Origin of the sequence: Simiduia agarivorans SA1 = DSM 21679 (assembly GCF_000305785.2) — a bacterium.
In the GTDB taxonomy this organism is placed as follows: Bacteria; Pseudomonadota; Gammaproteobacteria; order Pseudomonadales; family Cellvibrionaceae; genus Simiduia; species Simiduia agarivorans.
On the sequence record NC_018868.3, the window covers coordinates 3,801,815 to 3,859,485 of the forward strand.

Here is a 57,671-nt window from a genome sequence, read left to right on the forward strand (position 1 = left end):
TTATTGATTCTGGTTTTGGTACGGGCTCGGGTTTTTTCTTCGATCAGGCTTGCACAGTGGTCACCAACCGACATGTGGTTCAGCTGACCTACCAAGACATGAAGGAAATGAAATATCGCCACCAGCAAGTGACACGGTATCTGGAACACGGTGTGGCAACGAGAGAGCAGCGGCATGAATTGCAACGGGAAAAACAGCATCTTGACAAGGCAATTACAGCGTTCAAATCCAACGGTCTGGCAAAAGAAATCACTGTCTCCCTAGTAAACGGCAGAAGCTTAGCAGCCAAGGTGCAGGGAATCAGCGAAAATTATGATCTTGCCTATCTTTACCTCAAAGCAGATGGATGCCCTGCGATGGGGTTGAATCCCGATTCAGACTTACCCTTAGGCCATAAAGTTTTCACTATTGGCAACCCAGCAGGACTTAAATATACGGTCACTGCTGGGATTGTATCGGGCTATCAAACCCATGAGGCCGCGGAGTATGTGCAAACCGATGCAGCGATCAACCCGGGCAACAGTGGCGGGCCTTTGATTGATGAGCAGGGTCAATTGGTAGGAGTGAATACAATGATTCTCTCCGGTACAGAGGGAATTGGTTTTGCGATTCCCGTGGAATCCTTGCTTAAAGATTATTCAGATCTCAGCCCCAAAATGCAGAAACTGGTGAATTCGGCTGAGATTACTTTGTGGAATCCAGCTGCGAAGACCACAGCAGATTCTAACGATAGTGATGAAGCGTTGTTGCGCGATGCGCATAAAAACTGTCTGGTGGAATTTGATAGCGCGCAATGGGTCGCAGCCAAACAAGAGTGTGAGTATGCTGCGGGAAAAGACAATGCCCAGGCACAATTTTTATTGGCTGAATTGCTCATGGGCGAAGCTGATGCTACGGCCGAAAAGCGAGCGCTTTCGCTTTATCAGCGAGCGGCCTCTGCGGGCTATGCGGAGGCGATATATCGGGTGGCTCAAATGCGAGCATCGGGCGAGCGACTGTCCAGAAATGACGCTATGGCGCAGGATCTTATCGAGGAAGCCTGTGAAAAAGAATTCGCGGTGGCCTGTAACCGGTTAGCGATATACGCACTTCGTGCTCACGATTATGAAGCCGTGCATCTGCATCTGGATAAAGCCATTGAAACGGGCAGTGTGCTGGCCAGGTTGAATAAGGCTTACACGCTGGAAAACGGGCTCGGTGTAGAAGCCGATCCGGCCGCGTCCTTTGAGCTTGTTCGTGAGGCGGCTATGCTGGGAAGCAATTTGGCTCAATTCCGTATGTTCTGGCATTACTACAAAGGCGAGCAAGTTGAAAAAGACTATGCCAAGGCATTGGTGTGGCTCAAAGTATCGGAAACCGACAAGCAGGAAGATGAAGACTATATCGAAGGCTGGGATAGGGATATCCCGGCAAACACCCGGTTCTTTCTGGAGCGGCTGGTTAGTGGCGAACAAAAACTCACTGCCCATGCAGAGGCCAAGAGTCTTAAGCGCCAGATTGCCAAAGAAGCCGAAGCGTATCGGATGAAAACCTTGTATCAACGGTCCCACAACCAAGCGCAATAAGCACTGAGCTACATTACTGAAGAACCTGTGGGTAGAAAATCATTTTGGCTTGCAAGCAAATCCGCGTATTAAAAATTCGGGTTGAGGTTCTGGATTAAATGCTCAAACTCATGCGGGTATTGCTCGCGGTCAGGCTGCGTACCCCGGCCAGCTGCAATACAAGGTCGAGCAATTCGTCCCAGGGGTCGGCCGGGCGCATGCCCTTAACCGCCCGGTCGATACCGTTGCATTTACGCAACAAGACTTCCAGTTCGTTGGGCTTCAGGCGGCGCAGCGCGGCGCTGACGATGGACTTTTTGGAATCCCACACGCCGGCCTGTTTGCATGCCCAGTCGAAGTTGCTGCCACTGGCGGTGCCCGCAGCCACTTGCAATAACGACCGGATATCGCGCGTGAGTGCCCACAAAATAGCGAGGGGTTCCGTGCCTTCGCCTTTCAGGCCCTGCAGGTTGCGTACTGCTGCCTGAACATCGCCCAACAGGGCTTTGTCCACCAGCCCGAAAATATCGTAGCGGGCGGAATTGGCCACCACATTGGCCAGTAACTGTGAATCCACCCGGCCATCGGTTGCCAGTAGTTTCAGTTTTTCGATTTCCTGCGCCGCCGCCAGTAAATTGCCTTCGATGCGGGTTGCCAACATGTCGATGGCGCTTCTGTCCGCACTCAGGCCTGCCGCACTGAGCCGTTGGTCCAGCCATTGATGTAATTGGGCGCCATTGATCGGCCAGATCTGAATGAAAACCCCCGCCTGTTCCAGCGCGGAAAACCATTTGGCCTTTTGGGTGTTGCGATCAATTTTTGGCAGCACAATAAGCAGCAGGTTGTCGTCTGCCGGGCGTGCCGCATACTCCTGCAAGGCTTTTCCACCTTCAGTGCCGGGTTTGCCACCGGTGATGTGCAACTCGATAATTTTCTTTTCGGCAAACAACGACAGGCTTGCCGCACTGGCGTGCAGCTGACCCCAGTCGAAGCTTTTGTCGGCGTGATAGCGCTCGCGTTCGGTATAGCCCTGTTGGCGAGCGGATTGGCGCAAGGTGTCACAGGCTTCCTGCACCAAGAGCGGCTCGTCACCACTGATGATGTAGATGGGCGCCAGGCTTTTGCTGGCGGCCGCAGCCAATTGCTCAGCGCGCAGCTTGGCCATCGGGACTTTGTTCGATCATAAAACTCAGGCGGCGGATGATTTGCGAGGCAAGTTCGCGGGTCATTTCGGTTTGTACCAGAGTGCCCTCGCCGGTGGAGCTCAGCACGCTATTGGCATTGTAACTGACCGCGCGTGCGATTTCCGCCGTTGTGGGCTTGCCAATCAGGCGATTATCCGGATCCCGCAATTCAAACTGAATGGCTTTCAGGTATTCGTACTCGGCGACCACCGCATCCGCGCCCAGCGCGGCGGTGCGCCTTTCGTTAATTTCGCGACCGAGAGCAAGCGTATAAAAACCCGAATTGCCTTCGGGGCGCGTATTGATACCGTTGGCGGCCAGCTGCGCGTGCAGTTCATCTTCCAGGGCACCGGAGGCGCCCTGAATTTTGAGTGCGGTGAAGTTGTCGGGCACATCAATTGCGCCTTTCAGGTGCCAGCCGCAGGCAGCGAGTAACAGGGATATGGCAACAACTGTATACCGCAGTAGCCTCATGGTTTTATTTCCTTGATTACTTCACCGCAAAGGTCACCAGTTTGCCCGGGACCACTTTGCACATTTTTATTTCAACGCCGTCCAGGAACTTCTGCACATTGTCGTTGGATTTGGCCAGCGCAATAATGGTGTCGTTGTCGGCGTCGGCGGCGACGGTAATTTTGGCGCGCACCTTGCCGTTGATCTGTACCACCAGTTCCAATTCACTTTTCACTAACGCCGCTTCATCCAGTTGCGGCCAGCCGGCATCCAACAAATTGTCACCGCGCCCCAGGCCTGCCCACAAGGTATGGCAGATGTGCGGGACGATAGGCGCCAGCAGCTGTACGGCTGCCAGCAGGGCTTCGCGCTCCACCGCCAGGTCCTGGTCGTCTTTGCGTTCAAAGCGGGTGACGTCATTGAGCAATTCCATCACCGCGGCAATGGCGGTGTTGAACGTCTGGCGACGGCCGTAATCGTCGCTCACCTTGGCGATGGTTTCGTGGGTTTTGCGGCGCAGGTCTTTTTGCGGCCCGGTTAAACTGTCCACCTTCAGTTCGGGCGCTGTGCCGGCCTGCTGGTGGGCGTGAACCGCTTTCCAGAGTTTACGCAAGAACCGGTGTGCGCCTTCTACGCCCGCGTCATTCCATTCCAGTGATTGCTCGGGCGGTGCGGCAAACATGGTGAACAGGCGCACGGTATCGGCGCCGTACTGGTCGATTAACTCCTGCGGGTCAACGGTGTTGCCTTTGGACTTGGACATCTTGGTGCCGTCTTTCAGCACCATGCCCTGGCACAGTAAACGCTTGAATGGCTCATCGCCGCTCACCAGGCCTTCGTCGCGCATCAGCTTGTGGAAAAAGCGCGCGTACAACAGGTGCAGGATGGCGTGCTCAATGCCGCCCACGTATTGATCCACCGGCAGCCAGTAGTCGGCGGCGGCTTTGTCGATCATGCCGCCATCGAAATTGGCGCAGGTATAACGGGCGTAATACCAGGATGACTCCATGAAGGTGTCGAACGTATCCGTTTCGTGTTCGGCCGCCTGACCATCGAATTCGGTTTTGCGCCACTGCTCGTCTTTTTTGATGGGCGAATGTACGCCATCCATGACCACCTCTTCAGGCAGCAAGACCGGCAGGCGCGATGCAGGCACCGGAATTTCCTTGCCGCCGTTGAGGTACAGCACGGGAATCGGGGCGCCCCAGTAGCGCTGGCGGGATACACCCCAGTCGCGCAAACGGAAATTGGTGGTGATACGGCCTTTGTTTTCCTGTTGCAGTTTGGCGGCAATGGCGTCGAAGGCGGCCTGGAATTCGAGGCCGTCAAATTCGCCGGAATTGATCAGTTTGCCTTTTTCAGTAATAGCGGCCTTGGTCAGATCGCCTTCGCCGTCGATTACCTGCTCGATGGCCAGACCGTATTTCTGGGCAAATTCAAAATCGCGCTGGTCGTGTGCCGGCACCGCCATCACCGCGCCCGAGCCGTAATCCATCAACACATAGTTGGCCACCCACACGGCCACCGGCTTACCGGTGAGCGGGTGCAGGGCTTTGATGCCGGTATCGAAACCCTTTTTGTCCATGGTGGCCATGTCGGCTTCGGACACCGACTGAATTTTGCATTCGGCGATAAAGGCGGCGAGTGCTGCGTTGTTTTCCGCCAGCTTTTTACTGATCGGGTGTTCGGCCGCCAGGCTCACATAAGTGACGCCCATTAAGGTGTCGGGGCGGGTGGTGTAGACATCAAATGCCGTGTGTTCGCCCACCGGGGCTTCCAGCTCGAAAGTCATCTCCACGCCCTGGCTCTTGCCGATCCAGTTGCGCTGCATGGTGCGCACCTGCTCGGGCCATTCGTCCAGCTGGTCCAGATCGTTCAGCAATTGCTCGGCGTAATCGGTGATTTTGATAAACCACTGGGGAATCTCTTTGCGCTCCACTTTCGAGTCGCAACGCCAGCAGCAGCCGTCGATGACCTGCTCGTTGGCCAGCACGGTCATGTCGTTCGGGCACCAGTTCACCGAAGAGACTTTTTTGTAGGCCAGGCCTTTTTCGATCAGGCGGGTGAAAAACCACTGCTCCCACTTGTAGTAATCCGGCTTGCAGGTGGTGACTTCGCGGCTCCAATCGAAACCAAAGCCCAGGCGCTTGAGTTGGCCGCGCATGTAATCGGTATTGGAATAGGTCCAGGCTGCGGGAGCGGTGTTGTGTTTGATTGCCGCATTTTCGGCTGGCAGGCCGAAGGCATCCCAACCCATGGGGTGCAATACGTTTTTGCCTTGCATGCGCTGGTAACGGGCAATCACGTCCGAAATGGTGTAGTTGCGCACATGGCCCATGTGCAGCTTGCCGCTGGGGTAGGGGAACATGGATAGGCAGTAGAACTTTTCCCGGCTGCTGTCTTCAGTGACCACGAAGCTCTTCTCGGTTTCCCAGAAGGTCTGGGTGGCGGCTTCAATCTGGTCCGGATGGTAATGTTCTGTCAGTGGCAGATGAGTTGTCACGATGGGCCTATACTTAACTGTGTGATTAGAGCAAAGCGGGCAATTATAGGGCTTCGCGCACGGGATTGGTATGCAGCAGAGCCCATTTGGCCGGGAGGTGGCGAGAATGGCACAGAAGAGAGAATCAGCTCAGGAAGACCACTGGCAACAGGCCCTCAACCAGGGCGTGGAAGGCTTTGTGAAGCTGGAGCTGGCGGCCGAAGACATGGTCAAAGATGAAGCGTCTTTGGTCCGGGCCTGGTTGTCCGATGATGCGCATGCGGCCGGTCGCTATTTGTCGGGGCTGGCACAGGACATCAATACCCTGGAACAGCGGGCCGGCGCCTGGATGCTCAGTGCGGCTGATCCGTTCCGGGCGGAATGGTTGCACCTGAGTTTATGCCTGGGCCATTCGGCCGAGGTGATGGTGGCCGGCGAAAAGCCCGGAGGCGTTCACCTGGCCTGTGCCGGTTGCGGTCAGGACGCCGCGCTGGATGTTGCGCGGGCGTTGTTGGCTTGCGAGGGCTGCGGCGGTCAGGTGTTCAGACGCAAGGAGCTCACCCATTAACCAGCAGGCTTTGCTAAACCATATTCCCATTGCGCAACTGATGTCCCGTAATGTGGCCCGCATTGCGCCTGAAGAGCCCTTGGTGCTGGCTTACCGGCGGGTCCGGGAGGAAGGCATTTCCTGTCTCATGGTGATGCGCGGCGCGGAACTGGCCGGCATTATCACCGAGCGCGATCTGGTCAATCACATTGATTACCTGATTGATCAGGACAACCTGAATCTGGCGCATTTGGGTCGGGTGTGTGATGTCATGAGCCGGCATTTGGTGGCAGTCATGGATACCGATGGCCTGCAGACGGCGCTGGATAAGTGCATGGAAAAGGCGATCCGCCACCTGCCGGTGCTGAACGCTGCCGGTGATCTGGTTGGGGTGGTGACCCAGACCGATCTGGTGCGGGCCTATTCCCACATACTGGCCCAGCAGCTCTCGCTGGCCTCAGACAACGAGCGGCTCAAAGCCCTCAGTTTGCTGGATCCGCTGATGGGTATCGGCAACCGGCGGGCAATGGAGCGGGATCTCAAGCACACGGCCGCTGGCAGTGACCGGCGCCATTTACCCTACGGCGTGGCGCTGCTGGATATCGACTGGTTCAAACGTTACAACGACCACTATGGCCACCAGCTGGGTGACGAAGCGCTGAAAGCGGTGGCGACAGCCATCGGCCGCACCCTGCGGGCTGGCGACCGGCTCTACCGCTATGGCGGTGAAGAGTTGATGCTGTTGTTGCCGGAAACCGATCTGGAGGGCGCGGTGTCGGCTGCAGAAAGGGCCCGCAATGCTGTGCTGGCGCTGTCGATTGAGCACGATAAGAGCCCGCTTGGGGTGCTGAGTCTGAGCGCGGGTGCCGCCGCGGGTGCCGACCGCGACTGGCAGGCATTGGTGTCGGCGGCGGATGAAGCCCTTTATGACGCTAAACACAACGGCCGTAATTGCGTACACGCCATGGCTGCCCATGACTGACAGGTCCGTCTGTTTTTTGTGCTGTTGTGGCCTTGCGTAACATCTTTCTGTCACACTTCGAAACGATCATAGCCGCTCTTTTGGAATAAGCAGCGAACCTCTTGGTTCCGGAAAGCTCTATGATAGACTGCCGTGCAAGGTCTGGGGTGTCCCTTCCTTTAGATAAAAATAATTATAAAAAACACTATAAATATAACTATTTTAGAAGTCCGTTAGTGCAAATCGAGATGTTAATTAAAGACAGCGAGTTTACTCAGGTGACCTTGGCGAATCGCCTGGGCCAGTCCGTTGACGCCGAAGTGTTGTGTCATCGGGAAGGTGAGATTGATCTGGTGGTCATCCGGTCGCCCGATCAGGTGTCGGCCCGGCGTCTGGCCAAGAATGCTGAACACTTTGCCCGTCAGTTGTTGGCCTTGTGTAAAAGCACCACTGAACGGCTGCAGATTGTCGAATGGCGGGAAGCGGAAGAGCAGGCGACCTTGTGGCGCTGGCACTTTTCCTGGGTGGGGCAGTGCCCCGTCACTGCCAAAGCGGCACCGGTGAAAGCCGGGCATCACAAACTCATTAACGGAATTCTCAGCAGCCTGACGATTGCTGCCGCCTGAATGGAATTTTGGCAAAGGGGTCTGTACCGCGGTACAGGCGCAGTAACCATTACCCACGTCAAAGCCTGAGTTATTGGGGGGCTATACAATGAAAACCAATTTACTTCCCAACCTGTCCCGGATTGAGCTGCTCGATAAACAGGGAAATCCTGTGCAGCTACTGGTTAAATTATTCGAGCATCAGGGCCGCTACGCAGTATTCATCGAGGACAGCGCCAATGGCGTGCTGGCGCGCAATGCCGGCGCGGTGATCAGCCAGCTTGTCCGTCGGTTGGCGTTACCGGTCGCACAAACCAGTTTTTACCGGCACATTTATCTGCCACACCAGGGCAGTGTGTTTGGTTGCTTCCAGATGGGCTGGGGTGAAGACAACAGCATCAGTCACTACACCTTTTCCATGATGTCGCCGCTGGTGGATGACCTTGCGGTCCGGCGCATACTGAAAGATGGCAAGCCGGTCAGCGTAAGCTACGGCGTGCTGCGCAATTTATCCTCCGCGGTCTGACCCGGCACCCCGGTCACTGACGGCACAAAACCGGGCTTTCAGGCCTGGTTTTGTGCGCGCACCTGGCGCAACCTGATTGCGCCGGCCCACACAATACTCAGCAACCACCACGGCAAGCTGCCGGTGATCATGAATGGTGTCTGTCCGGCCATAGGTTGGGTCTGTCCGCGCAAGGTCAGTTGGGTAAAGCGCTCACCCTGTGCGGTAATCCTGCCTCGGTCATCGATCAGCGCGGTCAGGCCATCGTTGGTGGCGCGTATTACCGGTCTGCCGGTTTCAATGGCTCGCATGCGGGCCATCTGCAGGTGCTGAACCGGCGCCGTGGAGGCACCAAACCAAGCGTCGTTACTCACGGTCAGAATGGCATTGGCTCCGCGGCTGCCTTCTGCAATCAGGTCCGGATAAACGATTTCGTAGCACACGGCGGGCCACACCGGGGTGTCTGCCAGCCAGAGTGGCGACTGGCCGGACGGGCCGCGGTGCAACACCGACATGGGCAGGTCGAAGAACTCAATCAACCCGCGCAGCTGATCCTGCATCGGAACGTACTCGCCAAATGGCACCAGGCGCTGCTTGTGGTAAATGCCGCTGCCCTGGCCCAGTACCACCAGGCTGTTGTGATAGCGGCGCGCCAGGTCGGCAATGATACCTGTGACCAGACTGGTCCGGGTGGCGGCAGCCTGTTCGGCCTGCTCGGCCAGAAACGGCTGGGCATCAGACAGGAGGGTGGGGAGCGCCGCTTCGGGCCAGATCAGCCAGTCGGCGTCCCAGTGATCCCGGCTGAGCGTTTCCAGGCGCTGGTAGGTGGGCTGACGCCAGCTCAGATCCCACTTGTGTTGCTGGGGAATATTGGGTTGCACCAGTGCCACCTGTTTCGGGCTGCCAACAGGCTGGGTCCATTCGATGGTTTGCAGTGGTTTGCCCAGCAGCCACAGGCAGGCGCAGGCCGCGATGGGCAGATAGCGCCAAGGACCCGGAGAGCGCAAATACACCAGGGCGCTGGCGCTGAGGGCACAGATAAAGCCGAGCCCGAACACCCCCGCCACCGGCGCCCAGCCCACCAGCCAGGTATCCATCTGGCTGTAGCCAGACAGTAACCAGGGAAAGCCCGTGAAAATCCAGCTGCGATACAGCTCGTTGAACAGCCAGAGCGCGGGAAAAGCCCAGAGCATGGCGCTGGCATCAAACAGGTAGCGTCGGGCCAGGAAGAACGGCAGCGCAAACATGAACGCCATGAAGGCCACAAACAGCGCAGTCATGAATAACGCCAGTGGCACTGGCGCGTTGCCGTAAGTGTGAATACTGACAAACACCCAGTAGACACCGGCACCGTAGAGGCCGAGTCCATAGCAGAAGGTGAGCAGAAAACTGAAGCCGGCCGATTGCGGGCGGCTGATCAGCCAGGCCAGCACAGTGATACCCGCCAGCGCCAGCCAGCTGAAATCAAACGGCGCCAGTCCCAGCGGCAGGCCAACGCCCGCCAGCGCGGCCAGCGCCAGCATCAGCGGCCTGTTCATTGTGATTGGGGTGCGCTGACCCGCAGCAAATGGAGTTTACGGCTGTCGGCGTAGAGTACTGTGAATTCGTAGCCGTCAATGGTGACCGATTCATTGCGTTTGGCCAGGTGGCCGAAACCGCTCAGCACCACGCCGCCGATGGTGTCGAAATCATCCTCAGAAAAGCCACTGTTGAAGAACTCGTTGAAGTCTTCAATCGGGGTTTGGGCCTTGACCACGTAAACGTTGTTTTCCAGCTTGCGGATATCGGAGTCGTTATCTTCCTCGTCGGTCTCGTCTTCGATTTCGCCGACGATTTCCTCCAGGATGTCTTCGATGGTGACCAGCCCCGAGATGCCGCCGTACTCATCCAATACCAGCGCCATGTGGTAGCGGTTTTCCCGGAACTCCCGCAACAGGATATTCAGTCGTTTACTCTCGGGGATGACGTTGGCCGGACGAATGATGCTTTCGAGACTGAAATTTTCCTTGCCACCCAGAATCAGTGGCAATAAGTCTTTTGCCAGCAGGATACCGCGAACATCTTCGGTGTTGTCGCCAATAACCGGGAAGCGCGAATGGCCGGAATCAATAATCCGGGGCAGGTATTCTTCAGGCGATTCGTCCACCCGCACGGTGACCATTTTGGACCGGGGGATCAGGATGTCGTGTACCCGCTGATCGGATACTTCCAGCGCGCCTTCAATGATGTGCAGGGCTTCCTGATCAAACAGGTTGCGGGAGGCGGCTTCCTTGATGATGGCCAGCAGTTCTTCGCGCGAGCTGGGTTCATTGTTGAAATTGTCTAACAGTTTGCGCAGCCAGGATTTTTCCTGGGGCCGGCTACTGGGTGGTTCATCGCTCATGGCGAGGCAAATTCCTTGATGTAGGGGTTATCCAAACGGAGCGGTCATTGTACTGACTATTCGCGATCTGCATAGGGGGCGGGAAAGCCCAGATCCAGCAGTATCTCAGTTTCCAATGCTTCCATCGCATCGGCGTCAGCGTCCTCTATATGGTCGTAACCCAACAGATGCAAGGTGCCGTGCACCAGCATATGCGCCCAATGGGCGGTTTCTGATTTGCCTTGTTCGGTCGCTTCGCGCGCCACCACGGGGGCGCAGACCACCAGATCGCCCAGCAGGGGCAGGTTCAGTTCTGGCGGCAGATCGGCGGGAAAGGAAAGCACGTTGGTGGGGTAGTCCTTGCCCCGGTAATCCCGGTTGAGCGCCTGGCCCTGGGCTTCATCCACAATCAGAAGGCTGACTTCCGCCTCCTTGCGCCTGGCCCCGATAGCGGCACAGACCCAGCGTTCCAGCTGGGCCTGGTCGGGCAGGTTGGGTGCGCGCGAAGCCCGTTCGGTGTCGAGGGTAATCAAGGTCTCACAGACCTCCGGATTTCGGCTGCCGGGCGTCGTATTCATCGTAGGCTTCGACGATGCGCTGCACCAAGGGGTGGCGCACCACGTCCTTGGGTTGGAAGTAGGTAAAGCTGATGCCCGCGACCTTGTCCAGCACTTCCATGACGTGCTTCAGGCCGGAATGCTGGCCGCGCGGCAGATCGATCTGGGAGGGGTCGCCGGTGATCACCGCGGTGGAGCCAAAGCCGATCCGGGTCAGGAACATTTTCATCTGTTCGCGGGTGGTGTTCTGTGCTTCGTCGAGAATCACGTAGGCATTGTTGAGGGTACGCCCGCGCATGTAGGCCAGGGGCGCCACTTCGATCACGTTGCGCTCTATCAGTTTGCCAACGGTATCAAAGCCGAGCATTTCCCACAGTGCGTCATAGAGTGGGCGCAAGTAGGGGTCGACTTTCTGGGATAAATCGCCGGGCAGGAAGCCGAGCTTTTCACCGGCTTCCACCGCCGGGCGCACCAGCAGGATGCGTTCGATCTCGTCTTTCAGCAGCGCTTCCACCGCGCAGGCCACGGCCAGATAGGTTTTGCCGGTACCGGCCGGCCCGATGCCGAAATTGATGTCGTTGCTCTGTACCGCCTTCACATAACGCTGTTGGTTGGCGCCACGTGGGCGCACGGTGCACTTGGCGGTGCGGATCAGGGTAATGTCATCCAGGGACTGCTTGCTGACCATGGCCGATTCCACGTCCGACTGTTGCAGGGCCAGGTGGACCTGGTCGGCGGTGAGCTCGGGCTCTGTGGCCAGTCCCGCGTAGAGTGACTGCAGTATCTGTGCGGCAGCGCCGGCGGTCCGGGCATCGCCGGACAAGGCAAACTCGGCGCCCCGGTTGTGAATAGTCACGTTCAGGCGTTTTTCGATTTGCTTTAGGTGCGCATTGAGCGGGCCGCAAAGGGCGGCAAGGCGCTGGGCATCATGGGGTTCGAGGGTAAAGCTGTGACTGACGGCGTCGGCGGCGGGTGCAGCGGTGGCTGCGGTAATGTTACTGTTCAAATGGCGTACTGTCCTTTGTGGTCGGTGTCAGTTTCAGGTTACCCCAAGCGGGGGGCGCGTTAAACGCTGTGCTTTGTCTATTTGTTTCTATAAAAAGGCAGGCTTATGCCCAGTCTGCATCCAGCTCGGAGCACAACAAGGTGCCGCGCAGGGAGTTGGGCAGGGCCTCTTCAATCAAGACGTCGGCAAACTTGCCGATCAGCGCGGGCTGATCACAGCGGAAGTTCACCACCCGGTTGTTTTCGGTACGGCCGGACAGTTGACCCGGATCCTTCTTGGATACGCCCGTGACCAGCACGCGCTCGGTATTGCCCACCATGGCGCGGGCAATCAGTTGTGCCTGGTTGTTGATGCGTGCCTGCAGGCGTGCCAGCCGCTCTTTTTTCACCGATTCCGGCGTGTCATCGGATAGGTCGGCGGCGGGTGTGCCCGGCCGGCGGCTGTAGATAAAGCTGAAGGAAATATCAAAGTTCATGTCTTCAATCAGCTTCATCGTGGCCTCAAAATCGGCCTCGGTTTCGCCCGGGAAACCCACAATGAAATCGGAAGAGAAGCAGATATCGGGCCGCAGCTTCTTGATCCGGCGCAGCTTGGATTTGTATTCCAGTGCCGTGTGGCCCCGCTTCATGGCCGCCAGAATGCGGTCAGAACCCGACTGCACGGGCAGATGCAGGTGGCTGACCAGCTCGGGCACCCGGCCATAGACCTCGATCAACGAGTCGGAAAACTCCACCGGGTGGCTGGTGGTAAAGCGGATGCGGTCGATGCCATCGATGGCCGCCACATAGGTAATCAGTTCCGCCAGATCGGCCACACCGCCCTCGGCGGTCTCGCCCCGGTAGGCGTTCACGTTCTGGCCCAGCAGGTTGATTTCGCGTACCCCTTGGGCGGCCAGATGTGCCACCTCAGTGAGCACATCGGCCAGCGGGCGGGAGACTTCTTCGCCGCGGGTGTAGGGCACGACACAAAAGGTGCAGTATTTGGAGCAACCTTCCATGATGGAGACGAAGGCTGTGGCACCGTCGGCCTCAGGCTGGGGCAGACGGTCGAATTTTTCAATTTCAGGAAAGCTTACATCCACCACCACTACACCGGATTCCTTTTTGGTTTCCAGCATGTCGGGCAGGCGGTGCAGGGTCTGCGGGCCGAAGATCAGGTCCACGAATGGCGCGCGTTCACTGATCGCTTCGCCTTCCTGACTGGCAACGCAGCCGCCCACGCCAATGACCACATTGGGGTTGGCTTCTTTCAGGTGTTTCCAGCGCCCCAGCTGGTGGAACAGCTTTTCCTGGGCTTTTTCCCGGATTGAGCAGGTATTAATCAGCAATACGTCGGCTTCTTCCGGGTTGTCGGTGGCCACCATCTTGTGGGAGTCCCCCAGCAGGTCGCGCATGCGGGCGGAGTCGTATTCGTTCATCTGGCAGCCGTGCGTCTTGATGTACAGCTTTTTGACGGGGGTTTCGGCAGAGGACATGTGAACGAACCTGTGTGATTTTTGATCAGAAAATGGCCGCGCATTATAGCGATATGGTGGGAGCTTGCACAGGCCATCCCCTTGGCAGGGGGTGTGGTTATGGTATCCTTGCGCGCCCTTGGGGGCTGTGAGTCTGCCCCGTCATAACCGTGTGTACTGCTATGTCTGCTAATCCAACTTACAAAGTCATCTTTTACAACCAGAATCAGGTGTACGAGATCTTTTGTCGCGCTATCTATCAGAGCGAGATGTACGGCTTTATCGAGGTGGAAGAGTTTGTCTTTGGCGAGCGCTCGGCCATGATCGTGGATCCGGGTGAGGAAAAGCTGAAAGGCGAGTTTGCCAAGGTAAAACGTTCCTATATCCCCATGCACTCGATTATCCGCATTGATGAAGTCGAAAAGGAAGGTGCCGCCAAGGTGGTTGAATTGAAAAGTGGCGAGAAAGTCACCCAGTTTCCGCTGGGGGGACCACTGCACCGGCCTTCGGGTGAGCCTTCCTGAGGTTGACCGGAATATGATACCTGGTCATAAAAACAGGCGATAAACCTTGTGCGCCACTTTACAGCGGGGGAAAAATGCCCCCACAATGCCCTTCCTTTAGCTACCTAACCGGTTTGATGGACACCCATTTACTGGCGTTATTCGTCCCGACCTTTTTTCTGATTTCCATCTCCCCTGGCATGTGTATGACCCTGGCATTGACCTTGGGCATGGCCGTGGGTGTACGCCGCAGCCTGTGGATGATGGCGGGCGAGCTCACGGGTGTAGCTCTGGTGGCCGCTGCGGCGGCACTGGGCGTGGCCGCGTTGATGGCGAATTATCCCGATCTGTTCCTGGTCATGCGCTGGGTGGGTGCCGCCTACCTGCTCTGGCTGGGCTGGAAACTCTGGCGCGCGCCGCCCCCGGATCTCAACCAGGTTGGCCTGGCGCCACAAACCCGCACCGCATTGGCGCTGCAGGGGTTCAACACCGCGGTCAGTAACCCCAAGGGCTGGGCCTTTATGGTGTCCTTGCTGCCGCAGTTTATTCACCCTGATTTGGCTTTGGCGCCGCAATTGCTAGCCTTGATTGCAATTATTGTGGTGATAGAGTTCTGTTCTCTGTTGATTTATGCCAGTGGCGGACACCATCTGCGGCGTTTTCTTGCCCGCGCCGGTGGTGCCGACTGGCTGAACCGCATCGCCGGCTCCTTAATGGTAGCGGTGGGTGTATGGTTGGCGCTTGGATAAGGATGAGCCCATGTTAATGACGCTGGTGCTGCTTGCACTGTGTACTGCCGTGTTTGTCTTGGTGCGTTATCTCACCGAAGCGGGCATCCGCAAGCTGGGCACCAAAAACCAGGTGTCTGAATTTGGTCTGGCGTTTGTGCTGCGCGCCACTAACACGGTGTTGTTCATCGTATATGGCCTGGTGATTCTGGGCCTGCTGGGTCTGGATCTCAGCGACGTGGAAGTCCTGTTGAGTTCGATTTTTGCCGTCGCCGGTGTGGCGTTTTTTGCGCAATGGTCAATTCTCAGCAACATTACCGCCAGTGCCATTATATTTTTCAGCTTCCCCTATCGGGTTGGTGACTGGATTCAGGTGGTGGAAAAGGATGTGGATATTCAGGGTACCGTTGAGGATATTTCCCTGTTTCATGTACTGATCCGCAACAACCGCGGCGAGCTGGTGACCTACCCGAACAGCCTGATTTTGCAAAAGCCCGTATTGCGGATGACCAGCAAGCCCACCATGCAACTACCGGAAAACCTGGTGGATGATCTGGTGCCTTTTGGTGTGGGTGAGTTAATCCTGGTCAGGGACAGTCAGGGTGAATTACAGGGACATATCGCCCATAAGAATCCGCAGCGCCTGTTACTGACGCTGTTGGACGGTAGCCAATGCGCCATTCCGGCAGCTCGGCTCGGGCAATGTTTGCTGATGCGGTCGGCCGGAGCCGATGCATCGCCCCAGCAGGAAAAGCTGGATTGGTAAGGGTGCGCAAGGTGCGGCCCGATGAGGACTATTTATGATTGATCCGATGGCGTTGTTGGTGGGGGTGGGATTGGCCTCCATCGGCTGTCAGTATCTGGCCTACAAAGTCAAAGTGCCCGCCATTCTGCCTTTGTTGGTGACCGGTATCCTGCTGGGACCGACATTCGGTGTGCTGGACCCGGATGCACTGTTTGGCGAACTGTTGTTTCCACTGGTCAGTCTCTCGGTTGCGATCATTCTGTTTGAAGGCGCATTGACGCTCAAGTTTGATGATCTCGCCGGTCACGGTTCCATGGTGCGCAACCTGTGTACCGTGGGCGCCATGGTGACCTGGGCAGTGGCGACACCAGTGGCCCACTATGCGCTTGGCATGTCCTGGCAGATGGCGTTTTTGTTTGGGGCCATTGTGACGGTGACCGGTCCGACGGTGATTGTGCCCATGCTCCGCTCGGTGCGCCCGAGCACTAAAATTTCCAATATCCTGCGTTGGGAAGGTATTGTCATTGATCCAATCGGCGCCTTGCTCGCCGTACTGGTTTACGAATACGTGATTTCTGCGCAGGACGCCTGGACACATACCTTCATGACCTTTGGTCTGGTACTGCTGGTGGGTTTTGGCCTGGGTGCGCTCATGGGCTATGGCCTGGGCTATATGTTGCGCAAAAACTGGATTCCCCATTACCTGCAGAACACGGCCGTGCTCACACTCATGTTGGGTGCGTTTGCCGGCTCCAATATGATTGCCCATGAATCCGGTCTGCTGACGGTAACCGTCATGGGCATGTGGTTGGCCAACATGAAAAACGTGGATGTGGATGACATTCTCGAGTTCAAGGAAACCCTGTCGGTCCTGCTGATTTCTGCACTGTTCATTTTGTTGGCTGCGCGCATGGATTTCGGGTCCATTTTGCAGGTGGGCTGGGGTGCTGTGTTGGTGTTGTTTGCCATTATTTTTATTGCCCGGCCCATTTCGGTACTGGTCTCCTCGGTGGGCACTGGCTTGAACTGGCGTGAATTGGCCTTGCTCAGTTGGATTGCGCCCCGAGGCATTGTTGCAGCGGCGGTGTCTGCTCTGTTTGCGCTCAAGCTTGAAGAGCTGGGGTATGCCGAAGCCGATCTGCTGGTGCCGATGGTGTTTCTGGTGATTATTACCACCGTTGTGCTGCAGAGTCTGACCTCGGTACATGTGGCCAATTTGCTGGGCGTCCGGGCACCGGCACCGAACGGTTTTCTGATTTTTGGCGCATCTAAATTTGCCCGGATCTTCGCCCAGGAGTTAATCAATAAAGATATTCCTGTCCGCATTGCCGACACCAACTGGGATGCGATCCGGCAGGCGCGTATGGATAACGTGCCCACTTATTATGGCAACCCGATATCCGAACACGCACGCCGTACCATGGATTTATCCGCTATCGGCCAGGTCTTGGTGATGTCCCCTTATCGCCAGCTCAATCCGCTGGTGACGTATCATTTCGAACATGCCATGGGCAAGGGCTCTGTATTGGGACTTTCCGGTAACGAGCAGGAAAGCCGCGCCAGCCACCAGGTGAGCGAGGCCTACGCCAAGAAGCTTGGGCTTTTTTCCGAGACTGCCACCTACGGGCGCCTGGCCAGTCTGGTCGCCAAAGGCGCCACCATTAAAACCACGCGCCTGACCGAGTCCTTTGGTCTGGAAAAATACGAGCAAACTTACGGTGATCGGGCGTTGCCCCTGTGTGCGATTGATCCCAACGGCAAGTTGTTCGTATACACCATTTCGCACGAGTTCAAGCCCAAGGCGGATTGGCAGCTGGTGGCACTGATCACCCCGGAGACCCCGGAAGAAAAAGCCGCACGTGAAGCGCGCGAAGAGGCTGAGCGATTACAGAAAGAGGCCGATGAGCGCGCGTTGCAGGAGGCGCGAGCGCGTGAAGCCGAGCGCGAAAAAGAGCGCGACCATGGCGACGGACCCGCAGCGCCAACAGAGGCCTGACCGATCGGGATTGACTGTTTATGATTTGCCCCTATGGTATCGTAAGTTTTAGGAACCCGGGGCCGGGATTTTTGTCTCATCCCCACACTGAATTAACCTGATCAGGAGTGACTATGTCGCCCGCAATCACCCTTGCATTCCAGCGATTCATGCAAAAAGACACGTCCGCCGGTATTGTGCTGATAGTGGTAACGCTCATTGCATTGACCATGAAAAATACCGCGCTGTCGTTTGTTTACGATGGTTTTTTGCACACGCCGGTAGTGGTTCAGTTTGGTGCATTGGAAATTGCCAAACCGTTGTTGTTGTGGATTAACGACGGTCTGATGGCCGTGTTCTTTCTGTTGATCGGGTTGGAGGTGAAGCGTGAGCTTCTGGAAGGCAACCTGAGCTCGGTATCGCAGATGGCGCTGCCCGGCATGGCGGCCATTGGTGGCATGTTGTTTCCGGCGCTGGTGTATGCGTTCATCAACTGGGGTGATGAAGTGGCCATGCGCGGCTGGGCAATTCCCACCGCGACCGACATTGCTTTCGCGCTCGGTATTCTGAGTCTGATGGGAAACCGTGTACCGCTCGCCCTGAAAGTATTTCTGATGGCGCTTGCCATCATCGATGACCTGGGCGCAATTATCATCATCGCATTGTTTTACACCGTTGAGCTGTCGACCTTGTCTATCTGGGTGGCCAGTCTCAGTCTCGCCGTGTTGTTTGCGATGAATCGCCTGGGCGTGTTCCGCCGCGGCGCCTATGTGATAGTCGGTGTTGTGTTGTGGGTCAGTGTATTGAAATCTGGCGTTCACGCGACACTGGCGGGCGTCGCCCTGGCATTTATGATTCCACTGCGTGCAACCAATGACAAAGGCGAAATTTTTTCGCCTTCCAAGCGCATGGAGCATGACCTGCACTACTGGGTGAGTTTTTTCATTTTGCCGCTGTTCGCATTCTGTAATGCGGGTATCGATTTCCGCACCATTTCCGTTGATGAATTGTGGGTAGGCGCTCCGCTCGGAATTATCCTCGGCTTGTTTATTGGTAAGCAGCTGGGCGTATTCGGCATGAGCTGGTTGGCTATCAAGGCGGGTTGGGCGTCCATGCCCAAAGGCGCCTCCTGGACCTCGCTCTATGGCGTCTCGCTACTTACCGGTATTGGTTTTACCATGAGCCTGTTCGTGGATTCGCTGGCGTTTGAAGACGAGGCACTTTACAAGGGCGCAGATCGGTTGGCCGTGTTAATCGGTTCGCTGTTATCTGGTGTAATGGGCCTGCTGGTGTTGAAATTTGGTACCAAGCCGTTGGCGGAGGAGGATCAGGTTATTTATCTCTCCTCTTCCGTGGGCTCGCCCATGGAATCCCTGACCCAATCGGCGGCCTGGTTCAAAGATCATCCGCCCTTGGCGGATGATTCCGGCTCAAACAAATTGCCGCCGGATACAGAAAAATGACGAATGAAAAAAAGGCGCATAAAGCGCCTTTTTTTATATTCATATGAGCCCTGAATGCGCAGGGCAGGCTGGATGCAAGCCAGTGGCTTAGCTCAGGTTGGCCAATTGCTGGCGTACGGCAACTAACTTCACGCAGGTGACAAACACATCCATCGCACCCACTACCTCGGCCACGGTGGGCACTGACGGCGCGATGCGGATATTGCGGTCCTCAGGGTCCAAGCCATAGGGGAAGGTGGCACCTGCCGGTGTCAGTTTCACGCCCGCTTCTGCGGCCAGTTTGACTACGGCTTTGGCGCAGCCCGGGCGGGTATCGAAGGAGACAAAGTAGCCGCCAGCTGGCTTTTCCCATTGACCCAGATCGGTGCCGGCAAAGGCCGTGTCCAGTGCTGACAAGACCGCATCAAAGCGCGGCTGCAGAATTTCGGCGTGTTGCTTCATGTGCTGGAGCAGTGCGTTCAGGTCGGGCAGCAGGCGCATGTGGCGCAGCTGGTTGACCTTGTCGGGGCCGATGCTTTGCGCGCCCAAGCTTTGTTTGAAGCTTTTCAGATTCGCTTCGCTCATAGCCACAAACGCGACACCCGCGCCGGCGTGGGTAATTTTGGAGGTGGAGGCAAACTGCACCACGCTGTTTTCCGTGCCCGCCGCGCGCGCCAGGTCCATCAGGTTAGCCAGTGGCAGGCTATCGCCCAGATCGTGCACAGCGTAGGCGTTGTCCCAGAATACCTTGAAGCCTGGGCTGGCCAGCTTGCCCAGACCGGCAAGGCGGGCCACCACGGCATCGCTGTAAATCACACCGGTGGGATTTGAATATTTCGGCACACACCAGATGCCTTTGATGGCCGGGTCGGTTTGCACCAGGGTTTCGACCGCATCCATGTCCGGGCCGTCAGCCGTCATGGGCACTGTCAGCATATCGATGCCCAGCTGCTCGCACAGGGTGAAGTGGCGGTCATAACCGGGCACAGGGCAGATGAATTTCATGGGGCCTTGCCGGCGCCAGGCGCTGTCGGGGCCTTCGAAACCAAAATGCACCGCGTGCAGCAAAGTCTGGAACATCAGCGTCAGGCTGGAATTACCTTGCGCCAGCACCTCGGTGACCTTGACCCCCAGAATATCGGCGCCCAACTGGCGGGCTTCGGGTAAGCCTTCCAGGCCGCCGTAGTTACGGGTGTCGGTTCCGTCCTGACTTTTGTAGTTCCCTTTCAGAATGCCGTCCATTGCGTCCGACAAGCTGAGCTGGTCGCTGGAAGGTTTGCCGCGCGTGAGGTCCAGCGAAAGTTTGCGCGCTACGATGGCGGCGTATTCGGCGCTGAGCTGCTGTTCCCACTGGGTCAATTGGTCTTTGCTGGCGTTGTTCAGGTTCAAGATGGGCCTCGATTTGTAAAAGGACTACAAAAAACGGGCGGCATTATACGCAGCTTCTGTGCAACTTTTAATCGGAATTGTACGTCTGAGCGCAATTTTTTTATATGTGCGCCGAAAAGACCGGCCTGGCTGCCAATGAGGCGCGTCCGGGCGCCTGAATTGACTTTCTCAGACCCGGTTGACGCGTGAAAAGGTCGATTCAGGCGGTTGAATTTGGCAGTGCTGGCCAGGTTGCGACTGAAAAAACGTCTCAGGATTGGTAGTAGCGCAGAAACATGTCCACGGACTTGTGCAGATACTGCTCGGCCTTATTCTGGCTCTCATCGTGGGGCAGGCCGAGGATGGCCATGAAATGAGTGCCGGTCTTCAGCAACGACAACAACTGTTCGCAGGCCATGTCCAGATCGTCGCACGCAAGCTCGCCTGCGTCTACTTTGCCGGCTAGGTAATGCTTCAGTGCGGCTTCTACCTGCTCGGGGCCGGCGGCAAAGAACATAGCACTGATTTCCGGGTGCAACTCCGCGTTGGCGGCACACAACCGACACAGCTGGATGGCCTCCCGGCTCATGATCAGTTCCTGAAAGTGCCGGGCAAAGTCGAGCAGGGTATCCCGGATCGGACGGCTGCCGGAAAACACCTGCTCATTCATGACGTTGGCAATGCAGCGCTCTTCCACGCAGAACTTAAACAGGTCTTCTTTGGCGCCAAAGTGACTGTACACCGTCTGCTTGGACACCCCGGCGGCCTCTGCTACCTGATCCATGCTGGTGCTCAGATAGCCCTGTTCGGTAAATAAATGGCTGGCCGCCTGCACGATTTGCTGGCGCTTTTCTTCGCTGCGGGTGCGGGGCTTGGGCTGCGTTGTGTCGTTGATACTTTCGTTCATGGCGCGAGTGTAACTGAAATTGTATGAATTAGACAAAATCCATACTGGACGGTTCAGTCTAATTTATATAGTCTAGACTAGTCAGTCCAGTTTGATAATTCATGCGTACCGAATTCCAGAACAAACGAGTACCGAGATAATAACGCCCTTGCCTGCAGGGCTGACCTCAGTTCTGGCGCTGTCACCGGCAGCACCGGATAACAGTTGATTCAGAGATTTTCACGAGCTTAGCGCTCTGGGGTAGAAACATATGATTACGCAGTCAGGGCGTGTGTTGGTGGTGCATTGGGTCCGCCGCTATTGGGTATTTTTGCCGGTATTGGTGACGGCGCTGGCATTGATGGCGTCAATCAGCGCACGCGCGCCTGCCGCGCAGGCGCCTGCACCGCATTTGCTGCCCACCCGGGCGTTGACCCTGGAACCGTTGCCGGGCTATCAGTTAACGCGTCGGTTTGCCGGGCAGGTACTGGCCCGTCAGGACGCCGACGTGGGCTTTGAGCTGGCCGGCCAGCTCGCCGACGTGCGGGTCAATGATGGCGATCGGGTCGTGGCCGGGCAGGTACTGGCGCGATTGGATACTGCCTTGCTGGCCACGGAGCGTACGCAGTTGCAGGCGCAACTCGCCGACAATCGGGCGCGCCAGACCTTGAATCAGGCCAATATCGAGCGGCACGGCCGCCTGCAGGCGGGCGGTTTTGCGTCGCAGCAGCGTCTCGACGAGTTGGAAACCGAGCGCGATACCTTACGCGCAGCCGCCGATGCCCTGGGTGCCCAGTTGAGCAATGTGGATACCCGTCTGCACAAAGCCCAGTTGCGGGCGCCTTTTTCGGGCGTGGTGGCCAGGCGTTACGCGGATCAGGGCATGGTGGTCAACGCCGGCAGCCCGGTGCTGAAATTACAGCAGCAGGGCGAAATGGAAGTGGCGGTGGGCGTGCCGGTGCCTTTTGCCCTGCAGTTGGTGGTATCCCAGCAGGTGGCCGTTGAGTTGCGGGACGAAATCCTGAACGCCAGCGTGTTGAGTATCGGCGCCGATGTTCACCCCATTACCAACACGGTCAATGTGCGCTTGCTGATGCCCGATTCGGCCCGCGGTTTCAACGGTGACATCGTCCATCTGCACATGTCGGAAGTCATTGCCCAGCCGGGCTTCTGGGTGCCCGCCGACGCCGTTGCCTCCGGCATGCGGGGTCGCTGGGTGGTGTACAGTCTGGTTCAGCTGGACGGACTCTACCGGGTGCAGGCCCGGGACGTGCAGATCCACCATACAGAAGGCGACCGGGTGTTTATTTCCGGAGCATTGACTGCGGGTGAAAAATTGGTTGCAGCGGGCATTCACCGGCTGGTGCCGGGGCAGGCCGTGAGCCTGCTGCCCGATGTTGACTCCGACGGCGAGCAGCTCGGCGAGCGGGGCCGCTGATCATGATCAAGGCCTTCGTTGAAAACCCGCGCCTGGTAATTCTGGTGATCGCGGTATTGTTGGTGGCGGGCCTGGCGGCAATCACCAGTCTGCCCCTGTCGGAAGACCCCTACATCACCGGGCGCCATGCCTCCATTCTCACGCCTTACCCTGGCGCGTCTGCCGAACGGGTTGAGGTGCTGGTGACGGAAAAAATCGAAAACAAAGTGCGCGAGCTGCCGGAAATTGAAACCATCACGTCCAGTTCGCGCGCCGGCCTGTCGGCGCTGGTGGTAGAGCTGAAAGGCGAAATCGGCCCGGACCAGGTGTCTGAAATCTGGTCGCGCATGCGCGCATTCGTGGATGAAGCGGCGGTGGAATTGCCGGCGGGAGTGCTGCCTTCCCGGATTATCGACAATCGGTCACACGCGTTTACCCGCATCCTGGCGCTGCGTTGGCAGGACGACAGCGAACCGGACTATGCCGCGTTGGGCCGTTACGCGGACGAGTTGCAAAGCCGGTTGCGTGGTTTACCGGGCACCTGGCGGGTGGAGCAATTCGGCCGGCCGGTAGAGGAAATCCAGGTGAATGTGGACGGTCAGCGCCTGAGCCGGCTGGGGCTCACCGCTGCCGATGTGGGCGCGGCGATTGCCCGAGCAGACAGCAAGGTGGCGGCCGGCCAGTTGGTGAGCAACCAATCGCTGGCAGTGGAAGTCCGCGGCGCTATCGACAGTGTGGAGCGGGTGCGCCAGGTGCCCTTGCAGTCGCCCAGCCAGGGCAGTCTATTGGTGCGCGACGTAGCCCGGGTGCACCGCGGCGAAAAGACCCCGCTGGAGAGTGTGGCGCTGATCCACGGCGAGCGTGCGGTGGTGGTGGCCGTGTCCATGCTGGCGGATGAGCGCATCGATCGCTGGAGTGACCGGGTGGATCAGCGGTTGGCGGATTTCGAGGCACTGTTGCCCGCCAACGTGGCGCTGGAAAGCTTGTTTGATCAGCGTGGTTATACCGAAACCCGGTTGATGGATTTACTTGGCAATGTGGTGTTGGGTTTCTGCCTGATTGTCGGGGTTTTGTTGTTCACGCTGGGGTGGCGCTCGGCCCTGATTGTGTCGCTGGCACTGCCTCTGACCGCCTGCTTTACCCTGGCTGTGATGAAATTTTACGGCCTGCCCATTCACCAGATGTCGGTCACCGGATTGATCGTCGCACTCGGAATCATGGTGGATAATGCCATTGTCATGGTGGATTCCATCGCGCGGGAGCGCGCGGCCGGTCACGATCGCGTTGCCGCTGTCAGTCGTTCTGTACGTCACCTGTGGCTGCCGCTGGCCGGTTCCACCTTGACCACCATTCTGGCGTTCATGCCAATTGTGTTGATGCCGGGGCCGGCGGGGGAATTTGTCGGAGGTATTGCGCTGACGGTGATTTTTTCGCTGGTGGGCTCCTATCTGATTTCCCATACATTGATTGCGGGATTGGCGGGGCGCTTTTTACGGGAAGACAGTCAGTCGGGCGGCACCCTGGCCTGTGGCTTTTCGGCCCGAAAACTGGGCGTGTTGTTTGAGCGTATGCTGCATTCGGCGCTGCGCAGGCCATTGGCCACGTTGGTGGCGGTGGGGGCGTTACCGCTATTGGGATTTGTTGCCGCCGGGCATCTGACCGAACAATTTTTCCCGGCCTCGGACCGCGACATGTTTTACATGGAAATCTATCTGCCCGAGCACTACACCACCGAGGCGACGCGCCAGACAGTGCTGGAGGTGAACCGGTATTTACAGGCGGAGGTCCCAGAGATTACCGACGCGCACTGGTTTATCGGGCAGGCCGCGCCTGCGTTTTATTACAACCTCATGTTTGGTCACGACGGTGCCGCTAATTTCGCGCAGGCAATGATCAAAACGCCGCACTTTTCGGTGGCGAATCGGTTGATTCCGGCATTGCAAGCCGAGCTGGATCACCGGTTTCCCGCGGCGCAGATACTGGTGCGCAAGCTCGAGCAAGGGCCGCCTTTTGAGGCGCCGGTGGAAGTGCGCTTGTTCGGGCCGGATCTGGATATTCTGAAAGACAAAGGCAACGAAGTGCGGGCGGCGATGACCGATGTGGCGTCGGTGACCCACACGCGCTCCAGCCTCGGCAGTGCTGTGCCCAAATTGTGGCTGGATGTGGATGAGGACGTGGCGCGGCGCGGCCAGTTCCAGCTCACCGACCTGTCCCGGCAATTGGCCAACGGTCTGGATGGCGTGGTACAGGGCTCCCTGATTGAAGGCACCACGGAAATTCCCGTGCGGGTACGCATGAATGCCAATGACCGGGGTGATCTTGCAGAACTGGGTCAGTTCAACTTTGTTTCCCCTGCCGGCGGTAGTGACCCGAATGTGCCTCTGGTGGCCATGGCGTCGTTTGAGATAGCGCCGACTCAGGGCAGTATCGCGCGTCGCGATGGCGAGCGGGTCAATACCCTGCAGGCGTTTATCAAGGACGGTGTGTTGCCGGCCGAAGTGCTGACGCAGCTGCAGAAAAATCTGGATGCGCGCGGATTCAGTTTGCCGCCTGGCTATCGCCTCGCATTAGGGGGCGAGGGTGCTGAACGGGATGAAGCGGTGCACGATCTGATGGGCTCTGTGGGATTGATTATCACCCTGTTGGTGCTGGTGGTGGTACTGAGTTTTAACTCGTTCCGGCTCAGTGGCATTATCTTTGCGGTCGCCATTCAGTCGGCGGGGCTGGGCCTGCTGAGTGTTTATTTGTTCGGTTATGCGTTTGGTTTTACCGTGATTATCGGTTTGCTGGGGTTGATGGGGCTGGCGATCAACGCGGCCATTGTGATACTGGCCGAGCTCAAGTCCGATGCCAACGCCGTGCGGGGTGACGAGGCGGATATTGTCGCCGGTGTGATGCGCTGCTCGCGTCACATAGTGTCGACCACCATTACCACGGTGGGCGGCTTTCTGCCGCTGATTCTTGCGGGTGGTGGCTTCTGGCCGCCCTTCGCCATCGCCATTGCGGGTGGCACGGTGCTTACGACCTTGTTGTCATTTTTATTTGTGCCGGCAGCGTTTATTCTGTTTGCACGCTACCGGGCGTTCGAGCAGGCGCAGTCGCAGGCGCTGGTATAAACCACGAGAATAACACGGAGAGAGCAATGGCTGATTTCAAACGTTTTTCGGAATTCTACCCCTACTACCTGTCGGAGCATGCCAATACCGTGTGCCGTCGGTTACATTTTGTCGGCTCGTGCATAGCCCTGTTGTTGCTGGCCGGTGCGCTGGCGCTGGCCAATCCCTGGTTAGTATTGCTGGCATTCGTGCAGGGCTACTTTTTTGCCTGGGTCGGACATTTTGGTTTTGAAAAAAACCGCCCGGCCACCTTCAAGCATCCGTTTTACAGCTTTCTGGGTGATTGGGTGATGTTCAGGGATATGCTGACGGGTCGCATCCCGTTTTAGTATCACAAAATTTTTCCAACGTGCTTTCGCCCGGCTTGCCGGGCATTTTTTTGATTGGTTATTGGTTTTGTTCGGCCAGCGCCTCCAGGGATTCGAAATACTCATCGTAAAACGCCTGACTGACCTTGTCGAAAGTGTGGGCTTGTCGAAGCCGATCTGCAATTTGTCGAAACGCGTCCGCGTGTTTGGCTGCGGGGGATTTTTTCGATAGCCCGATGTAGACCGGGTTTTCGCCAGTAAAGCTGAAAGCCATTTTTTTGAATTTACCGTGGTATTCGGGGTGAGTGGCGAACAAAAAAAGTGCCTGTCGCTCGGTGGCTATGACAAGATCAATACGCTTGGCCAGTAAACGTCGGAAATTATCGTTAACGTGCGCCGCACTGGACCGGTTGAATAATGTCTTGGTTTGATCGAACGCGGGCCAGTATTGATGTCCCAGAGTGGTACCTACAGTGAGGCCGGCAAGATCTTCAAAGTTGTTTATTGTCAAAGGACTATCATTCAGCGCGTAAAAGCTTTTGGTGGAGTAGTTAAGATAAGGAAACAGGTGCATAAATTCGGCGCGCTCTTGTTTGTAGAGCAGGCCGCCCATGATGTCAGCCTGACCATCGGCAAGCATGCGCAAGCAGCGGCGGAAAGGCGTATTGGGTGTAAAGGTCAGTGTATAGCCCAGCTCCGAGGCCACCAGCTTGATTACATTGACCACGGAACCTCTGGGTGGGCCGGCGGGTGTATCGTAGACAGAGAACGGCGGGTAATGATCTGCACACATCACTAATGGTGGTAGCGGCGATTCCGCACTCTCACCGCTGTGAGTCACGGAGCTAAGCACGAGCAGCAAGCACAAGCCAACGCGGTGCCCTAAATAAAGGCAAATCCGACACCCCATTACTCCGAGTGCCTCAATTGGATCTGGTGTTTTTCGATCAACCGCTCAAATTCTCCGGCAGCGCGTAAACGCGCGATACTGGCGCCAATCTGATCCTTCCGGCCGTGCAACCAGGAGGCTTTGGCTACACCTATGCTATTGACGTTTTGCTCGCGTAAAAACGTTGCCTTCAGCAGTTTGTAGATGGCCGTGCGCTGGTTGCCTGCCGCTGCAGCCTGGTCAACCAGATGTGCGGCGACCGATTCGTTGAGTACGAGAATGTCTATGCGACGAGCATCAAGCAGCCGCAGACCGGCTTCCGGTTGCGGCGCCTGAATCACCATCGGGTGCCGTTCGAACTCGGGCGGGTATTCATAGCCGTTAATCAATCCAACCCGCAGGCGCAATATATCCAATGCCGTTTCGGGCTCCCCGTCAAAATCTGCGCGCGCAACCATGCGCAAGGCTTCAGGTTCTGAATAAGCAAACATGGTCATGTATTCCAGTCGCTCGGGCGTGGGCATGAGACTGACCATCAGGTCCATTTTGCCGGCCTGCATCATCCGCAGGCAGCGCGCAAAGGCGGTGTTGACCGACACGGCCAGGGAAAAGCCGACCTCATCCGCTATCATCTTGAGGGCATCAATCATTGCGCCCTGGGCCTTATTGTTCACGAAGTAGGTGAACGGCGGGTAATGATCAATACACACCGTCGCTGTCTGGGCGCGCGCTGCATTCGCAAACTGCAGCAGCATGATGGCGGCGGTCCAGTGAAGCAGGCGTGTGAGTGCAGATTTCACGGTTGGCAATGTAGGCATCATAAACGTTGTGGGTGTCTCCCCTCAGAGCTTAGCAGATGTTGGCCATAGACCCGTATTGCGGTCAGCGTCCATTATTTCGTCCGATAGGTGGGTGCAATTGATCAATGGGCTCAGATTTGCTTACAACCTATTACCTTCACATGACCGATCCGACTCAGGCGGTATTGACTCCGCTACCCGAGTCAGCTGAATTGACCCGGATTGTGCCGGCTCGGGCGGAAATCAATCAGGCGTTTTACCTGGCGGTGGGGGAGCCCTGGGGCTGGACCGACAAGGCGGACTGGACGGCGAATCAATGGCGTGCCTATGTCCAAGGCCACGGCCATGCACTGGCTGCTACACCGGTTGAAAGCATCCATACCTGGGTTTTGCAGGATAAGGGCGAAGATGCGGGTTACTTTGAATTAGCCCGGTCTGGCACCGAGGCAGAAGTACGCTATTTTGGCTTGCTGCCCAGTGCGATCGGGCGGGGGCTGGGGGCTGGCCTGCTCAGTTGTGCGGTGGCGCAGGCCTGGGCGCTCGGGGTAGAGCGCGTGTGGGTGCACACCTGCACGCTTGACCACCCGGTGGCGTTGGCGAACTATAAAAAACGTGGATTTCAGTTATATCACACCGAAACCGAACCGGTTTGAATCGAGGGCATCACCATGGCAGAACTGACACTGGTCATAGGTAACAAAAACTACTCCAGCTGGTCGTTGCGGGCCTGGCTGTACATGAAAATTAACGACATTCATTTCGATGAAATCCGGCTGCCGCTGGATACCCCGCAATTTCAACGGGAAATCTATCAGTATTCGCCCTCGGGCAGGGTGCCCGCACTTTTACATGGCGACGTCAGGGTATGGGATTCGTTTGCCATTATTGCGTACGTTTACCGCACCTTTCCCGATAGCGCTAACTGGCCCAAAGACAAAGTGCTGGAGGGCATGGCCATTTCAGCCGTGATGGAAATGCACGCCGGTTTCATGGAGTTGCGTAACCACTACCCGATGAATTGCCGTAAAACGCCGTTCAAGGCGCCGCTGCGAGGCAAAGTGGAAAGCGAGTTGTCGCGTCTTGAAACCCTGTGGGGGGACATGCTGGCGGCGAGCGGGGGACCCTGGTTGTGTGGTGATCTGGGGATTGTGGATGCCTACTTTGCACCGGTGTGTATGCGGATCCATACCTACCAGTTACCGGTGAGTGAGCGCCTGAGAGAATACGTTGAACGGGTTCTGGCGTTGCCGGCTATGCAGGAATGGATTGCGGCGGCGAGAGCAGAGACAGACGTTGTCGATGCCGATGAATGGAAAGACGAATAATTAACAGCGGAGAAAAAAATAATGCGAACACCCCATAAACTTTCAGTGTTGGCGCTGGCAGTGGCGACCGGCCTGCTGGTGGGTTGCCAGCCCGAAGGCAAAGAAAAGGCCACGGTTGCCCAGGCAGAAGCGGCTAAAGTGTACGATCAGGCAGCGGCGGACGCGTTTTTAGAAGAAGCCGAAGCCGCGTTGAAAGACACCGCAGAATACGCGTCCCGCGCCAGCTGGTTAGCGGCCACCTACATCAACGGCGACAGTCAGTTTGTAGAGGCCCGCGCGTCTAAGGAATACACCTTGCAGGTGGTGAAGTATGCCATGCAGGTAAAAAACTGGGACGGTGCCCAGGTGGATCCGGTCACCCGCCGCAAGCTGGATGCCTTGCGTCTGGGCCTGAGCTTCCCATCGCCGGCGGATGAGAAGCTGGCCGGTGAGCTCGCGGATATTGGCTCCAAAATGCAGGGGATGTACGGCGCGGGCAAATACTGCCGCGAATCCGGCGAGTGTCTGGACCTGATTCAGATGAGTAACATTCTGGCCGAAGGTAAAGACCCGGCGCTGATGATGGAGGTCTGGACCGGTTGGCGCAGTGTATCGCCACCTATGCGGCCCCTGTATCAGCGCCAGGTGGAAATTGCCAATGCCGGCGCCCAGGACCTGGGCTTTGAAAATCTCTCGGTGCTGTGGCGCTCCAACTACGACATGGCGCCCGATGCCTTTGCCGCCGATGTAGACAAGCAATGGGGCAAGGTCAAACCCTTGTACGATGCCCTGCATTGCCATGTGCGCGCAAAACTGAATGAAGCCTACGGCGATGACGTGGTGCCCGCCACCGGTAAGATTCCGGCGCATATGCTGGGCAATATGTGGGCCCAGACCTGGGGCAATGTGTACGACAAGGTCAAACCCGCCAATAGCCAGAAAAGCTACGATCTGACCAAATTGATTGAAAAAAGTGGCATGAATGAAATCGGCATGGTACGTACGGCCGAGGCGTTTTTCTCTTCATTGGGCTTTGCACCGCTGCCGGACAGTTTCTGGGAAACCTCGCAATTTGTGAAACCGCGTGACCGCGACGTGGTGTGTCATGCCAGCGCCTGGAATATGGACAGCAAAGACGACCTGCGCATCAAAATGTGCATCCAGAAAAACGGCGAAGATTTTCAGACAGTGCACCACGAGCTGGGCCACAACTACTACCAGCGCGCTTACAACCAGCAGCCGTTCCTGTTCCAGGGCAGTGCCAACGACGGCTTCCACGAAGCGCTGGGCGATACCGTCGCGCTTTCGATTACGCCCTCTTATCTGGTGAGCCTGGGCATGCTGAAGGAAGAGCCGCCGGTCTCCGAAGATCTGGGCTACCTGATGCAGATGGCGCTCGATAAAATCGCCTTTTTGCCGTTTGGTTTGTTGGTGGACAAGTGGCGTTGGCAGGTATTCAACGGTGAAATCAAACCCGAAGATTACAACAAGGGCTGGTGGTCGCTGCGCGAACAATACCAGGGCATCACACCGCCGGTGGCGCGCTCCGAGGCTGATTTCGATCCGGGTGCCAAGTACCACATTCCGGGTAATACGCCTTACACCCGTTACTTCCTGGCCTTTATCCAGCAATTCCAGTTCCACCGTTCACTGTGTGAAACCGCCGGCTACGAAGGCCCGCTGCATCGCTGTTCCATCTACAACAACAAAGCCGCCGGCGACAAGCTCCAGGCCATGATGGCCATGGGCACCAGCCAGCCCTGGCAGAACGCCATGCAGGCGCTCACCGGACAGCCCGAACTGGATGCCAGTGCGATCGTGGATTATTTTGCGCCACTGAAGGTGTGGCTGGATGAACAGAACAAAGACCGTCAATGCGGTTGGTGATGTAACGCAATAAAAAAAGCCCGGCACTTGCCGGGCTTTTTTATGCGTGCGATTACTTGATGCCGTGCATGCCCTTTTTGAGGATGGGCGAAATGACGATCATGAACAGACCCACACCCAAACCGACCCACATGAGGAATTCATACAGGCTGGTGTAAGTGGTGAGCAGGGACATGGCATCCGCTGACTCGGCTCCCGAGGTATCGATAGCGGCCATTTTACCAATCCGGGTGGCGACGGTTTCAGACAGGGCTGTGGCCAGGAACCAGGTTCCCATGCTGACGCCGACCACCTTGCCGATAGACAGCTTGGTTACCGCCGACAGGCCCACCGGAGACAGACACAGTTCACCGGTGGTGTGCAGCAGGTAAGCCAGCACCAGCCAGATCATCGCGACTTTGCCCGCATCGTCAGCGAATTGAGCGCCCAACACCAGTGCGCCGAAGCCCAGGCCGGCTTGCATTATGCCAAGACCGAACTTCACTGGCGTTGAGGGCTCCCAGCCGCGTTTGGCCAGCCAGACCCAGAGAGCCGCGAAGGGGATCGCAAACAGCATGATGAAGCCGGCGTTGAGCGAGCCAAACATGGAGGCACGGATTTCGGTGTCGCCCATGTTGCGGTCCAGCACCCGGTCGGCATACAGCGTCATGGAGCCGGCAGACTGCTCAAACAATGACCAGAACACGATGGTTGAAGTGATCAGAATCATCAGCACCACGGTGCGGCCGTATTCGTGGCTGTTGTGGGTTTTGAAGCCGTAACCAATAAACGCCACCAGTCCCAACAGCATCAGGCCGAGCCAGGTATCGATATCGGTAAAGGCCCACACCAGGCCCACGGCCATGGTTACCAGCGCCAGGCCCATGGCCAGCCAATCTGTGCCCTTGTGTTCCTGGTGGGTCATGGAGAACAGGATGATGCCCACAATCGCCACAATCAGCAGGCTGTTCTGAGCCACGTGCACCACCGGCTCGTTCTGAACCAGTAACCACACCAGCGCGAGAGACAGCAAACCGCCGAGGTAAATGGCCCATTCTTTGTTAATGGGGCCAATGAAGGTCTCCTTCAGGCGCGCGGGTTCGGTGGGTTCCGCATGGCCTTCCAGCAGGTGTTGGTACTTCAGGAAGGTAATCAGACCCAGCAGCATGCCGATGCCGGCCGCACCAAAGCCGTAGCTCCAGCCGTAGGTCTCACCTAACCAGCCACACAGGATGGTGGCGATAAACGAGCCGATATTGATGCCCATGTAGAAGATGGTGAAGCCGGAGTCCCTCCGGGGATCCTTCTCGCCGTACAACTTACCCACAATGGTCGAGATGTTGGGTTTAAGGAAGCCAACGCCCACGGTGATCAGTGCCAGTGCGAAGAAAAACACCTTCAGCGCCACCACATCCTGAATCACAATGTCATCCGCCAAAACCGTACCTGCGGCGAGCACAGTGCCGTCGTTCAGGGTAATGGCCTCAGCCAAGGTGGTGCCTGCCGCATAGGTCATGGCCTGAAAGCCCTCGTATGCCATAGTGGCATGACCGGCAGTCAGCAACAGTGCCCCGAACACCACGGCTTTGCGCATGCCCAGGTAGCGGTCAGCCAGCAGGCCGCCGATCAGGGGGAGCGCATATACCAGTCCGGCATAAGCACCAAGCACGTCATAACCGGCGGAGTCAGTAAAAAGGTGGTACTTTGTGAGGTAAAGCAACAGGAGGTACTTCATGCCGTAAAAGGAGAAGCGTTCCCAGAGCTCGGTTGCAAAGCACACGTAAAGCCCTTTCGGATGCCCCAGGAAATCCCCGGAGGCGGAAGAAGTGGTGGCAGCGGTCATGCCGGGTCCTCTTTATTAGATTTTAGTTAGTAATATCAGACGATTAGCAGTCGCGAATCCTCAATGAGCAGTGGATCAGTCCTGAAATGACTTGTGATGTGTTAAAGCGATATGACCTGTCCCTTTGCCCGCGTTGGTGGCGATTTTTGCTCCTGACGGCCTTACTCCTTGCCCTAGGCGGGTGCGTCACCCTTCATATCGAACAACCCGATCAAAAAATAATCGCACAGGCGGTGAGCGGCGCACTGATTCCGGGCTTCGAGCGACGGGACATACCTTCTGCAGATACTGTGTCGCGCTTGAACGACAACATGCGATCGTTTGTGGACGAGTGGGCGCCGGCCTCAATGACCACCAATGACAAGGTAAAGAGCTTGCTTCGAGGCCTGATTTCCAGCCAGGGACGGGCAATTCAATACCGTTCTGACATTACCCTGGATGCGGAATCTACTTTCGAACAAGCGGTCGCCAATTGTCTCAGTTTTTCGATTCTCTATGCGAGTATGGCGGAGTCGGCCGGACTCAGGGTTGCGTTTAATAAAGTGGAAGTGCCACCTTTGTGGGGGCTGAGGGAGGACTCGCTTACCCTGACCAGCTACCAGCATGTCAATGTGATCGTTGAACACCTGGGGTATGACCAGGTGGTTGATATCAATATGCAGGAATACTCGGTTGATTACCCTCAAAAGCGTATTTCCAAAGAGAAAATCATTGCCTTGTTTTACAATAACAACGCTGTCAACGCCATGGACACCGGCGATTATGGACTGGCGATGAGTTATTATCGGGCAGGCTTGGCACTCGATTGGTCGGCATCAGAAATCTGGAATAATCTTGGTGTGCTTCACATGCGCATCAACGAGTATGATGTGGCAGTCGAGCTGTTTAAAATGGCACTTAGCCTGAACACCCGGGAATTGTCCGCCGCCACAAATCTGGTAAGGGTTTATCAGTACCGGGGTGAGAAAGAGGAGGCTGATAAAGTCTTGCGGGCAGTGCAGGGTTATCAGAAAAATAACCCGTACTTTTACTATCGCATGTCGGTCAAAAAGCTGGATGAACGGAATTTCAATGAGGCATTGGCGGACATCAATAAGGCCGTCAAATTGTTGAAAGATCACCGGTTCTATTATGTGAGATCAAGAGTGTTGCAGGCGATGGGTGGCTACGAGGAGTCCATGCAATCACTCGAGCTCGCAATCCAGGTTGCAACCAGTGAATACTACCGGCTGTACTATTTATCAGAAAAAGAGAAGTTTAATGCTAGAGCTGAAGAAGGACGAGCTGGTGTCGGCTCGGAACTCCTTTGATAACCATGGTTGGGCGGTGTTGGAAAATGTATTCCAGAATGACTTCGCTGAGCGTGTTTTTGCGTGCGCCAACGAACAGGTCGGCTGGAATCTGGTGACCCGCATTGAAGGTCAGCACCGGGCCTTCGATGCATCGGCAATGACCTCAGTGCCGGAGCAAAACCTTAAACAATTTGAAAGCCTGGTGGCGGCCGAAGCGCAAGCCGGATTTCAATACATTTACGAACGTATCCCCCTCTACGACCAGTTTATCGCGGGTACCGTCCAGGAGCCTGTTATGCAGGCGCTGATGACTTGTACCCGATCAGCCCCATTTATCGAATCACTGAAGCAAGTCACCGGCGACTCATCAATCAGGTTTACCGACGGCCAGTTTACCCGTTACCGACGGGGGCATTACCTCACACGCCATGATGACAGGAACGATGCAAATGACAGGGTGGCGGCATTCGTCATCAACTTTTCGAAGGCCTGGCATCAGGATATGGGTGGATGGTTGGCGCTGTACCAGAATGAAAGTGTCGAAAAAGTAATGGTTCCCCGCTTTAACAGTATGGTGGTTTTTAAAGTGCCAAGGGATCACGCCGTTACACCGGTGGCGCCTTGGGTTGATGGTTGTCGCTATGCGCTCACGGGTTGGGCGCGCCGGGGTGAGGAGTAACATGCAACCAAACACAGCACAATTGATGCAGGCGCTGGGTGCGAAGCGGTATCAGTATGTAAAAGATGCCATTGAAGCTCAGGGGTCGCCTGAAGCCGCAGATGCCTGCCATCTGATGGCCTTGGCTTGTGATGGCCTCGGGCAAAAGCAGCTGGCGTACAAATACTTTGTGCTTGCGTATGAGCGATCAGGTGCGCATCCGTTAATTGCGCGAAACTTCGCCAGATTTTTGTTCGCCGCTAAGGACTACCGTGCAGCGCTCAAAGTATTCCAGTATCTTCACGCGCACGGTGAAAACGGTACCGTGTTATCCGTTGCGCGTTGTTTGCAGGCGTTAAAGGACCGGTCGGGTCTGAGCGAATGGGTGGCTGCACATCATAACGCGTTAGTTTCTGATTATAGCGGCGCGATGTTTTTGGGCGGGTATTATCGCGGGCGGGATGAGCTGCTGAAGGCAGAGCAGTGCTATCTGCAGGCATTGGCTTTGTCGCCTGGTAAATCCAAAGGTCTGACACAGGTTTGTTTGTCTTCCGTGCTGAGGCTGCAGGGTAAGTCGGCGCGGGCATTGGCAGTTGTTGACGATTGCGAGTTTGATCAGGAGTCTCCAGAGCACCTTGATTGTAAGGCTGGCGCGCTTATCGATCTTGGCAGGGTGGATGAAGGGTTAGCGTTATTTCGACGTCTGGTTGAACAATACCCGAATTACGTTGCTGGTTATTCGGGTTATGCGCACGCGTTGTGGGAATACTGCGATGAGGTGTCAGCGGTTAAAGATACCATCGCCCGGCTGGGCAACGACTCGTCTCCAGATGTTGTGATGGCGAAGGCGGGTTTTTTTATCGAGGCCAAAGATTACGCCTTGGCGCTCGACACTCTGGATTGCGAGGCCTGTGACGATTTACCGGTTGCCCATGCCCTGCGCGCGAATATTCATCACTTACAGAAAGATTACCGCGTGGCCCGGAGCTGGTACGAAACGGCATTCCAGCAGTTTCAATATCAGGATCCGGATTTTATCAATGCCTATTGCCGGCACCTGATTGAGTGTTCGGACATAGAGCTGGCAGAGCGTCACTTGGTAGCATTGCGCCAGCATTTTCCGCTACACCAGGAAACCATTGCGAATTTAAGCGTTTGTTGGCGCTTAATGGGGGATGAAAGAGAGTTTTTATATTGCGACTACGACCGGTTTGTCAGGGAATACCCGATTTGGGGTGACGAGGATGCAGAGCAGATCTGCCTGTTGAGTGATCTGCTTGGCGGCTTGCACAAAGCGCATCGAGAACCCCTCAGGCAGAGTTTGCGGCATGGTTCGCAAACTCCGGGGATGCTGTTTGGCCGGGATGAGCCCATATTGCAGCAGCTGCAGTCGAAAATAATGGCAGCCGTCAGCGCTCATTCTCAGTATCTTGCGACGGTTGTGGACCAAAGCCACCCATTGTTTCGTCACGGGCAGGACATTCGGTTCGTCAGCTCCTGGTCAGTCAAATTAAAGCCTGGTGGCGCTCATGTTAATCATATTCATCCCAAAGGTTGGCTGAGTTCCGCGTTTTATATCGCGTTACCGTCCGAGTCGGAAAAAGCCGCCGGCGGTGGTTGTATTCAGTTTGGCCAGCCACCGGAAGTTCTCGGTTTGAATTTGCCACCGCGCCGTGTCATTCAGCCTAACGTGGGCAATCTGGTGCTGTTTCCTTCCTACATGTGGCACGGTACTACGCCCTTTTATGACGCAGAGCAGCGCATGACGGTTGCATTCGACGTGCAGGCAGACTAGTAGCGGTAGATTCCGCCGCTCATTTTTCAGCGCAGCGCGAGGCCCATGCCGCTTTATCCGATACTGCTTCGGCTGCGTCTGTTTGCGTTCTCCTATTGCCGATCTCCAGACGTTACATTTTCTGGTGAGATTCACTGGCGCCGAGCCGGCGCTGGTTCTGTTCCTGCCGCTTACATGTTCTGAGAGCCTTTCGTTGTGGACGCTGCTTCCGTACTTTGCCTGATCATGGGCTCATAATCTGCACGAGTGGTTATTGTGAATAAAGGGCAGTGCCGGTTGCGGAATGGTTCGCTGCCATTAATCGGCCGACGTGATGCGTTTGCCGTTTGCTTTGAGTGGATGATAAATCAGGATTTTTATTCGGGCCCGGAAAATCCAAAGGCCGCTGAAGAAGATTACAAACAGTGCAGACAAAAAAATAGCGGGCCGAGGCCCGCTATTTTGGTTCAAGCTCTATTAGAACTTGATTTTAGCGCTTGCGAAGACGTAACGACCCAGCTGGTCGTAACCACCTGGCGCGTTAGCATTCAGGCTCAGAGTAGAACCAACCATTGGTGGCTCTTTGTCCAGAATGTTGTTCACGCCAACGGTCAGACCGAGGTGCTCGTTAATGTCCGCAGTTGCAGTCAGGTCAAAGTAGTGAACGCCTGCAACCTTGCCGCCTTTGCCAACCAGGATCTGGTCGGTAGTGCCCGCAGTACCATCGGTGTTTTCATAGTCCATTTCACCGTTGTAGCGCCAGCGCAGAGACACGCTGTACCAGTCGCGGTTATAGCTTGCGCGAGCAGTGTGGCGCCAGGTTGGCATCTGGCAAGAAATGTTGATGGTGCCTACACAGTCGTAGGTTGCGTCAGGGTTAATACCTGGCAGAGGCTCAACTTCGCTCTTCAGGTTGTAGCCGCCGATGATGGAGTAGTTCATGAAACCACCCAACAGATCGTGCTGGTACTGAGCCTGAACGTCGAAACCTTGACGGGTCAGGTTACCGAAGTTAGCAGTCAGGTTTTCAACATAGCCGGAAGAGGCTGGGTCGGAACCTACCCACAGGTCGCCAGAGGCGCTACGGTTTACCTTGCCACACAGGAACGGATCGCCAGTGGTCGCACAGAAATTCAGAATGGTGCTGGCGCCGATGGTGCCAATACGGTCTGCGATTTCAATGTTGTAGTAGTCCAGGCTGATCTGCAGATCGTCGATAGGAGTCGCCACTACACCCAGGGTGTAAGTGTCGGCTTCTTCTGGATCCAGGTCTGGGTTACCACCTGCGAACTGGTTGTACTGGGCAGCAGGGCTCTCAGAGATGGTGCCGTACTGGCCGGCGCTCACACCGGTGTTAGCACACTGTGCTGCAGTCAGCTCTGGATCTTCACCAGCACATGGGTCGTCGCCGCCCCACAGACCAATGCTCTGGTCGCTGAACAGTTCGCTGATTGATGGACCACGGATCGCGTGGTTGAAACCACCGCGGAAGCGGAACATGTCTGTTACCTGAGCGGAGAAGCCCAGCTTGTATGAGCTTACGCCACCGGAAGTGGAGTAATCAGAGTAACGATAGCCCAGGTCGAAAGACAGGTTCTGCAGAGGACCATCGGTTTCCAGTACCGGAATGATGGATTCGAAGAACAGTTCTTTTACGCTGTAGCCGCCGCTGATTGGTGCACGCGGGCCACCCAGACCGGTGAAGTTACCTTCAGCCATGTTGGTGTCGGAGATTACAGTGTAATCCTCGTCGCGGTGTTCAAAACCAGCTACCAGAGAGATGGCGTCCTGTGCGGAAGGCACGGTCACACCGATGTCACCGGTAATGTAGGCACTGAATACCTTCAGCGAGGTGGCACCCGTACGGATACCTACACCGCCCATGGCAGCAGCTGCGTCTGGGTCAATACCGTTAACGTTGTAGTTCCATACGTCGTAGTTCTGACAGCCAGCGAAAGAGCCAGCAGGGCAGCCCAGCAACGCCTGACCTACGCGGTCAGTGATGAAGTCGTTACGGTTTGATTCGCTGGACGCGGTACGGCCATACAGGTAGGAAACGTCGTAGCTCCAGGTGTCATTAATGTCACCTTCCATACCGGTTACGATACGGAATGAGGAGCTCTCGATGTCGGATACACGTGGGCCGCCTTCAACGTTACGCTTACCAACGAAGAAGTCCAGAGTCTGCGACGGGTCGATGTAACCGGTCACGGTCTGAGTAGTACCGGTAGCGTCGGTGTACTTAACGTCACCGTGGGTAGCGAAGGTGCTGCAGTAGTCAGACAGCAGCGGGTCGGTACAATCCAGGGTCAGGGTGTTGGCGAAGAAAGTACCAGACTCTGCAATCTGAACAGAGGTGTTGGTGTTCGCAAACATGGTTTCTACGTAGGGTTTGAAATTGTCATTGATTTCAAACGACATCGAACCACCCATGGTGTAACGCTCGTCAGGGCGCTGGTAGTGGTTGATGGGCGCGTAGTTGTATGCAGGGCTGAAACCGTCGGTCCAGGCGTTGCTGCCGTTTTTGTGGGCGAAGTTGGAAACAATCACCTGGCCATCTGGAATGTAAGTACCAGGGTTATTTTCGTCTTCGATGTAGTTGATGATTGGGTTGCCGCCGGCGTCCATCACAGAGTAGTCGGTGATGAAGTTAGGGTTGATGGCGGTACCAGAACCACCACAGGCAGTACCAGCAGCATTCAGGGCACAGGAAGAGTAGTCACGCGCACCTTGGCGCAGCTCTTCGTTCTTACGCCAGGTAACATAGCCCATTGCATGGCCTTTACCGTCGGCGAAAGAGGAGCCCAGGGCCAGCTCGATGTTGTTGGACTTGCCATCGAAGCCAGAGCTACCTGTGGGGTAGTCGAAGCCGCGGGCGTCCATCAGGCCTTGGATGTAGTCGTTGTCGTTGTTGTGCTGGTAAGCAGAGGTACCCAGGTTCAGGCTCACACCTTCGAAGTCAGTGTCGAGAATGAAGTTCACAACACCGGCCATAGCGTCAGAGCCGTATACCGCAGATGCACCACCGGTCAGAACTTCAACGCGCTTAACCAGCGCAGCTGGGATCTGGTTCAGGTCGCGCGCTTCACTGCGGATACCACCGGGCTGGAGACGGTGACCGTTTACCAGTACCAGAGTACGCTGAGAACCCAGACCACGCAGGTCAGCGGTAGCGTAACCAACGGTTGGGTTAACAGTGAATGAGTCGAATGCAGGAGAGAGCTGAGGCAGAGTGTTCAGCAGGTCTTCTACACGAGTAGTACCAGAAAGCTGGAACTCTTCCTGTGCAACGCTTGCAACGGGGCTGGATGCAACCAGGTTGGCGTCCTTGATACGGGTACCCGTAACAACAACTTCTTCCAGCGCGTCCAGGCCGTCTTGTGCAGCAACGGGCATTGCAGCCAGTGCAGCGGCACCAGCGGCACCGATTGCAGCCAGCTTGATCGCTGTAGCTAGTTTAGTGCGTTTAACCATTATGGCTTCCTCATATATATGTTCTTATTTGGGGCAAAAACGCCGGGGCAATTCCTGCCACAGCCCATATGACGAAGCGTATTGGGGGCCCCTCAATAATTTTTTGCCATAAAACGAAACTTATTTAAGGCGGCCAGAGGGTCAGAACTTGAGGCTCAGTCGACCGTACCAAAAGCGGCCTCTGAGGTCGTAAGTGCGGGGATCGGTGTTGTCGTTGAAGGCGGATGCAACAAAGGGGGCTGGCTTGTCCAGCAGGTTGTCGGCACCCAGAGTAATACGCAGCCCCTTCTGGATAGCCAGGAGATAGTTGAACTGGATGTCGTGGGTAATCCAGCTACTCACCTCCCGTGGAATGTCTGACTTCGGCAGCGTTTCGTCCAGCGGGCTTATGTAGTTGATGGTGTAGTGCAGATCCAGCCCTTCCTGTTGCCAGTGAAAACCGGTATTGGCCTTCCATTGGGGTAAGGCGCCCCGGCCTTCGCTGGCGGCATCGCGGAAGCTGCCGGCCAGCTCTGTAGCGTCTGAGGTAGGGGATTGCTGATCTTTGTAGCTCATCAGGTGAGCCGCATTGAGTGAGATGCTGGCCAGCCCTTCATCAATGAGGTGCTGGTATTTGATGGTCATATCCACGCCGTTCAACGAGCGTTTGCCGATGTTGACGTATTTTGCGTCAATGCGCTCGATATCGCCGTCGCCATTGCGGATCACGCGGTCGGCCAGTTCGCCGGTGCTGGCATTGTGATTGACGATGTATTGGGCGGAGGCATCGACCACGTTGCGTTGGTCAATCCAGAAAATATCGGAGCTGGCGCTGAGCCCGGGCAGTTCATTAGGGGACCAGAATATACCCAGGGTCCGGTTGGTGGATTGCTCGGGTTTCAGATCGCGCGAGCCGCCGAATAACGTCAGGAACTGATTCCGGGTGGGGTCGCTGGCCTGTGAGCAGCCCGGCAGGACGCCGACATTGGCCGGTATGGCACAGGGGTCGTCGATGAATTGCTGTGATTGCTGACCTCCCAGGTGGACCTCGTGCAGGCTTGGAGCCCTGAATCCCCGGGAGACAGTGCCTCTCAGAGTAAGCCCGCGGATTGGCTCGTATTGCAGGCCGAGCTTGGGCGTGGCGGCCGCACCGAAGTCGCTGTAGTGGGAGGCCCGTCCCGCGAGATCCAGATTCAGGGTTTTTGCCCAGGGTTGGTCTGCGAGTAGCGGAATGTGGAGTTCGGCAAACATTTCGGCTATGCGGCGTTCGCCCTTGGTGGCACCGGTTGCGCTGCCGCCAATCAGGAAATCGTCGATGGCAACCGGCGAAGGGTTGCTTTCAGTGGATTCAAACCGCAGTTCGAAGCCGCTGGCCACCAGCCAGTCGCCCTGGCGGGTTTCGAGCAGGGTGGTATCCATGGAAAAGGAGCCGCCAATCAGCTGGCTGAAACCGCGGGTGCTGCTCTCGCTGGCGATATAGTCGGACATCGCCGGCGTTATTGCGCCTGGCCCGCCGAACAGATTCAGGGCAACGCACTCCCCCGTGCATTCGTCGTTGGGCCCCAGTGCATTCCGAAGGCGGGCGCCGCTGGCAAGGCCGGTATAGTGGAGGTTTGCGTCGGTGCGGGACCAGAATTGGTTGAATTGCCAGCGCACCAGGTCATTGTCGCCTTCGAGCCCCCAATTCAGCCGATAAGCGTCAGAGCGATAGGTCTGCACCCGGTTGCCCAGTGCCAACAAACGCACGCGGGCGTCGTCAATGGTTGCGCCAAACGGGTTGTATGCCTGTGTGGCGTCAATGGTCAGCGGCTGATCTTCGAAACGGGTGAACAGTGGCGTGGGGGCCAGGGTGATGACGGCTTTGGTGCCGGTATAGGACAGATCGGCAAAGGCACTCACCGTGTGGTTGAATTCGTAGCGGCCGGAGCTGAACAGGCTCGATCGTTCGGACGGTGAAGTGGAGGAGGTGTAGGCCGCATAATCAAACAGATCTTCGGCATTGACCGGCCGGTAATCGTCTGGGCTGTTGCCCGGGCGGTTGTTGATGAGGGTTACGATGGTTTCGTCGGGCAGGCTGAACCGTCCATCCGGGGTAGCGGTGGAACGCAGGTCCACGCCGCCTTGATGGCGCCCGTCAGCACTGCGTGAGACGGCCCGGTCGCGGCTGAATATAGCGCCCTGTTTGAACAGCGATGCAGAAACCATGACCGAGGCATCTTCGCTTTGGTTGCCCCAGAGGAAATTGGTGGTAGAGGTGCGCAGGTCGTCGCGCGAAGTCTCGCCGTAGAACTGTTCCAGCTCCAGACCTTCGTAATTGGGTCTCAGGATAATGTTGATCACACCGGCAATGGCGTCTGAGCCATAGACTGCGGAGGCGCCATCTTTGAGGATCTCAATCCGGTCTACGGCGTTGGGTGGAATGCTGTTCAGGTCTATGGCATCGCCGGCCATGCCCGAATAGGCGGTGCGCTGGCCATTGAGCAGCACCAATGTGTTGTTGGCCGGCAGGCCTCTCAGGGTCACCGTCGCCGTGCCGTCGCCTCCATTGCTGATGGCTGTCGACGTGCTGTTGCCGGCTACCGTCGGAATAAATTTAAGGAATTCTCCCAGAGTCTGGGCGCCGCTGGCCGCCAGTTCGGGGCCGGAAATCACGTCCACGGGTGATGCGCTTTGTGCGTAGCTTCGCCGTATTCTGCTGCCGGTCAGTCGCTGACCCACCACTGATACTTCTTCGAGGTTACGCGCATGAGTGGGGGGCGCAGCGCCGGTTGCTTGCTCCAGGGCCACAATGGCAATGACTTGCTTGTTGATGATTTTATAGGTGAGTCCTGACTCAGCCAGAAGCAAATCCAGTGCCGCCAGCGTCGACATCTGTCGGGGTTCCTGGCCTATGGCGCTGTAGCGTGCAGGCGTAGGGATGCCCGCGAGTAATCTGGAGGGGAATACAATACTCACGTCACTCTGGCGCCCGAGCTCAATCAGGCTTTCGGACAGGGGGCGGGCGGCCTCGGACATCACGGATCCGGCAGGCAGGGCGACCTGACTGTCCAGGGCCCCATAGGCCGCAGGCGCGATCAGGTACTGATTGGCGCATAAGCCGGCCAACCAGGCGGTATATTGCAGTGTTCTGCGCATCTCTCTCGCTTGGGCAGCCTGGCTGCCTCGTTCAGTGCCTAGTGGACTGATTTTCTTATAGAAATAGCAAATCCCCGATCGGTGTCGGGGTTATCAGAAAGGTTATAACTTATTCGGCGGGGAGGTACAAGCGTGGCGAGAGGCCTGAGTCGTCGCGTGACAGGTTAAAGCTGGTTACCAGGCCATCCAGGGTGCTCTCTGGCGATTGCAGGCTGAAGGTGCCTGAGACCCGCAAGCTGCGCAACGACGGGTCGGATGCATCAACCGGGGTATGCAGGTAGCGGTTCAGCTGGTCGATCGCTTCGGTCAGGGGCTTGTTCTCAAGCACCAGCAGCTGGTTGCGCCATGCCAAAGCGCTACTGGCATTGGTGGCAATGACCTGGCTCAGACCGCGTTGATTGATCTGCAGTTTCTGGTCGGCTTTCACCAGTTTGTGCTCGGCTTTGATTTCCGGCTGGGTCTGGTGTTCTTTGACGCTGACAATACCTTCTACAACGGTCACATCAATACTGTCTTCCTGTCGATTGACGGAAAACGCCGTACCGACCGCGGTCACTGTACCTTTATGAGTGTCAACCACAAAAGGTCGCTGGCGATTGGACGCAACTTTGAAAAAGGCTTCGCCCTGATCGAGGGTCAGTAGCCGCAGGTCGTCCCGGTATTCGATACGGATGCGTGAATTGGTATTGAGTTTCACGCTCGATCCATCGTTCAGGGCGATCTCGCGTTGTTCCCCTATGGTGGTAGCGTAATGTTCGCTGGCACCGGGCGCGGGCGCCAGATCCAATTGCAGTGCACCAAAAACCACCACCAGTAAGGCGCTGGCAACCGCGACAGCTTGCCAACGGAACCAGCTAAATGCGCCGACGTCGGAGGAACTGGATGCTGGTTGAAATTGGCGCAATGTCGCTTGCGTCTGAGCGGAATAGGCGAGCGCACCGGCAACCTGCCAATCTTGCAGGGCGGCGTCGAAGGCTGCTTCATGGGCTTTTGACTGGTTCAGCCAGCGTGAGAAGCGGCGTTGGGTCGCGTCAGATGCCGCAGGCGAACGCAGCTTGACCACCCATGCGGTAGCCTCGTCGTTGAGCTGTGATGTGTATGCCTGAGACACGTCTAGTTTCCTGTTAAACACTTTGCGCTCTGTTATGGTGCAAGTTTTATTGCAGCAGCGCGGTCAATCGACTGTTAAAAATGACGTTGAACCAGTAGTGGGTCATCGTTCCCGGCTCGACTAAAAGCCTCTATAAGTATCCTAGCCGCCTGCGATCATGTCAGCTGTTAACTGAGGCGTGTCGTCGCACTAAGGCTCCATTTGATCGCATAAGCTACTTAATTTGTGAATTTATTGCGTCTTTGCAATAAAAAACAACGTTTTGTGCTTCGTCAGCGGCGCGCGATGTTAGCACACTTGTCGCAAAAGTGGCACTTAAGTTGTGCGCTAGTTGATTATTTGACGAAGAGGGCTCGCAAGGGCGCAAAAAAAACTGCTAAAAATCGGTTTTTTTTTTAAATTTCGCTAGCACCGACCCTTTCTAGTGCTTTTCTGCACGCTTTTAGTGCCTGAAGGATGTATTTTTCGACACTCGACACTGAAATTCCCATGTCCTGTGCAATTTCTGCATAGGAAAGTCCTTTAATACGGTGCAGCAGGAACGCCTGTCTGCACTTGAGCGGCAGTTTGCCGATGGCCCGCTCCATTTCATCCAGCTGTTGTTTGGCTCCCAGCAGACGCTCCGGCGTACAGTAGTCGGGTTGTGCGCCCGGCACCTCATAGTCAGCCAGCTGCCGGGTGACTTCGCCTTGCAGGTAGTTGGAGTGCAGTTTTTCCCGCCGGATCTGGTCGATGGCCAGGTTTGATGCGGTCTGATAGAGGTAGGCTTTTGGATTATCCAGCTCACCCGCTTCAGCCAGACGCTGGATACGAATGAAGGCATTCTGGGCAATGTCTTCGGCGTCTTCTGCGCTTTTGAGTTTTTTGGTGAGGTAGCGCACCAGTCCGGTGGCATGGCTCTCAAACAACTGTTCCAGCTTGGATTTTCGGGATGGTGCCATGTAACGGGCTGTCTTTTTTCCAATCGGGTCCGTTGATGGGTTGCCGGCCACTGGGAGGGCGTTCAGGCAGGTAGGGTTTTATACCATAACGCCAATCACTAGGACAGTGCTTGCAAGGTTGCGTTACACTGCGCCTTCTTTTTTATTGTTGTTGATCAATGGGCTCCGCGCATTATCGGAGGTCTTGTCACGCGTTTATTCGGGGCGGTTGGATGATAAATGCAGCATTTCATGTGTTGGCTTGGGGCTTGGTGATTGCACTGGTCTGGTCCAGCTGGTTCCGCGAGCCTGCGCCGGTCGAGCCGCCGTTCAGGGCGGTCGCACAGTTGGATGGTGGTTATTACTTAATTGGTGCCCAGTCGGATGCGACCCCGCAATTTGGTTTGCTGAAATATGACCAGCAGGGCCTGGGCTTCCGGCGTCTGCTGTTGGAAGACTGGGATCAACAGCTCACCGGTGAATTGCGCGCGCTTTGTGCCGTGCCGGGGTACGCGGGCGAAGTCATTGCGTTGCTGGGGTTGGCAGATCAGCGCAGCCGGCTGGTGCATTTGCAGATCAGGCGTTGGAGCGGTAATCCGAAAAGCGCCATATTGAGTGCTGTCGATATCGATCGTGGCAACGAATGGCGTAGCATGGCTTGTGGTGAAGCGAATCAGCAGTGGATGGCTATTGCCCTTTCCGGCCCGGGTGCGGATGGTGCGGCTGAGTTGCGTGGACGGTTACAGTTTGAGCCACTGGCGCTGGCGGATACCCGTGTGGTCGACAGCGCTGAGGCGGTGCCCAGCGCGCTATATCGTGCTGCCGACGGGGTGTGGCGCAGCTACCCGACAGCGACGGGGAGCCGGATTACATTTACCCCGACCAAAGGTGTTGAGCTACCGGCATATCGGGTAGACGGGTTTTCCATTGTCGGTCTGGCGGCGGGCGCAAAGCCTGACGAAGTCAGTTTTATCGCGGCCGACGAGGGCATGGGGAATCTCTGGCGACCATTGGGGCCATTTCCTCAGGCCGCCGACGGCTCAGCCAAGTAAGGCGTCCATGTCGTCATCGAGCGCCTGGGTCTCATCCAGCGAGGCAATCAGCGCGTCCGCGTCGATATTGAGTGCGTGTGCCACATCGCGCGGGAATTCTTCGATCATGGCGTCGCGGTGCTCGCAGGCATTCAGGTTCAGGATGAAGTTGGCCAGATAGATGACGGCGGCATAGGGCGACGCGTCGGCGTTTGAGATGGGAGTCAGCTGAGCGCGAATGGCAATGACCATCTCATTCGGAAACTTCCAGCGCTCAGCCAAGGCGCTGCCGGCTTCGGTAAAGTCAAATCCCAGCTGATCAGATTGCCGCGCAGCACGTGCGCTGCTCTGCTGCTCCTGATGATCGATCGATTGAGCCTGCTCCGGCTTGAGCAGATGGATCAGCAGGCTGCCAACGTTATGCATCATGCCGCAAGTGAACGCCACCTCACGGTCCAGTTTGGCTTTGGGCGCCAGCCATTTGCACAGGCTCGCAACGGTGAAGCTGTTTTTCCAGAATTGCCTGAGGTCAAAATGCTCGGGCGCCTTAAAGGCAGACGTTAATCCCGATGCCAGCACCAGTGTTCGCAGGGCATTGAAGCCCAGCACCACCACAGCATCATTGACCGACCCGACTTTCCTGTTGCCGCCGAAGCGTGCGGAGTTTGCCATGCGCAGTACTTTGGCGGTGAGGGCCTGGTCGGCGGCGATTTTTTTGGCGATTTCATCGATATTCACATCTGGATCGCCAAAACTCTCGATCAGTTCCTGTACCACCTTGGGAATAGAGGGGAGTTGTTGAGCGTTATCTAGCAAGGACTGCAATGACATAGTGACCTCCTGAACAATGTCTGTAGGTTAGTTAAGGTTTTCGGGCTTCGCCAAACAGGTTTGGCTCAGGCGGCTACACTTGCCTTTAAAGGCGCCGGGGACACTACATGGGAGCAGGACAGTTACAAGCGGGTTACCAGTTGCGGCTCTGGGCTATTGCCCTGGGCGGCCTGGCCTTCAGCTTCCTGTTGATTGCTCAACTGGCGGTGCGTTACTGGTTTCACGTGCCCGCCATGCAGCAACTGGTGGACGTGGCAGATCAGAAAGACCGGGCCAGGATCGAGTCATTTTTATCCAGCCATATGGCGAGCCTGATCAGCCGGGCGTCAGACAATGCTGTCTGGGATGACGCCTACGATTTCGTGCAAAATCCCAACGAGCGGTTTATCGCGCGCAGTTTTGATGCGCGATCCCTGGCCGACAATGAAATCAGCGGCCTGGGTTACATCAATGCCGCGGGCAAGGTGCTCTGGTCGCTCGGTTATGACTGGGCGCAGCCGCACGATGGCCGGCCTGCGCTGGATCACCTGCCCATGACTGATCCGCAATTGCTGGAGTATCTGCTGATTCCACCCCTGGTGCCGGAGCGCGATTCTTTCGAAACCCGCTCGGGTTATCTGGCTACATCCCGGGGGCCGTTAATGTATGCATCGGTGCCGGTATTGCCTACAAGTTTTGGCGATGGCACTCAGGCCAGTGTGGGCGTATTAGTGGTCTGGCAATGGTTGGATCAGGCATTCTGGCAGCGCGCTGCAGAAACCACCCAGCTCGAAGTGAGCGCCCGCTTTTTGCCCCGGCAGCTGGCCTCGCTTAGCCCCCCTTTTGAAGAGCTGCGGCCGGGAGCGCGCTCGGTGCGCAATCGCGACAATCAGCTTGCCTGGCTGCTTGAAGGACCTGCCGGCGCGTTGATGCTGGTGGTGCTGGAGTTGGGCAGCCCGCAATTTGATAGCGGTGTGATTTCAGATGCGTTATTGGTGGGGATGCTGGCTGCCGCCTTGCTATTGCTGGTGCTGGGTACCTGTGTGCGGTATTGGTTGATACTTCCATTGATCAGCTTGCGTGGGCAAATGGAGGCGTTACAGCGCGAGGGCGATTACAGTCAGCGGCTCCAGGTCAACAGCTATGAAGAGCTGGAGGGACTGTCCGATCAATTCAATCAGTTGTTGGACGAGGTTCAGCGCCAGCAGGCCATGGCCCAGCGGCGCCAGGCCGAATTACAACTGGCGTCGATTTCGGATGGCCTGACCGGATTGGCAAATCGGCGTTACCTGGATCAATTCATGGACGAGAGTTGGGCGAGGGCCAAGCGCGACAGGATAAGTTTTTGCCTGCTGCTGGTGGATGTGGATTATTTCAAGGATTTTAACGACCACTACGGCCATGACGAAGGCGACCAGGTGCTGCGCAGCATTGCTCGGGTGTTACGTGAACATCAGCCCCCGCAAGATGCGATTGCCGCGCGCTATGGTGGCGAAGAGTTTTGTCTGATAGCGGTAGGGCTGGAAGTGTCAGAGTTTGAGGCTCTGTGCGATGGCCTCCGGCGAGGCATTCTGGGCCTGCACATTGCACATGCGAAATCTGAACTGGGTGTGGTGACGGCGAGCTTGGGCGCGGTGTTCATTGATGCTCAGGAGGTACGACTGCCGAATTTGTCGGGTCGCAACGCCTTGCGCACGATGTTCAAGGCTGCCGATAGCTGTCTGTATGAGTCCAAGCGGGCGGGACGCAATCAGGTACGGACCTGCGATTGGCGCGGCCTGAATGGCAGTTGATCAAATTCCACTCAAACTCAGCGCATGCTATACTCCGCCGCCTTAAATTCTGCTGAGTAGTTAGGTTTGATCGTAAAATTCATAAAAAATCTGGTGTCTAACGACAGCAGTGCCGGTACCAAGCCAGCTGCCGGCTCGGCTAAACGGCCCAAAAAAACGGCCAACAAGCACCAGGCGCAATCATCTCCTCAAGCCGGCGGCGCCAACGCGGCGGGCGGCGAGCGCAAAGGGCGGGGTAAGCGACGCAGCGGAAAACGCCGCGATTCCCAGGATTCCCGGCCAGACAACAAGCTTGCCCAAGCAACGAAAAAAGCCGATCAGGCACCGTGGGATCCTTCGCAATTTAAAGTTGCCCCAATGCCGGGTAAAACCCGTTTCCACGATCTCGACTTGCCCGATCCATTGCTGCACGCGATTGCAGATCTGGGCTTCGAGTATGCCTCACCGATTCAGGCGCAGTCCTTACCCTACGCGCTGAACGGCGATGACCTGGTGGGCAAGGCACAAACCGGTACGGGTAAGACCGCCGCCTTTTTGTTGGCCATCATTGATGAGTTACTCAATAACCCCATCGAAGGTGAACGCTTTGCCGGCGAGGCGCGGGCATTGATCATCGCCCCCACCCGGGAGCTGGTGATTCAGATTGCCGAAGACGCCAAGGCGCTGACCAAATACACCGACCTGACCGTGCATACCCTGGTGGGTGGTATGGATTACGGCAAGCAGCAACAGCGGTTGCACAGCGAATTGGTGGATATTCTGGTGGCCACCCCCGGTCGTTTGATTGATTTCACCGGCAACCGCGATGTCTATCTGGACCATGTGGAAATCCTGGTGCTGGACGAAGCCGACCGTATGCTCGACATGGGCTTTATCCCGCAGGTGCGGCGCATCATCCGTCAGACGCCACAAAAACACATGCGTCAGACGTTGTTGTTTTCCGCCACTTTCACCGACGATGTGCTCAACCTTGCCAATCAGTGGACCATAGACCCGGTGCGGGTGGAGATTGAACCCGAATCGGTTGCCACTGATACGGTCGAGCAGCACATTTACCTGGCCAGCACAGAAGAAAAATACACACTCCTGTATAACCTGTTGAAGCAGGACGAGGTCGAGAGCCTGATCGTGTTCGCCAACCGTCGCGACGAGTGCCGTCGGCTGCACGAACAATTGGAGGCACACGGCTTTAAAGCGGGACTTTTATCCGGTGAAGTGGCGCAGAACAAACGCGTACGCACGCTGGATGCGTTCAAAACCGGTGAAATGGAAGTGCTGGTGGCCACCGACGTGGCCGGTCGCGGCATTCACATCGATGGCATCAGCCACGTGGTGAACTTCACCCTGCCGGAAGAGCCGGAAGATTATGTGCACCGCATCGGTCGTACCGGCCGCGCCGGTCGCCATGGTGTATCGGTGAGCTTTGCCTGTGAAGACGATGCGTTCCGTTTAATGCCAATTGAAGAGCTGTTAGGCCAGAAGCTCAAGTGCGAGCAACCGCCCGAGGCTTTGTTGGCGCCTACACCAGAGCGCTTACCGCCCCAGCGTCGCAGCCGCAGTGGCGGCGGCCGCCCCGGTGGTGGCAGGCCAGGCGGGGGCCGTCGTCCGGGTGGACGATCGGGCGGTAGCCGCGGTCAGCGCCGCTAGCTCATCACTGCAAGAAATGACAAAAGCCCCGGTTTGACGCCGGGGCTTTTTCGTTATTGGGGCAGATGGGAGGATATTGACTAGACTGGAAACTAAGATTGCGTTCCGGTGAAACCCATGGCAGCTAAAAAGCGGATTCTGGTAGTAGAGGACAGCCCCCTTGTGGCCAAGGTCGTGCGTCATGTGGTGAATCACGATGCTGAGCTCGAGGCGGTTTACGCCGCCAGCCTCGCGGAGGCCAGAACTATTCTGGCGGCCGAGGCAGGCCAGCTGTTTGCTGCACTCGCCGACCTGAACCTGCCCGACGCGCCCGATGGCGAAGTCGTGGATGTAATCCTGGATGCCGGTGTGCCCACCATTGTGCTCACAGGCAGTTATGACGAGGAGCGCAGGAAAAAAATCCTGGCCAAGGGTATTGTGGATTATGTGGTCAAGGAGGGGCGCTATTCCTATGAATATGCGTTGGGTGTAGTCAAGCGATTGGTGTCAAACCAATCGATTTCGGTGCTGGTGGTGGACGACTCGGATGTGTCCCGCACTTATATCAGCGAGTTATTACGGCGTCAGGGATTTCAGGTGCTGGCCGCTCAGAATGGCGTTGAGGCGATCAAGCTTTTGCTGGCCAACGACGCGATCCGGTTAATCATTACCGATTACCACATGCCAAAGATGGACGGTGTGGAATTGGTGAAGAATATCCGCCATAAATATGAAAAAAGTGATCTGGTGATTATTGGTCTGTCGGGCCAGGATCAGCCGTCTCTGTCGGCCAAATTCATCAAAAATGGCGCCAACGATTTCCTTAACAAGCCATTCAACTACGAAGAGTTCACCTGTCGCGTGCGTGCCAACGTGGAGTCGTTGGAGCTGATTCAGCAGATCAAGGAAGCCGCTTACCGGGACTATTTAACCGGCGCCTGGAATCGCCGTTACTTTTTCGAACAGGGAGAGGCGCTGTATCGGGAATGCGTTGAAACCCGGAAGCCGTTGGCTGCGGTGGTGTTGGATCTGGATCGGTTCAAGGCGGTAAACGATGAATACGGGCATGAGGCGGGTGATCAGGTGCTGTCGGTGGTTGCCCAGCAGTTGCATCAGGGGCTGAGCCGGTTTTTATTTGCCCGTGCCGGCGGCGAGGAGTTTGTCGCCCTGTTGCCGGGATTGGACAATGATCAGGCAGCCTCACTGATTTCACGGTTGCGGCAAATGGTGGCGTCTCAACCGGTGGTGCTACCCTCAGGAGAAGAACTTTATGTCTCCTTCAGCGCGGGCGTAACAAACGACCTGCGCGATAGCCTTGATCACCAGCTGGCGCTGGCCGATGAATACCTTTACCGGGCCAAAGAGGCTGGCCGCAACATTGTCATTGGCGATGATGATGAGGATTAGCGTTCCAGCAATCGGCTCGGATCAATGGGCTTGCCATTGATGTCTTTTAACCACAGCACGGTGGCGCCCGCCACCGCGATGGGCATGACAAAAATATTCAGCACCGGCACCATGTTGCCCAGCATCACTAAGCCACCAAAACTGTAACAGCCGAGGGTTTGTGTGCCCAATTGGCTGCGCAGGGTTTTGAATGGGGTTTTGTGATTGTCGGCGGCATAGTCGGTGTATTGAATTGACATGCACCAGGCCCCCCAGAGGACGCCGATAATGGGTGCGAACAGTTGGATCAGCGGAATAAACGCCAATACAAACATCAGCAGCAGAATCAGTATGCCGCGAGAAATGAAATACCAGAGTTTGAGCAGCTCGCGCAGCAGGGTTCTGGGAATCATCTTGTGTAGCGGTTCGGACGGCGGTGCCACGCCGGTCAGTTTGGCCTCCACGCGTTCCGCCAGCAGCCCGTTAAAGGGTGCGGCAATCAGGTTGGCAATAATGCCGAAGCTGTAGCCGTACACAAACACCATGAAAAACGCGGCCACAAACCACAGCAGACCGCTTAAAAAGCTGAGCCAGCTGGGCAGAAAATTCATCGCCCAATCCACCACGTCGCCAAACTGATACAGCAGCCAGGCGGTGAGCACAAAAAACAACACCACGTTAATCACCAGTGGCACCAGCACAAACGGCCGCAATTCGGGGTGGCTGATCAGGCGCACACCCATGCCGAGAGCGGCGGGGCCGGAATCAAAGTTGCCGTTGAGTGCAAGCATGGTGCTGTCCTTGTTTTGTGTCGGGCGAATCCGCGTTATTGGGCGCCAGCGGCGATCATCGCCTCAATGTAGTCTTCAGACTGGGCATGTTGACGCATTATGGCTAACAGGGTTAATCCGTCGGGGTTGGTGGCATTGATATCGCGACCGGCCTCCTTGAAAAAGCCCAGGAAGGTGGCGAAATTTTCCGCCACCATGCCGCGGTAGGCTTTTTCCAGACAATGATAATCGGCATTGACGCCGGCCGGAGCCTGAAAATCCAGAAATGTTCTGACCTGAGCGTCCGAAAACACTTCGCCCAGCACTTTTTGTTTGTCTTTCTTGAGTGACATTGAAATTCCTTTAAAAAATGTAGGGTGCATTAAGCGCAGCGCAATGCACCAGCAGTGGTGGAATTCGCTGCGCTCATTCCACCCTACAGAGTCTTACAGCAATTCGTTGAGCTTCTTTAACAGAATCTCGTTGATGGCCTGCGGGTTGGCCTGACCTTTGGAGGCCTTCATGATCTGGCCCACAAAGTAGCCGAGCATTTTCGGCCGCTTGTCCTCGTCGGCGTTTTTATAGTTTTCCACTTGCTTGGGGCTGGCAGCGATGACGTCATCGGCCATGGCTTCCAGTGCACCGGTGTCGGACACCTGCTTGAGTCCGCGCGCTTCAATGATACTGTCAGCATCACCTTCGCCTGCCCACAAACCGTCGAATACCTCTTTGGCTTGCTTGCTTGAGATGGTGCCGTCTTTGATGCGGGCAATCATGCCGCCCAATTGCTCTGCGCTGACCGGGCTCTGGCGCAGGGTTTTATCTTCTGCATTCAGGCGCGCGGCAAGTTCACCCATGATCCAGTTGGCTGAAAGCTTGGCATCCTTGGCCACTGCCACAGTGGCCTCAAAAAAGCGCGCGGTGTCGATGTTGTCTGACAATTGGCCGGCGTCATAGTCGGACAGCTGATACGTCTCAACAAAGCGGGCATGGCGTGCGTCCGGCAGCTCCGGCATGGCCTTGCGCACATCGTCGATATAGGCGTCGTCAATCACCACTGGCAGCAGGTCGGGGCAGGGGAAGTAACGGTAATCGTTGGCTTCTTCCTTCGAGCGCATGGAGCGGGATTCTTTGCGTTCGCCATTGTACAGGCGGGTTTCCTGAATCACTGTGCCGCCGTCTTCGATCAGGTCGATCTGGCGTTCCACTTCCAGCTTGATGGCTTCCTCCATAAAGCGGAAAGAGTTCAGGTTTTTGGTTTCGGTACGGGTGCCGAGTTTTTCCTCACCTAAGGGGCGCACGGAAATGTTCACGTCAAAGCGCATGGAGCCCTGGCTCATTTCGCCATCGCAAATGCCGAGTGAGGTGACAATGGAGTGCAGCTTTTTGGCAAAGGCCACCGCTTCCTCTGCATTGCGCATATCGGGTTCGGACACGATTTCAATCAGCGGCGTGCCGGCCCGGTTCAGGTCGATACCGCTCATGCCATGGAAGTCCTCGTGTAAGGACTTGCCTGCATCTTCCTCCAGGTGTGCGTGGTGAATCCGTACCCGCTTGGTCCGCCCATCGGCCAGGGTCACGTCCACGTGGCCGGCGCCCACAATGGGGGCGTCCAGCTGGGTGGTCTGGTAGCCCTTGGGCAGGTCGGGGTAGAAATAGTTTTTGCGCTCGAACACCGAGTGTTTGCCAATTTCCGCGTCAATCGCCAGGCCGAACATGGTGGCGTAGCGGAACGCCTGGGCGTTGGCCACCGGCAGGGTGCCGGGCATGGCCAGATCGATGAGCGATGCCTGGGTGTTGGGCTCGGCGCCGAAGGCGGTAGAAGAGCCGGAAAAAATTTTACTGTTGGTGGCCAGTTGCACGTGCACTTCCAGGCCAATCACTGTTTCCCACTGCATGGGTGAACTCCTTAATTCAGTCCTGGGTTACTCGATGCCCGCGGGCGCCAAGGTGTGGAAGTCGGTGGCCAGCTGGAACTGGTGCGCGGCATTGAGCATGCGCGCTTCATCGAAATAGTTACCGATGATCTGCAGGCCTACCGGTTTGTTATCCACCAGACCACAGGGCAGCGACATGCCGGGCAGACCCGCCAGGTTGGTGGCGATGGTGTAGATATCTTCCAGGTACATGGCGATGGGGTCCTTGCCCTTGGCGCCAAACGCAAACGCCGGCGAGGGCGAGGTGGGGCCCACGATCAGGTCCACGTCTTTAAATGCGTCCACAAAATCCTGCTTGATCAGGCGGCGAACCTGCTGGGCTTTGCGGTAGTAGGCATCGTAGTAACCGGCCGACAGCGCATAGGTGCCCACCAGAATCCGGCGCTGCACTTCTTCGCCAAAGGCTTCTCCGCGCGAGCGCTTGTACAGGTCGGCCAGGTCGGTGGGGTTGTCGCATCGGTAGCCGTAGCGCACGCCGTCAAAGCGTGACAGGTTGGCTGAGCATTCCGCCGGTGCAATCACATAGTAAGCCGGTACGGCCAGGTGCGAGTGGGGCAGGGTGATTTCTTTTATTTTGGCGCCCTGGGATTCCAGGGTTTTGATGGCGGCTTCCACCGCGGCTTGGGTGCCGGGGTTGAGGCCTTCGCCGAAGTATTCTTTGGGCACGCCCAAGGTCAGACCTGCAATGCTGTTGCCGAGCCCCGCACAATAATCGTCGATGGGGTGATCCACGTTGGTGGAGTCTTTGGCATCGAACGAGGCCATGGCCTGCAACATCATGGCCGCATCTTCTGCAGTGCGCGCCAGCGGGCCGGCCTGATCGAGGCTTGAGGCAAAGGCAATCATGCCCCAGCGCGACACGCGGCCATAGGTGGGCTTGAGTCCGGTCAGGCCGCACAGGGCGGCAGGCTGGCGGATGGAGCCGCCGGTATCGGTGGCGGTGGCGGCGGGCGCCAGGCGCGCGGCAACCGCGGCGGCAGAACCGCCAGAGGAGCCGCCGGGCACGCAGCCGGTATCCCAGGGATTTTTTACCGGGCCGTAGAAGCTGGTCTCATTGGACGAACCCATGGCGAATTCGTCCATGTTGGTTTTACCCAGCATGACTGCACCGGCCGCGAGATAGTTTTCTACCACCGTGGCGTTGTAGGGCGCGATAAAGTTATCCAGCATTTTTGAACCACAGCTGGTGCGCACGCCGTCGGTACAGAAAATATCCTTGTGCGCAATGGGCACGCCGCACAGGGGCGAACTGTCGCCCTGGGCCAGGCGCGCGTCGGCGTCGGCCGCCTGCTGCAGGGCAATGTCTTCGGTCAGCGTGATGTAGCTGTTGTACTGGCCATCCAGGCGCTTGATGCGCTCGAGAAAATGGCGGGTCAATTCGGTACTGCTGTATTCCCGTGCTTTCAGGCCGCGGGACAGTTCAGCCAGAGTCAGGTTGTGCATGAAAAATCCTTACAGGGCGGCTAGTCGATAACTTTGGGTACGAGGTAGAGGCCATCTTCAGTGGCCGGTGCTATGGCCTGGTAGCGGTCGCGTTGATTGGTCTCGGTCACCTCGTCCGCGCGCAGGCGCTGGACCGCATCCAGCGGGTGCGCCATGGGTGCAATGCCGGTGGTGTCGGCCGCCTGCAGCTGGTCCACCAGATTAAGTACGTCGCCCAGGCGAGAGGTGACTTCGTCGATGGTCTCTTCGCTGATCTTGAGCCGGGCCAGTTCGCCCAGCTTTTCAATGTCCTTTCGGGTCACTGCCATTGTAATTCTCCGCGGCCACGTGGTTGCTCCCCAGACGATGCGATTTGTGCCGATTAGCAACCCAATGTGGCGGGTTTTTGCGCAAACAGCCCGGGAATGTGAAAAGGGCGCTAAAGTTACCATATTTGCGCCTTGCTCAAAATCCCCGCCGTTGTTAGAGTGCGGGGATTATGGGCGTAGTGGATACTAATTCCGGCCAAGTCTGCGAGTCTCGGCTAAAGCGCCCGAAATAAGAATATTGACCATTAGAAGTAAGGTGCCCACCACCCATGTTCAAACGCCTGCGCGGAGTCTTTTCCAACGACCTGTCCATTGACCTGGGCACGGCCAACACCCTCATATTTGTGCGCGATCGCGGCATAGTACTGGACGAGCCCTCGGTGGTGGCCATCCGACAACACAACGGATCGAAAATTGTGGAAGCCGTGGGGGTGGAAGCCAAGCGCATGCTGGGGCGCACGCCCGGTAACATCACCGCCATCCGCCCGCTGAAGGACGGTGTGATCGCCGACTTTCAGGTCACCGAGAAAATGCTCCAGCACTTCATTAAAAAGGTGCATGAAAATTCCTGGTTCCAGCCTTCACCGCGCGTGTTGATTTGTGTGCCGTGTTTGTCCACCGAAGTTGAAAAGCGTGCCATCCGCGAGTCGGCACTGGGTGCCGGTGCGCGCGAAGTGCGTTTGATTGAAGAGCCTATGGCGGCGGCTATCGGTGCTGGCCTTCGGGTAGAAGAAGCCACCGGCTCCATGGTGGTGGATATCGGCGGTGGTACCACCGAGATTGCCATTATCTCCCTGAACGGTGTGGTGTATTCCGATTCCGTGCGTATCGGCGGAGACCGCTTCGATGAGGCCATCGTTAACTACGTGCGCCGCAACTACGGGTCGGTCATAGGTGACGCCACCGCCGAGCGCATCAAGCAGGAGATCGGCTGTGCCTTCCCCGGCAGCGAAGTGCGCGAAATCGACGTGCGCGGCCGCAATCTGGCCGAAGGGGTGCCGCGTTCCTTTACCCTCAATTCCGATGAGATTCTTGAAGCCCTGCAGGAGCCCCTTGCCGGTATCGTGCAGGCCGTGAAAAGCGCGCTTGAGCAATCTCCGCCTGAACTGGCGTCTGATATTGCTGAAAGTGGCATTGTACTCACCGGTGGCGGCGCCTTGTTGCGCGATATCGACCGCCTGTTGTCGGAAGAAACCGGCCTGCCAGTGATTGTGGCCGATGACCCGCTCACCTGCGTGGCGCGCGGGGGCGGTAAAGCCATGGACCTGATGGACAAGCGCAACATCGACCTACTCTCCTCCTGATCTGAGCGGGCGTCACTCGGTTCGCCCGCAAACCCGGTGCTGACACGGAGGTACTGCTATCAAGCCGCTGT

The 57,671-nt window shown here is 56.7% G+C and carries 48 protein-coding genes (2 of these 48 running past the window's edge); 25 read left to right on the top strand and 23 right to left on the bottom strand.

Annotation, left to right across the window (positions count from 1 at the left end):
- Positions 1 to 1,565, top strand: partial view of a trypsin-like peptidase domain-containing protein gene (locus M5M_RS21010; RefSeq protein WP_015048734.1) — the 3' portion only. It extends 4 nt beyond the left edge of the window; the window shows 1,565 of its 1,569 coding nt (coding positions 5–1,569); its start codon lies off the left edge, out of view; the stop codon is at positions 1,563 to 1,565.
- 94 nt (positions 1,566 to 1,659) lie between these two features.
- On the opposite strand, the gene holA is transcribed toward M5M_RS21010, so the two are convergent.
- From holA to leuS, 3 genes are read right to left on the bottom strand one after another with little or no spacing between them, the layout of a single operon-like run.
- Positions 1,660 to 2,709, bottom strand: a complete 1,050-nt coding sequence (gene holA / locus M5M_RS16955) for a DNA polymerase III subunit delta (protein ID WP_015048735.1) — start codon at positions 2,707 to 2,709, stop codon at positions 1,660 to 1,662.
- Positions 2,690 to 3,202: an LPS-assembly lipoprotein LptE gene (locus M5M_RS16960; protein ID WP_015048736.1), complete on the bottom strand. Its 513-nt coding sequence runs from the start codon at positions 3,200 to 3,202 to the stop codon at positions 2,690 to 2,692. The genes holA and M5M_RS16960 overlap by 20 nt, the downstream gene beginning before the upstream one ends.
- Before the next feature lie 16 nt (positions 3,203 to 3,218).
- On the bottom strand, positions 3,219 to 5,666 hold the full coding sequence (gene leuS, locus M5M_RS16965; protein WP_024330128.1) for a leucine--tRNA ligase: 2,448 nt from the start codon (positions 5,664 to 5,666) through the stop codon (positions 3,219 to 3,221).
- 124 nt (positions 5,667 to 5,790) lie between these two features.
- On the opposite strand from leuS, the gene M5M_RS19725 reads away from it, so the two are divergent.
- From M5M_RS19725 to M5M_RS16985, 4 genes are all read left to right on the top strand, one after another.
- The gene (locus tag M5M_RS19725) at positions 5,791 to 6,231 is read left to right on the top strand and encodes a zinc ribbon-containing protein (protein WP_015048737.1); all 441 of its coding nucleotides are present in this window, start codon (positions 5,791 to 5,793) and stop codon (positions 6,229 to 6,231) included.
- Between the two features lie 40 nt (positions 6,232 to 6,271).
- The gene (locus M5M_RS19730) at positions 6,272 to 7,192 is read left to right on the top strand and encodes a GGDEF domain-containing protein (protein ID WP_162141137.1); all 921 of its coding nucleotides are present in this window, start codon (positions 6,272 to 6,274) and stop codon (positions 7,190 to 7,192) included.
- A 227-nt stretch (positions 7,193 to 7,419) separates the two neighbouring features.
- The gene (locus M5M_RS16980; RefSeq protein WP_029879196.1) at positions 7,420 to 7,797 is read left to right on the top strand and encodes a hypothetical protein; all 378 of its coding nucleotides are present in this window, start codon (positions 7,420 to 7,422) and stop codon (positions 7,795 to 7,797) included.
- An 88-nt stretch (positions 7,798 to 7,885) separates the two neighbouring features.
- Positions 7,886 to 8,302 carry a hypothetical protein gene (locus tag M5M_RS16985; RefSeq protein WP_015048740.1) on the top strand — a complete coding sequence of 139 codons (417 nt, stop codon included), beginning with the start codon at positions 7,886 to 7,888 and terminating at the stop codon, positions 8,300 to 8,302.
- A gap of 38 nt (positions 8,303 to 8,340) precedes the next feature.
- Here the strand turns inward: M5M_RS16985 and lnt are convergent, their stop codons facing one another.
- From lnt to miaB, 5 genes are all read right to left on the bottom strand, one after another.
- Complete coding sequence (gene lnt, locus M5M_RS16990; RefSeq protein WP_029879194.1) at positions 8,341 to 9,819, bottom strand: apolipoprotein N-acyltransferase; 1,479 nt, start codon at positions 9,817 to 9,819, stop codon at positions 8,341 to 8,343.
- On the bottom strand, positions 9,816 to 10,664 hold the full coding sequence (locus M5M_RS16995; RefSeq protein ID WP_015048742.1) for an HlyC/CorC family transporter: 849 nt from the start codon (positions 10,662 to 10,664) through the stop codon (positions 9,816 to 9,818). The genes lnt and M5M_RS16995 overlap by 4 nt, the downstream gene beginning before the upstream one ends.
- A 56-nt stretch (positions 10,665 to 10,720) precedes the next feature.
- Positions 10,721 to 11,221: an rRNA maturation RNase YbeY gene (ybeY, locus tag M5M_RS17000; protein ID WP_169528922.1), complete on the bottom strand. Its 501-nt coding sequence runs from the start codon at positions 11,219 to 11,221 to the stop codon at positions 10,721 to 10,723.
- Positions 11,181 to 12,206 (bottom strand): PhoH family protein, encoded by a 1,026-nt coding sequence (locus tag M5M_RS17005; protein ID WP_015048744.1) that lies wholly within the window; start codon positions 12,204 to 12,206, stop codon positions 11,181 to 11,183. Before M5M_RS17005 ends, ybeY begins: the two co-directional genes overlap by 41 nt.
- Before the next feature lie 103 nt (positions 12,207 to 12,309).
- On the bottom strand, positions 12,310 to 13,680 hold the full coding sequence (gene miaB / locus M5M_RS17010; protein ID WP_015048745.1) for a tRNA (N6-isopentenyl adenosine(37)-C2)-methylthiotransferase MiaB: 1,371 nt from the start codon (positions 13,678 to 13,680) through the stop codon (positions 12,310 to 12,312).
- Between the two features lie 161 nt (positions 13,681 to 13,841).
- Between miaB and M5M_RS17015 the strand changes: the two genes are divergently transcribed.
- The 5 genes from M5M_RS17015 to nhaA all read left to right on the top strand — a co-directional run bounded on the left by M5M_RS17015 (position 13,842) and on the right by nhaA (position 19,073).
- Complete coding sequence (locus tag M5M_RS17015; protein ID WP_015048746.1) at positions 13,842 to 14,183, top strand: DUF1820 family protein; 342 nt, start codon at positions 13,842 to 13,844, stop codon at positions 14,181 to 14,183.
- 74 nt (positions 14,184 to 14,257) lie between these two features.
- Positions 14,258 to 14,911: a LysE family translocator gene (locus tag M5M_RS17020; RefSeq protein ID WP_244431044.1), complete on the top strand. Its 654-nt coding sequence runs from the start codon at positions 14,258 to 14,260 to the stop codon at positions 14,909 to 14,911.
- A gap of 10 nt (positions 14,912 to 14,921) precedes the next feature.
- The gene (locus M5M_RS17025) at positions 14,922 to 15,656 is read left to right on the top strand and encodes a mechanosensitive ion channel domain-containing protein (protein WP_015048748.1); all 735 of its coding nucleotides are present in this window, start codon (positions 14,922 to 14,924) and stop codon (positions 15,654 to 15,656) included.
- A 34-nt stretch (positions 15,657 to 15,690) separates the two neighbouring features.
- Positions 15,691 to 17,631 carry a cation:proton antiporter gene (locus M5M_RS17030; RefSeq protein ID WP_015048749.1) on the top strand — a complete coding sequence of 647 codons (1,941 nt, stop codon included), beginning with the start codon at positions 15,691 to 15,693 and terminating at the stop codon, positions 17,629 to 17,631.
- A gap of 113 nt (positions 17,632 to 17,744) precedes the next feature.
- Positions 17,745 to 19,073, top strand: coding sequence for a Na+/H+ antiporter NhaA (gene nhaA, locus M5M_RS17035; protein ID WP_015048750.1), 1,329 nt, complete (start codon positions 17,745 to 17,747; stop codon positions 19,071 to 19,073).
- Positions 19,074 to 19,160: 87 nt separating this feature from the next.
- Here the strand turns inward: nhaA and M5M_RS17040 are convergent, their stop codons facing one another.
- A complete protein-coding gene (locus tag M5M_RS17040; RefSeq protein WP_015048751.1) occupies positions 19,161 to 20,441 on the bottom strand; it encodes an aspartate aminotransferase type Ic in 1,281 nt (426 codons plus the stop codon).
- Between the two features lie 250 nt (positions 20,442 to 20,691).
- The gene (locus M5M_RS17045) at positions 20,692 to 21,363 is read right to left on the bottom strand and encodes a TetR/AcrR family transcriptional regulator (RefSeq protein WP_024330125.1); all 672 of its coding nucleotides are present in this window, start codon (positions 21,361 to 21,363) and stop codon (positions 20,692 to 20,694) included.
- Positions 21,364 to 21,577: 214 nt separating this feature from the next.
- Here M5M_RS17045 and M5M_RS17050 point away from each other — a divergent pair, with 214 nt between their 5' ends.
- Genes M5M_RS17050 through M5M_RS17060 form a run of 3 tightly spaced genes read left to right on the top strand, consistent with a single transcriptional unit; the run spans position 21,578 to position 26,168 of the window.
- Complete coding sequence (locus M5M_RS17050; protein ID WP_015048753.1) at positions 21,578 to 22,744, top strand: efflux RND transporter periplasmic adaptor subunit; 1,167 nt, start codon at positions 21,578 to 21,580, stop codon at positions 22,742 to 22,744.
- A gap of 2 nt (positions 22,745 to 22,746) precedes the next feature.
- Positions 22,747 to 25,839, top strand: coding sequence for an efflux RND transporter permease subunit (locus tag M5M_RS17055; protein WP_015048754.1), 3,093 nt, complete (start codon positions 22,747 to 22,749; stop codon positions 25,837 to 25,839).
- Between the two features lie 26 nt (positions 25,840 to 25,865).
- The gene (locus tag M5M_RS17060; RefSeq protein WP_015048755.1) at positions 25,866 to 26,168 is read left to right on the top strand and encodes an Mpo1-like protein; all 303 of its coding nucleotides are present in this window, start codon (positions 25,866 to 25,868) and stop codon (positions 26,166 to 26,168) included.
- Between the two features lie 58 nt (positions 26,169 to 26,226).
- Here M5M_RS17060 and M5M_RS19735 read toward each other — a convergent pair whose 3' ends face one another.
- Complete coding sequence (locus M5M_RS19735; RefSeq protein ID WP_029879183.1) at positions 26,227 to 26,874, bottom strand: substrate-binding periplasmic protein; 648 nt, start codon at positions 26,872 to 26,874, stop codon at positions 26,227 to 26,229.
- Between the two features lie 182 nt (positions 26,875 to 27,056).
- The gene (locus M5M_RS17070) at positions 27,057 to 27,857 is read right to left on the bottom strand and encodes a substrate-binding periplasmic protein (RefSeq protein WP_015048757.1); all 801 of its coding nucleotides are present in this window, start codon (positions 27,855 to 27,857) and stop codon (positions 27,057 to 27,059) included.
- A gap of 140 nt (positions 27,858 to 27,997) precedes the next feature.
- On the opposite strand from M5M_RS17070, the gene M5M_RS17075 reads away from it, so the two are divergent.
- From M5M_RS17075 to M5M_RS17085, 3 genes are read left to right on the top strand one after another with little or no spacing between them, the layout of a single operon-like run.
- Positions 27,998 to 28,489: a GNAT family N-acetyltransferase gene (locus tag M5M_RS17075; RefSeq protein WP_024330124.1), complete on the top strand. Its 492-nt coding sequence runs from the start codon at positions 27,998 to 28,000 to the stop codon at positions 28,487 to 28,489.
- A 15-nt stretch (positions 28,490 to 28,504) separates the two neighbouring features.
- Entirely contained in the window at positions 28,505 to 29,161 is a 657-nt protein-coding gene (locus tag M5M_RS17080; protein ID WP_015048759.1) for a glutathione S-transferase family protein, read from the top strand.
- A gap of 21 nt (positions 29,162 to 29,182) precedes the next feature.
- Positions 29,183 to 31,027 (top strand): M2 family metallopeptidase, encoded by a 1,845-nt coding sequence (locus M5M_RS17085; protein WP_015048760.1) that lies wholly within the window; start codon positions 29,183 to 29,185, stop codon positions 31,025 to 31,027.
- A gap of 52 nt (positions 31,028 to 31,079) precedes the next feature.
- Here the strand turns inward: M5M_RS17085 and M5M_RS17090 are convergent, their stop codons facing one another.
- Positions 31,080 to 32,849 carry a peptide MFS transporter gene (locus M5M_RS17090; RefSeq protein WP_015048761.1) on the bottom strand — a complete coding sequence of 590 codons (1,770 nt, stop codon included), beginning with the start codon at positions 32,847 to 32,849 and terminating at the stop codon, positions 31,080 to 31,082.
- 146 nt (positions 32,850 to 32,995) lie between these two features.
- Between M5M_RS17090 and M5M_RS17095 the strand changes: the two genes are divergently transcribed.
- From M5M_RS17095 to M5M_RS19745, 3 genes are read left to right on the top strand one after another with little or no spacing between them, the layout of a single operon-like run.
- Positions 32,996 to 34,159: a tetratricopeptide repeat protein gene (locus tag M5M_RS17095; RefSeq protein ID WP_169528923.1), complete on the top strand. Its 1,164-nt coding sequence runs from the start codon at positions 32,996 to 32,998 to the stop codon at positions 34,157 to 34,159.
- Positions 34,110 to 34,820, top strand: a complete 711-nt coding sequence (locus M5M_RS19740; RefSeq protein ID WP_015048763.1) for a 2OG-Fe(II) oxygenase — start codon at positions 34,110 to 34,112, stop codon at positions 34,818 to 34,820. Before M5M_RS17095 ends, M5M_RS19740 begins: the two co-directional genes overlap by 50 nt.
- 1 nt (position 34,821) lies before the next feature.
- The gene (locus M5M_RS19745; protein ID WP_015048764.1) at positions 34,822 to 36,594 is read left to right on the top strand and encodes a putative 2OG-Fe(II) oxygenase; all 1,773 of its coding nucleotides are present in this window, start codon (positions 34,822 to 34,824) and stop codon (positions 36,592 to 36,594) included.
- Positions 36,595 to 37,050: 456 nt separating this feature from the next.
- Here the strand turns inward: M5M_RS19745 and M5M_RS17110 are convergent, their stop codons facing one another.
- The 4 genes from M5M_RS17110 to M5M_RS17125 form a co-directional block, all read right to left on the bottom strand.
- Positions 37,051 to 40,047 (bottom strand): TonB-dependent receptor domain-containing protein, encoded by a 2,997-nt coding sequence (locus M5M_RS17110; RefSeq protein WP_015048765.1) that lies wholly within the window; start codon positions 40,045 to 40,047, stop codon positions 37,051 to 37,053.
- Positions 40,048 to 40,188: 141 nt separating this feature from the next.
- On the bottom strand, positions 40,189 to 43,161 hold the full coding sequence (locus tag M5M_RS17115; protein WP_015048766.1) for a TonB-dependent receptor plug domain-containing protein: 2,973 nt from the start codon (positions 43,159 to 43,161) through the stop codon (positions 40,189 to 40,191).
- A gap of 109 nt (positions 43,162 to 43,270) precedes the next feature.
- Entirely contained in the window at positions 43,271 to 44,272 is a 1,002-nt protein-coding gene (locus M5M_RS17120; protein WP_015048767.1) for a FecR family protein, read from the bottom strand.
- Positions 44,273 to 44,667: 395 nt separating this feature from the next.
- Entirely contained in the window at positions 44,668 to 45,213 is a 546-nt protein-coding gene (locus tag M5M_RS17125; protein WP_015048768.1) for an RNA polymerase sigma factor, read from the bottom strand.
- A 212-nt stretch (positions 45,214 to 45,425) separates the two neighbouring features.
- Between M5M_RS17125 and M5M_RS17130 the strand changes: the two genes are divergently transcribed.
- On the top strand, positions 45,426 to 46,244 hold the full coding sequence (locus M5M_RS17130) for a hypothetical protein (protein ID WP_015048769.1): 819 nt from the start codon (positions 45,426 to 45,428) through the stop codon (positions 46,242 to 46,244).
- Here the strand turns inward: M5M_RS17130 and M5M_RS17135 are convergent.
- On the bottom strand, positions 46,233 to 47,054 hold the full coding sequence (locus M5M_RS17135) for an HDOD domain-containing protein (protein ID WP_015048770.1): 822 nt from the start codon (positions 47,052 to 47,054) through the stop codon (positions 46,233 to 46,235). The genes M5M_RS17130 and M5M_RS17135 overlap by 12 nt on opposite strands.
- Before the next feature lie 107 nt (positions 47,055 to 47,161).
- On the opposite strand from M5M_RS17135, the gene M5M_RS19750 reads away from it, so the two are divergent.
- The 3 genes from M5M_RS19750 (at position 47,162) to M5M_RS17150 (ending at position 51,859) form a co-directional block, all read left to right on the top strand.
- The gene (locus M5M_RS19750; protein WP_015048771.1) at positions 47,162 to 48,826 is read left to right on the top strand and encodes a sensor domain-containing diguanylate cyclase; all 1,665 of its coding nucleotides are present in this window, start codon (positions 47,162 to 47,164) and stop codon (positions 48,824 to 48,826) included.
- A gap of 66 nt (positions 48,827 to 48,892) precedes the next feature.
- Entirely contained in the window at positions 48,893 to 50,473 is a 1,581-nt protein-coding gene (gene rhlB, locus M5M_RS17145; RefSeq protein ID WP_015048772.1) for an ATP-dependent RNA helicase RhlB, read from the top strand.
- A gap of 117 nt (positions 50,474 to 50,590) precedes the next feature.
- Positions 50,591 to 51,859 (top strand): diguanylate cyclase, encoded by a 1,269-nt coding sequence (locus tag M5M_RS17150; RefSeq protein ID WP_015048773.1) that lies wholly within the window; start codon positions 50,591 to 50,593, stop codon positions 51,857 to 51,859.
- Here the strand turns inward: M5M_RS17150 and cysZ are convergent.
- The 5 genes from cysZ to gatC form a co-directional block, all read right to left on the bottom strand.
- On the bottom strand, positions 51,856 to 52,629 hold the full coding sequence (gene cysZ, locus M5M_RS17155) for a sulfate transporter CysZ (protein ID WP_015048774.1): 774 nt from the start codon (positions 52,627 to 52,629) through the stop codon (positions 51,856 to 51,858). The genes M5M_RS17150 and cysZ overlap by 4 nt on opposite strands.
- A 35-nt stretch (positions 52,630 to 52,664) precedes the next feature.
- Positions 52,665 to 52,961 (bottom strand): PA4642 family protein, encoded by a 297-nt coding sequence (locus M5M_RS17160; RefSeq protein ID WP_015048775.1) that lies wholly within the window; start codon positions 52,959 to 52,961, stop codon positions 52,665 to 52,667.
- Between the two features lie 93 nt (positions 52,962 to 53,054).
- A complete protein-coding gene (gene gatB / locus M5M_RS17165) occupies positions 53,055 to 54,506 on the bottom strand; it encodes an Asp-tRNA(Asn)/Glu-tRNA(Gln) amidotransferase subunit GatB (protein ID WP_015048776.1) in 1,452 nt (483 codons plus the stop codon).
- Positions 54,507 to 54,533: 27 nt separating this feature from the next.
- Positions 54,534 to 55,988 (bottom strand): Asp-tRNA(Asn)/Glu-tRNA(Gln) amidotransferase subunit GatA, encoded by a 1,455-nt coding sequence (gatA, locus tag M5M_RS17170; protein ID WP_015048777.1) that lies wholly within the window; start codon positions 55,986 to 55,988, stop codon positions 54,534 to 54,536.
- Positions 55,989 to 56,008: 20 nt separating this feature from the next.
- Positions 56,009 to 56,296, bottom strand: a complete 288-nt coding sequence (gene gatC / locus M5M_RS17175) for an Asp-tRNA(Asn)/Glu-tRNA(Gln) amidotransferase subunit GatC (RefSeq protein ID WP_015048778.1) — start codon at positions 56,294 to 56,296, stop codon at positions 56,009 to 56,011.
- Between the two features lie 269 nt (positions 56,297 to 56,565).
- On the opposite strand from gatC, the gene M5M_RS17180 reads away from it, so the two are divergent.
- Both M5M_RS17180 and mreC read left to right on the top strand, forming a co-directional pair.
- Positions 56,566 to 57,600 (top strand): rod shape-determining protein, encoded by a 1,035-nt coding sequence (locus M5M_RS17180; protein ID WP_015048779.1) that lies wholly within the window; start codon positions 56,566 to 56,568, stop codon positions 57,598 to 57,600.
- Between the two features lie 67 nt (positions 57,601 to 57,667).
- Positions 57,668 to 57,671: the 5' end (the start) of a rod shape-determining protein MreC gene (gene mreC / locus M5M_RS17185; RefSeq protein WP_276324573.1), read on the top strand. Its footprint extends 836 nt past the window's final position; only the first 4 of its 840 coding nucleotides appear in the window; it begins with the start codon at positions 57,668 to 57,670; its stop codon lies off the right edge, out of view.

Excerpts from the sequence above, each read along its gene's own strand:
- holA (WP_015048735.1), bottom strand. The coding sequence starts at position 2,709 with ATGGCCAAGCTGCGCGCTGAGCAATTGGCTGCGGCCGCCAGCAAAAGC.
- M5M_RS16960 (WP_015048736.1), bottom strand. The coding sequence starts at position 3,202 with ATGAGGCTACTGCGGTATACAGTTGTTGCCATATCCCTGTTACTCGCT.
- M5M_RS19725 (WP_015048737.1), top strand. The coding sequence starts at position 5,791 with ATGGCACAGAAGAGAGAATCAGCTCAGGAAGACCACTGGCAACAGGCC.
- M5M_RS19730 (WP_162141137.1), top strand. The coding sequence starts at position 6,272 with ATGTCCCGTAATGTGGCCCGCATTGCGCCTGAAGAGCCCTTGGTGCTG.
- M5M_RS16980 (WP_029879196.1), top strand. The coding sequence starts at position 7,420 with ATGTTAATTAAAGACAGCGAGTTTACTCAGGTGACCTTGGCGAATCGC.
- M5M_RS16985 (WP_015048740.1), top strand. The coding sequence starts at position 7,886 with ATGAAAACCAATTTACTTCCCAACCTGTCCCGGATTGAGCTGCTCGAT.
- lnt (WP_029879194.1), bottom strand. The coding sequence starts at position 9,819 with ATGAACAGGCCGCTGATGCTGGCGCTGGCCGCGCTGGCGGGCGTTGGC.
- M5M_RS16995 (WP_015048742.1), bottom strand. The coding sequence starts at position 10,664 with ATGAGCGATGAACCACCCAGTAGCCGGCCCCAGGAAAAATCCTGGCTG.
- ybeY (WP_169528922.1), bottom strand. The coding sequence starts at position 11,221 with ATGAATACGACGCCCGGCAGCCGAAATCCGGAGGTCTGTGAGACCTTG.
- miaB (WP_015048745.1), bottom strand. The coding sequence starts at position 13,680 with ATGTCCTCTGCCGAAACCCCCGTCAAAAAGCTGTACATCAAGACGCAC.
- M5M_RS17015 (WP_015048746.1), top strand. The coding sequence starts at position 13,842 with ATGTCTGCTAATCCAACTTACAAAGTCATCTTTTACAACCAGAATCAG.
- M5M_RS17020 (WP_244431044.1), top strand. The coding sequence starts at position 14,258 with ATGCCCCCACAATGCCCTTCCTTTAGCTACCTAACCGGTTTGATGGAC.
- M5M_RS17025 (WP_015048748.1), top strand. The coding sequence starts at position 14,922 with ATGTTAATGACGCTGGTGCTGCTTGCACTGTGTACTGCCGTGTTTGTC.
- M5M_RS17030 (WP_015048749.1), top strand. The coding sequence starts at position 15,691 with ATGATTGATCCGATGGCGTTGTTGGTGGGGGTGGGATTGGCCTCCATC.
- nhaA (WP_015048750.1), top strand. The coding sequence starts at position 17,745 with ATGTCGCCCGCAATCACCCTTGCATTCCAGCGATTCATGCAAAAAGAC.
- M5M_RS17050 (WP_015048753.1), top strand. The coding sequence starts at position 21,578 with ATGATTACGCAGTCAGGGCGTGTGTTGGTGGTGCATTGGGTCCGCCGC.
- M5M_RS17055 (WP_015048754.1), top strand. The coding sequence starts at position 22,747 with ATGATCAAGGCCTTCGTTGAAAACCCGCGCCTGGTAATTCTGGTGATC.
- M5M_RS17060 (WP_015048755.1), top strand. The coding sequence starts at position 25,866 with ATGGCTGATTTCAAACGTTTTTCGGAATTCTACCCCTACTACCTGTCG.
- M5M_RS17070 (WP_015048757.1), bottom strand. The coding sequence starts at position 27,857 with ATGATGCCTACATTGCCAACCGTGAAATCTGCACTCACACGCCTGCTT.
- M5M_RS17075 (WP_024330124.1), top strand. The coding sequence starts at position 27,998 with ATGACCGATCCGACTCAGGCGGTATTGACTCCGCTACCCGAGTCAGCT.
- M5M_RS17080 (WP_015048759.1), top strand. The coding sequence starts at position 28,505 with ATGGCAGAACTGACACTGGTCATAGGTAACAAAAACTACTCCAGCTGG.
- M5M_RS17085 (WP_015048760.1), top strand. The coding sequence starts at position 29,183 with ATGCGAACACCCCATAAACTTTCAGTGTTGGCGCTGGCAGTGGCGACC.
- M5M_RS17090 (WP_015048761.1), bottom strand. The coding sequence starts at position 32,849 with ATGACCGCTGCCACCACTTCTTCCGCCTCCGGGGATTTCCTGGGGCAT.
- M5M_RS19740 (WP_015048763.1), top strand. The coding sequence starts at position 34,110 with ATGCTAGAGCTGAAGAAGGACGAGCTGGTGTCGGCTCGGAACTCCTTT.
- M5M_RS19745 (WP_015048764.1), top strand. The coding sequence starts at position 34,822 with ATGCAACCAAACACAGCACAATTGATGCAGGCGCTGGGTGCGAAGCGG.
- M5M_RS17110 (WP_015048765.1), bottom strand. The coding sequence starts at position 40,047 with ATGGTTAAACGCACTAAACTAGCTACAGCGATCAAGCTGGCTGCAATC.
- M5M_RS17115 (WP_015048766.1), bottom strand. The coding sequence starts at position 43,161 with ATGCGCAGAACACTGCAATATACCGCCTGGTTGGCCGGCTTATGCGCC.
- M5M_RS17125 (WP_015048768.1), bottom strand. The coding sequence starts at position 45,213 with ATGGCACCATCCCGAAAATCCAAGCTGGAACAGTTGTTTGAGAGCCAT.
- M5M_RS17130 (WP_015048769.1), top strand. The coding sequence starts at position 45,426 with ATGATAAATGCAGCATTTCATGTGTTGGCTTGGGGCTTGGTGATTGCA.
- M5M_RS17135 (WP_015048770.1), bottom strand. The coding sequence starts at position 47,054 with ATGTCATTGCAGTCCTTGCTAGATAACGCTCAACAACTCCCCTCTATT.
- M5M_RS19750 (WP_015048771.1), top strand. The coding sequence starts at position 47,162 with ATGGGAGCAGGACAGTTACAAGCGGGTTACCAGTTGCGGCTCTGGGCT.
- M5M_RS17150 (WP_015048773.1), top strand. The coding sequence starts at position 50,591 with ATGGCAGCTAAAAAGCGGATTCTGGTAGTAGAGGACAGCCCCCTTGTG.
- cysZ (WP_015048774.1), bottom strand. The coding sequence starts at position 52,629 with ATGCTTGCACTCAACGGCAACTTTGATTCCGGCCCCGCCGCTCTCGGC.
- M5M_RS17160 (WP_015048775.1), bottom strand. The coding sequence starts at position 52,961 with ATGTCACTCAAGAAAGACAAACAAAAAGTGCTGGGCGAAGTGTTTTCG.
- gatB (WP_015048776.1), bottom strand. The coding sequence starts at position 54,506 with ATGCAGTGGGAAACAGTGATTGGCCTGGAAGTGCACGTGCAACTGGCC.
- gatA (WP_015048777.1), bottom strand. The coding sequence starts at position 55,988 with ATGCACAACCTGACTCTGGCTGAACTGTCCCGCGGCCTGAAAGCACGG.
- gatC (WP_015048778.1), bottom strand. The coding sequence starts at position 56,296 with ATGGCAGTGACCCGAAAGGACATTGAAAAGCTGGGCGAACTGGCCCGG.
- M5M_RS17180 (WP_015048779.1), top strand. The coding sequence starts at position 56,566 with ATGTTCAAACGCCTGCGCGGAGTCTTTTCCAACGACCTGTCCATTGAC.